The organism is Streptomyces sp. NPDC058671 (assembly GCF_042716475.1).
Taxonomy (GTDB): Bacteria; Actinomycetota; Actinomycetes; order Streptomycetales; family Streptomycetaceae; genus Streptomyces.
Genome location: NZ_JBHXSA010000014.1, coordinates 19,388 through 77,058, shown reverse-complemented (window position 1 = coordinate 77,058; position 57,671 = coordinate 19,388). Strand labels below are relative to the sequence as shown.

The 57,671-nt window shown below is 72.4% G+C and carries 48 protein-coding genes (1 of these 48 cut by a window edge); 32 read left to right on the top strand and 16 right to left on the bottom strand.

The window, feature by feature from the left end; genetic code table 11:
• Window positions 1–1,311, bottom strand: partial view of an aspartate aminotransferase family protein gene (locus tag ACFWV2_RS18960; protein ID WP_360794462.1) — the 5' portion only. Its footprint begins 69 nt before the window's first position; only the first 1,311 of its 1,380 coding nucleotides appear in the window; it begins with the start codon at window positions 1,309–1,311; its stop codon lies beyond the left edge, outside the window.
• Window positions 1,296–1,802: an Lrp/AsnC family transcriptional regulator gene (locus tag ACFWV2_RS18955; protein WP_360794460.1), complete on the bottom strand. Its 507-nt coding sequence runs from the start codon at window positions 1,800–1,802 to the stop codon at window positions 1,296–1,298. The genes ACFWV2_RS18960 and ACFWV2_RS18955 overlap by 16 nt, the downstream gene beginning before the upstream one ends.
• A 190-nt stretch (window positions 1,803–1,992) precedes the next feature.
• On the opposite strand from ACFWV2_RS18955, the gene ACFWV2_RS18950 reads away from it, so the two are divergent.
• Together ACFWV2_RS18950 and ACFWV2_RS18945 are read left to right on the top strand one after the other, a co-directional pair.
• Entirely contained in the window at window positions 1,993–3,429 is a 1,437-nt protein-coding gene (locus tag ACFWV2_RS18950) for a gamma-aminobutyraldehyde dehydrogenase (protein WP_384406165.1), read from the top strand.
• A 143-nt stretch (window positions 3,430–3,572) separates the two neighbouring features.
• On the top strand, window positions 3,573–4,736 hold the full coding sequence (locus ACFWV2_RS18945; protein ID WP_384406164.1) for a spermidine/putrescine ABC transporter substrate-binding protein: 1,164 nt from the start codon (window positions 3,573–3,575) through the stop codon (window positions 4,734–4,736).
• Here ACFWV2_RS18945 and ACFWV2_RS18940 read toward each other — a convergent pair.
• From ACFWV2_RS18940 to ACFWV2_RS18915, 6 genes are all read right to left on the bottom strand, one after another.
• Entirely contained in the window at window positions 4,733–5,941 is a 1,209-nt protein-coding gene (locus ACFWV2_RS18940) for a serine hydrolase domain-containing protein (RefSeq protein ID WP_384406163.1), read from the bottom strand. The genes ACFWV2_RS18945 and ACFWV2_RS18940 overlap by 4 nt on opposite strands.
• 125 nt (window positions 5,942–6,066) lie before the next feature.
• Window positions 6,067–6,783 carry a response regulator gene (locus ACFWV2_RS18935; RefSeq protein WP_384406162.1) on the bottom strand — a complete coding sequence of 239 codons (717 nt, stop codon included), beginning with the start codon at window positions 6,781–6,783 and terminating at the stop codon, window positions 6,067–6,069.
• The gene (locus ACFWV2_RS18930) at window positions 6,780–7,940 is read right to left on the bottom strand and encodes a sensor histidine kinase (protein ID WP_384406161.1); all 1,161 of its coding nucleotides are present in this window, start codon (window positions 7,938–7,940) and stop codon (window positions 6,780–6,782) included. The genes ACFWV2_RS18935 and ACFWV2_RS18930 overlap by 4 nt, the downstream gene beginning before the upstream one ends.
• Complete coding sequence (locus ACFWV2_RS18925; RefSeq protein ID WP_384406160.1) at window positions 7,940–8,728, bottom strand: SAM-dependent methyltransferase; 789 nt, start codon at window positions 8,726–8,728, stop codon at window positions 7,940–7,942. Before ACFWV2_RS18925 ends, ACFWV2_RS18930 begins: the two co-directional genes overlap by 1 nt.
• Window positions 8,725–9,462, bottom strand: a complete 738-nt coding sequence (locus ACFWV2_RS18920) for a glycerophosphodiester phosphodiesterase (protein ID WP_384406159.1) — start codon at window positions 9,460–9,462, stop codon at window positions 8,725–8,727. Before ACFWV2_RS18920 ends, ACFWV2_RS18925 begins: the two co-directional genes overlap by 4 nt.
• Before the next feature lie 38 nt (window positions 9,463–9,500).
• On the bottom strand, window positions 9,501–10,532 hold the full coding sequence (locus tag ACFWV2_RS18915; protein WP_384406158.1) for an adenosine deaminase: 1,032 nt from the start codon (window positions 10,530–10,532) through the stop codon (window positions 9,501–9,503).
• Between the two features lie 75 nt (window positions 10,533–10,607).
• On the opposite strand from ACFWV2_RS18915, the gene ACFWV2_RS18910 reads away from it, so the two are divergent.
• Complete coding sequence (locus ACFWV2_RS18910) at window positions 10,608–11,309, top strand: DUF4190 domain-containing protein (RefSeq protein WP_384406157.1); 702 nt, start codon at window positions 10,608–10,610, stop codon at window positions 11,307–11,309.
• Between the two features lie 115 nt (window positions 11,310–11,424).
• Here the strand turns inward: ACFWV2_RS18910 and ACFWV2_RS18905 are convergent, their stop codons facing one another.
• A complete protein-coding gene (locus ACFWV2_RS18905; protein ID WP_384406156.1) occupies window positions 11,425–11,973 on the bottom strand; it encodes an NADAR family protein in 549 nt (182 codons plus the stop codon).
• A gap of 175 nt (window positions 11,974–12,148) precedes the next feature.
• On the opposite strand from ACFWV2_RS18905, the gene ACFWV2_RS18900 reads away from it, so the two are divergent.
• From ACFWV2_RS18900 to ACFWV2_RS18865, 8 genes are all read left to right on the top strand, one after another.
• Window positions 12,149–13,663 (top strand): gamma-aminobutyraldehyde dehydrogenase, encoded by a 1,515-nt coding sequence (locus ACFWV2_RS18900; RefSeq protein ID WP_384406155.1) that lies wholly within the window; start codon window positions 12,149–12,151, stop codon window positions 13,661–13,663.
• A 76-nt stretch (window positions 13,664–13,739) separates the two neighbouring features.
• Window positions 13,740–14,987: a PotD/PotF family extracellular solute-binding protein gene (locus ACFWV2_RS18895; RefSeq protein ID WP_384406154.1), complete on the top strand. Its 1,248-nt coding sequence runs from the start codon at window positions 13,740–13,742 to the stop codon at window positions 14,985–14,987.
• A gap of 44 nt (window positions 14,988–15,031) precedes the next feature.
• The gene (locus tag ACFWV2_RS18890) at window positions 15,032–16,201 is read left to right on the top strand and encodes an ABC transporter ATP-binding protein (RefSeq protein WP_384406153.1); all 1,170 of its coding nucleotides are present in this window, start codon (window positions 15,032–15,034) and stop codon (window positions 16,199–16,201) included.
• The gene (locus ACFWV2_RS18885; protein WP_384406152.1) at window positions 16,198–17,130 is read left to right on the top strand and encodes an ABC transporter permease; all 933 of its coding nucleotides are present in this window, start codon (window positions 16,198–16,200) and stop codon (window positions 17,128–17,130) included. The genes ACFWV2_RS18890 and ACFWV2_RS18885 overlap by 4 nt, the downstream gene beginning before the upstream one ends.
• The gene (locus tag ACFWV2_RS18880) at window positions 17,130–17,924 is read left to right on the top strand and encodes an ABC transporter permease (RefSeq protein ID WP_384406151.1); all 795 of its coding nucleotides are present in this window, start codon (window positions 17,130–17,132) and stop codon (window positions 17,922–17,924) included. The genes ACFWV2_RS18885 and ACFWV2_RS18880 overlap by 1 nt, the downstream gene beginning before the upstream one ends.
• Window positions 17,925–17,961: 37 nt before the next feature.
• Window positions 17,962–19,380 (top strand): NAD(P)/FAD-dependent oxidoreductase, encoded by a 1,419-nt coding sequence (locus tag ACFWV2_RS18875; RefSeq protein ID WP_384406150.1) that lies wholly within the window; start codon window positions 17,962–17,964, stop codon window positions 19,378–19,380.
• Window positions 19,381–19,493: 113 nt separating this feature from the next.
• Window positions 19,494–19,973: a hypothetical protein gene (locus tag ACFWV2_RS18870; protein WP_384406149.1), complete on the top strand. Its 480-nt coding sequence runs from the start codon at window positions 19,494–19,496 to the stop codon at window positions 19,971–19,973.
• Window positions 19,974–20,116: 143 nt separating this feature from the next.
• A complete protein-coding gene (locus ACFWV2_RS18865; RefSeq protein WP_384406148.1) occupies window positions 20,117–21,919 on the top strand; it encodes a chitinase in 1,803 nt (600 codons plus the stop codon).
• Here ACFWV2_RS18865 and ACFWV2_RS18860 read toward each other — a convergent pair.
• A complete protein-coding gene (locus tag ACFWV2_RS18860; protein ID WP_384406147.1) occupies window positions 21,855–22,619 on the bottom strand; it encodes a phosphatase PAP2 family protein in 765 nt (254 codons plus the stop codon). The two genes, ACFWV2_RS18865 and ACFWV2_RS18860, sit on opposite strands and share 65 nt — an antisense overlap.
• Window positions 22,620–22,707: 88 nt before the next feature.
• A complete protein-coding gene (gene gabT, locus ACFWV2_RS18855; protein ID WP_384406146.1) occupies window positions 22,708–24,042 on the bottom strand; it encodes a 4-aminobutyrate--2-oxoglutarate transaminase in 1,335 nt (444 codons plus the stop codon).
• Between the two features lie 356 nt (window positions 24,043–24,398).
• Between gabT and ACFWV2_RS18850 the strand changes: the two genes are divergently transcribed.
• Together ACFWV2_RS18850 and ACFWV2_RS18845 are read left to right on the top strand one after the other, a co-directional pair.
• Window positions 24,399–26,615 carry an ATP-binding protein gene (locus ACFWV2_RS18850; RefSeq protein WP_384406145.1) on the top strand — a complete coding sequence of 739 codons (2,217 nt, stop codon included), beginning with the start codon at window positions 24,399–24,401 and terminating at the stop codon, window positions 26,613–26,615.
• Between the two features lie 119 nt (window positions 26,616–26,734).
• A complete protein-coding gene (locus tag ACFWV2_RS18845) occupies window positions 26,735–28,288 on the top strand; it encodes a PucR family transcriptional regulator (protein ID WP_384406144.1) in 1,554 nt (517 codons plus the stop codon).
• 50 nt (window positions 28,289–28,338) lie between these two features.
• On the opposite strand, the gene ACFWV2_RS18840 is transcribed toward ACFWV2_RS18845, so the two are convergent.
• On the bottom strand, window positions 28,339–28,527 hold the full coding sequence (locus ACFWV2_RS18840) for a hypothetical protein (RefSeq protein ID WP_384406143.1): 189 nt from the start codon (window positions 28,525–28,527) through the stop codon (window positions 28,339–28,341).
• Between the two features lie 161 nt (window positions 28,528–28,688).
• Between ACFWV2_RS18840 and ACFWV2_RS18835 the strand changes: the two genes are divergently transcribed.
• The 10 genes from ACFWV2_RS18835 to ACFWV2_RS18790 all read left to right on the top strand — a co-directional run bounded on the left by ACFWV2_RS18835 (window position 28,689) and on the right by ACFWV2_RS18790 (window position 41,879).
• A complete protein-coding gene (locus ACFWV2_RS18835; RefSeq protein ID WP_384406142.1) occupies window positions 28,689–29,675 on the top strand; it encodes an EamA family transporter in 987 nt (328 codons plus the stop codon).
• Window positions 29,676–29,830: 155 nt separating this feature from the next.
• Window positions 29,831–31,276, top strand: a complete 1,446-nt coding sequence (locus ACFWV2_RS18830; protein ID WP_384406141.1) for an aldehyde dehydrogenase family protein — start codon at window positions 29,831–29,833, stop codon at window positions 31,274–31,276.
• 128 nt (window positions 31,277–31,404) lie between these two features.
• Window positions 31,405–33,339 carry an acyl-CoA dehydrogenase family protein gene (locus ACFWV2_RS18825; protein WP_384406140.1) on the top strand — a complete coding sequence of 645 codons (1,935 nt, stop codon included), beginning with the start codon at window positions 31,405–31,407 and terminating at the stop codon, window positions 33,337–33,339.
• 107 nt (window positions 33,340–33,446) lie between these two features.
• Window positions 33,447–34,682 carry a 3-phosphoshikimate 1-carboxyvinyltransferase gene (aroA, locus tag ACFWV2_RS18820; protein ID WP_384406139.1) on the top strand — a complete coding sequence of 412 codons (1,236 nt, stop codon included), beginning with the start codon at window positions 33,447–33,449 and terminating at the stop codon, window positions 34,680–34,682.
• Between the two features lie 48 nt (window positions 34,683–34,730).
• On the top strand, window positions 34,731–35,981 hold the full coding sequence (dxr, locus tag ACFWV2_RS18815; protein WP_384406138.1) for a 1-deoxy-D-xylulose-5-phosphate reductoisomerase: 1,251 nt from the start codon (window positions 34,731–34,733) through the stop codon (window positions 35,979–35,981).
• A complete protein-coding gene (locus ACFWV2_RS18810) occupies window positions 35,978–37,285 on the top strand; it encodes a M50 family metallopeptidase (protein WP_384406137.1) in 1,308 nt (435 codons plus the stop codon). The genes dxr and ACFWV2_RS18810 overlap by 4 nt, the downstream gene beginning before the upstream one ends.
• Window positions 37,286–37,388: 103 nt before the next feature.
• The gene (gene ispG, locus ACFWV2_RS18805) at window positions 37,389–38,546 is read left to right on the top strand and encodes a flavodoxin-dependent (E)-4-hydroxy-3-methylbut-2-enyl-diphosphate synthase (protein WP_384406136.1); all 1,158 of its coding nucleotides are present in this window, start codon (window positions 37,389–37,391) and stop codon (window positions 38,544–38,546) included.
• Window positions 38,547–38,673: 127 nt separating this feature from the next.
• Window positions 38,674–39,519, top strand: coding sequence for a GNAT family N-acetyltransferase (locus ACFWV2_RS18800; protein WP_384406135.1), 846 nt, complete (start codon window positions 38,674–38,676; stop codon window positions 39,517–39,519).
• Between the two features lie 43 nt (window positions 39,520–39,562).
• Complete coding sequence (locus ACFWV2_RS18795; protein WP_384406134.1) at window positions 39,563–40,108, top strand: GNAT family N-acetyltransferase; 546 nt, start codon at window positions 39,563–39,565, stop codon at window positions 40,106–40,108.
• 70 nt (window positions 40,109–40,178) lie between these two features.
• Window positions 40,179–41,879 (top strand): proline--tRNA ligase, encoded by a 1,701-nt coding sequence (locus tag ACFWV2_RS18790; protein ID WP_384406133.1) that lies wholly within the window; start codon window positions 40,179–40,181, stop codon window positions 41,877–41,879.
• Window positions 41,880–41,966: 87 nt separating this feature from the next.
• Here ACFWV2_RS18790 and ACFWV2_RS18785 read toward each other — a convergent pair whose 3' ends face one another.
• From ACFWV2_RS18785 to ACFWV2_RS18770, 4 genes are read right to left on the bottom strand one after another with little or no spacing between them, the layout of a single operon-like run.
• On the bottom strand, window positions 41,967–42,905 hold the full coding sequence (locus ACFWV2_RS18785; RefSeq protein ID WP_384406132.1) for a slipin family protein: 939 nt from the start codon (window positions 42,903–42,905) through the stop codon (window positions 41,967–41,969).
• 46 nt (window positions 42,906–42,951) lie between these two features.
• The gene (locus ACFWV2_RS18780; protein WP_384406131.1) at window positions 42,952–43,851 is read right to left on the bottom strand and encodes an aminoglycoside phosphotransferase family protein; all 900 of its coding nucleotides are present in this window, start codon (window positions 43,849–43,851) and stop codon (window positions 42,952–42,954) included.
• A gap of 32 nt (window positions 43,852–43,883) precedes the next feature.
• Entirely contained in the window at window positions 43,884–44,300 is a 417-nt protein-coding gene (locus tag ACFWV2_RS18775; RefSeq protein WP_384406130.1) for a ferritin-like domain-containing protein, read from the bottom strand.
• A complete protein-coding gene (locus ACFWV2_RS18770; protein ID WP_384406129.1) occupies window positions 44,297–44,842 on the bottom strand; it encodes a hypothetical protein in 546 nt (181 codons plus the stop codon). The genes ACFWV2_RS18775 and ACFWV2_RS18770 overlap by 4 nt, the downstream gene beginning before the upstream one ends.
• Window positions 44,843–45,009: 167 nt before the next feature.
• Between ACFWV2_RS18770 and rimP the strand changes: the two genes are divergently transcribed.
• The 9 genes from rimP (at window position 45,010) to ACFWV2_RS18725 (ending at window position 57,528) form a co-directional block, all read left to right on the top strand.
• Window positions 45,010–45,516 (top strand): ribosome maturation factor RimP, encoded by a 507-nt coding sequence (rimP, locus tag ACFWV2_RS18765; RefSeq protein WP_384406128.1) that lies wholly within the window; start codon window positions 45,010–45,012, stop codon window positions 45,514–45,516.
• A gap of 2 nt (window positions 45,517–45,518) precedes the next feature.
• The gene (gene nusA / locus ACFWV2_RS18760) at window positions 45,519–46,514 is read left to right on the top strand and encodes a transcription termination factor NusA (RefSeq protein ID WP_360794387.1); all 996 of its coding nucleotides are present in this window, start codon (window positions 45,519–45,521) and stop codon (window positions 46,512–46,514) included.
• Between the two features lie 74 nt (window positions 46,515–46,588).
• The gene (locus tag ACFWV2_RS18755; RefSeq protein WP_384406127.1) at window positions 46,589–46,870 is read left to right on the top strand and encodes a YlxR family protein; all 282 of its coding nucleotides are present in this window, start codon (window positions 46,589–46,591) and stop codon (window positions 46,868–46,870) included.
• A gap of 149 nt (window positions 46,871–47,019) precedes the next feature.
• The gene (gene infB / locus ACFWV2_RS18750; protein ID WP_384406126.1) at window positions 47,020–50,118 is read left to right on the top strand and encodes a translation initiation factor IF-2; all 3,099 of its coding nucleotides are present in this window, start codon (window positions 47,020–47,022) and stop codon (window positions 50,116–50,118) included.
• Between the two features lie 148 nt (window positions 50,119–50,266).
• Entirely contained in the window at window positions 50,267–50,560 is a 294-nt protein-coding gene (locus ACFWV2_RS18745) for a DUF503 domain-containing protein (RefSeq protein ID WP_384406125.1), read from the top strand.
• A 30-nt stretch (window positions 50,561–50,590) separates the two neighbouring features.
• Window positions 50,591–51,031, top strand: coding sequence for a 30S ribosome-binding factor RbfA (gene rbfA / locus ACFWV2_RS18740; RefSeq protein ID WP_360794379.1), 441 nt, complete (start codon window positions 50,591–50,593; stop codon window positions 51,029–51,031).
• Window positions 51,028–51,954 (top strand): tRNA pseudouridine(55) synthase TruB, encoded by a 927-nt coding sequence (gene truB / locus ACFWV2_RS18735; protein ID WP_384406124.1) that lies wholly within the window; start codon window positions 51,028–51,030, stop codon window positions 51,952–51,954. The genes rbfA and truB overlap by 4 nt, the downstream gene beginning before the upstream one ends.
• A gap of 380 nt (window positions 51,955–52,334) precedes the next feature.
• Window positions 52,335–56,528: a serine protease gene (locus ACFWV2_RS18730; protein WP_384406123.1), complete on the top strand. Its 4,194-nt coding sequence runs from the start codon at window positions 52,335–52,337 to the stop codon at window positions 56,526–56,528.
• A gap of 31 nt (window positions 56,529–56,559) precedes the next feature.
• Window positions 56,560–57,528, top strand: a complete 969-nt coding sequence (locus tag ACFWV2_RS18725) for a bifunctional riboflavin kinase/FAD synthetase (protein ID WP_384406122.1) — start codon at window positions 56,560–56,562, stop codon at window positions 57,526–57,528.
• Window positions 57,529–57,671: the final 143 nt, after the last annotated feature.

Genomic DNA, 57,671 nt, shown 5'->3' with positions numbered 1-57,671 from the left:
GTCGGCGATCAGCGGCGGGGCCAGCTGGATGACCGGGTCGCCACGGTCGTCGGCACGGCAGTACAGGCCGTTCTCGAACAGGGCCTTGGAGAGGAAGCCGTACAGGACGCGCTCGGTCTCCTCGTCCGTGAAGGACTCCTTGGTGGCCTTGTCCTTGACGAGCTCGATGCCGTAGAAGAAGCCGTTGCCGCGGACGTCGCCGACGATCGGGAGGTCGTGCAGCTTCTTCAGGGTGTCGAAGAAGTTGCCCTCCTGGTCGAGGACGTGCTGGTTCAGGCCTTCCTTGTCGAAGATGTCGAGGTTGGCGATCGCGACCGCCGACGACACCGGGTGGCCACCGAAGGTGTAGCCGTGGAGGAAGGTGTTGTCGCCCTTGTAGAACGGCTCCGCGATGCGGTCGGAGACGATGCAGGCACCGATCGGGGAGTAGCCCGAGGTCATGCCCTTGGCGCAGGTGATCATGTCGGGCACGTAGCCGAACTTGTCACAGGCGAACATCGTGCCGAGGCGGCCGAAGGCGCAGATCGTCTCGTCGGAGACGAGCAGCACGTCGTACTGGTCGCAGATCTCGCGGACCCGCTGGAAGTACCCGGGCGGCGGCGGGAAGCAGCCGCCGGCGTTCTGCACCGGCTCGAGGAAGACGGCCGCGACGGTGTCGGCGCCCTCGAAGAGGATCTCCTGCTCGATCTGGTCGGCGGCCCAGCGGCCGAAGGCCTCGGGGTCGTCGCCGTAGATCGGGGCGCGGTAGATGTTGGTGTTCGGCACCTTGTGCGCGCCGGGGACCAGCGGCTCGAAGGGGGCCTTCAGGGCCGGCAGGCCGGTGATGGACAGGGCGCCCTGCGGGGTGCCGTGGTAGGCGACCGCACGCGAGATGACCTTGTACTTGGTGGGCTTGCCCTGCAGCTTGAAGTACTGCTTGGCGAGCTTCCAGGCGGTCTCGACGGCCTCGCCGCCACCGGTGGTGAAGAAGACCTTGTTCAGGTCACCCGGGGCGTAGTCGGCCAGACGCTCGGCGAGCTCGACGGCCTTGGGGTGCGCGTACGACCACACGGGGAAGAACGCGAGCTCCTTGGCCTGCTTGTACGCGACCTCGGCCAGCTCCTCGCGGCCGTGTCCGGCGTTGACGACGAACAGACCCGCGAGACCGTCGAGGTAGCGCTTGCCCTTGTCGTCGAAGATGTAGGTGCCCTCACCACGCACGATGGTGGGAACGGGCGAGTTCTCGTACGACGACATGCGGGTGAAGTGCATCCACAGGTGGTCGTAGGCGGTCTTGGAGAGGTCCTGGGTCACGGTTATCGGGTTCCCCACATATAGGTCTGCTTCTTGAGCTTGAGGTAGACGAAGCTCTCGGTGGAGCGCACGCCGGGGAGGGTGCGGATGCGCTTGTTGATCACATCCAGCAGGTGGTCGTCGTCCTCGCAGACGACCTCCACCATGAGGTCGAAGGAGCCCGCGGTCATCACCACGTACTCGCATTCGGCCATGGCTGTCAGGGCTTCCGCAACCGGATCAAGGTCACCCTCGACGTTGATGCCGACCATCGCCTGCCGTCGGAAACCCACGGTGAGCGGGTCGGTGACGGCGACGATCTGCATGACGCCCTGGTCGAGCAGCTTCTGGACGCGCTGCCGCACGGCGGCTTCGGAGAGGCCGACGGCCTTTCCTATCGCCGCGTAGGGACGGCGACCGTCCTCCTGGAGCTGTTCGATGATCGCCAGGGAGACGGCGTCGATCGTCGGGGACGAACCGGTTCCGGTTCTGGAGTCTGCGCTTCGACTGGCCACGGGTTCACTGTGCACCGAGATTGGCCGTCGTGCAACCCCAGAGCGATGTAATTCGTTGCGAGAGGCCCTCAATCTCACCGAATCCGAAGTTGCGGGGGGTCGGGGCTGTTGAAAGCGTCAGTCGAGCGACTAGGCTGAGGTGTCTCGCCCATCGGGACACCGCACAAGGACGTGCGACGACAGAACGTGACAGGAGGGGTGGCAAGTGACCACCGAGCTGCGCCGGCTGCGTAACTACATCAACGGGGAGTTCCGCGACGCGGCCGACGGCCGCACCATCGACGTGGTCAACCCGGCGACCGGCGAGGTGTACGCCACCTCCCCGCTCTCCGGACCGGCCGACGTCGACGCCGCCATGGAGGCCGCCGCGGCCGCCTTCCCCGCCTGGCGTGACAGCACCCCGGCCGAGCGCCAGAGGGTACTGCTCAAGATCGCGGACGCCTTCGAGGAGCGCGCCGAGGACCTGATCGCCGCCGAGGTCCAGAACACGGGCAAGCCGATCGCCCTCACCGCGAGTGAGGAGATCCCGCCGATGGTGGACCAGATCCGCTTCTTCGCGGGTGCCGCCCGTCTGCTCGAAGGCCGCTCGGCCGGCGAGTACATGGAGGGCATGACCTCGATCGTCCGCCGCGAGCCCGTGGGCGTCTGCGCCCAGGTCGCGCCCTGGAACTACCCGATGATGATGGCCGTGTGGAAGTTCGCCCCGGCTCTCGCCGCGGGCAACACGGTCGTCCTGAAGCCCTCGGACACGACGCCCGCGTCGACCGTCCTGATGGCCGAGATCATCGGCCAGATCGTTCCCAAGGGCGTCTTCAACGTCGTCTGCGGCGACCGTGAGACGGGCAAGGCCATGGTCGAGCACCCGATCCCGGCGATGGCCTCCATCACCGGCTCCGTGCGCGCCGGCATGCAGGTCGCCGAGTCGGCGGCCAAGGACGTCAAGCGCGTCCACCTGGAGCTGGGCGGCAAGGCCCCGGTCCTCGTCTTCGAGGACACCGACATCGACAAGGCCGTCGAGGACATCTCCGTCGCGGGCTTCTTCAACGCCGGCCAGGACTGCACGGCCGCCACCCGCGTCCTCGTGCACGAGTCCATCCACGACGACTTCGTCACCGCCCTCGCCAAGGCCGCCGCCGCGACGAAGACCGGACAGCCGGACGACGAGGACGTGCTCTACGGCCCGCTGAACAACGCGAACCAGCTCAAGCAGGTCACCGGCTTCATCGAGCGCCTCCCGGCGCACGCCAAGGTCCAGGCCGGCGGACACCGCGTCGGCGACAAGGGCTACTTCTACGCCCCGACCGTCGTCTCCGGCCTCAACCAGGACGACGAGATCGTCCAGAACGAGGTCTTCGGCCCGGTCATCACCGTCCAGTCCTTCACGGACGAGGCCCAGGCCCTGGAGTTCGCGAACGGCGTCGAGTACGCCCTCGCCTCCTCCGTCTGGACCAAGGACCACGCGCGCGCGATGCGCATGTCCAAGGCGCTCGACTTCGGCTGCGTGTGGATCAACACCCACATCCCGCTGGTCGCCGAGATGCCCCACGGCGGCTACAAGAAGTCCGGCTACGGCAAGGACCTCTCCGCCTACGGCTTCGAGGACTACACGCGCATCAAGCACGTCATGACCTCCCTCGGCTGATCCCTCCGGCTCGGAGACCGCGGCCCCGGCACCCTGATCGACAGGGTGTCGGGGCCGCGGTCCTCCGCTCGACGGACCGTCCATTGCCGCAGGTGGCGGCGGGCCGGGATGCTGCTCGGGTGAGAGCGACAGCCAGGAAGAACATGTCCCGCCGGTCCCTGCTGCGCGGCATCGGCGGTGCAGGCGCCGCGGGCCTGCTCCCCGGATGCGGGGTCCCCGCCGCGTACGTCGACGAGGGCGACCGGGCCGGCCGTGACCTCTCCGCACGCGACCGTACGCTCGACTTCGCCAACTGGCCGCTCTACATCGACACCGATGACGACGACACGTCGAAGCGCCCCACCCTGAACGGCTTCCGCGCGCGCACCGGGATCTCCGTCCGCTACACGGAGGAGATCAACGACAACGACGAGTTCTTCGGCAAGATCGGCCCGGCCCTGATGAACCACCAGGAGACCGGACGGGACCTGATCGTCGTCAGCGACTGGATGGCCGCGCGCTTCGTGCGCCTCGGCTGGGCCCAGGAGATGGACCGCGCCGCGCAGCCGAACGTCGCCGCCCACCTCGATCCGCAGCTGCGCCTCCCCGCCTTCGACCGGGGCCGGGTGCACAGCGTCCCCTGGCAGTCCGGGATCACCGGCATCGCGTACAACCGGAGGAGGCTCGGCAGGGAACTGCGCTCGACCAGGGACCTGTGGGCCGACGACCTGCGCGGCAAGGTGACGCTGCTCTCCGGGCTCGACGAGTCCTTCGCGCTGCTCATGCTGGGCAACGGAGTCGACGTCACCCGGTGGACCGGTGACGACTTCCACGCCCTGTGCGAGCAGATCGAGAGGCTCGTCCGCACGAAGCACATCCGCCGCTTCACCGGCAACGACTACATCAAGGACCTGTCCACCGGCGACGTGCTGGCCTGCCAGGCGTACTCCGGCGACGTCATCCAGCTCCGGGCCGACAACCCGGACATCGAGTTCGTCGTCCCCGAGGAGGGCGCCGAACTGTGGGCGGAGTCCCTGCTGATCCCCAACCTCGCCCGGCACAAGACCAACGCCGAGAAGCTCGTCGACTACTACTACGAGCCCGAGGTCGCCGCCGAACTCGCCGCCTGGGTCAACTACGTCTGCCCCGTCCCCGCCGCCCAGACCGTCCTCGCCGACTCCGGCGACGAGGACCTCGCGGCCCTGGCCGAGGACCCGCTGATCTTCCCGGACACCGCCATGCGGGGCAGGCTCGCGATCGCCCGTGACATCACCTCCGAGGAGCGGCAGGCCTTCGCGAAGAGGTGGAACGCCCTCGTCGGGCTCTAAGGCCTGGCCTGACCCGTGACATCCCCCTGGTCCGGCATGCCGTACGCCGCCACCATCACGTCCAGCGCGGTCGGGTTCATGTCCTGGCCCTTCGCGTCGGTGGAGTTGACGCTGTAGACGAGGGTGCGGGCGCCGTCGCGGGTCGAGGCGACGGCCGTGTTGTAGCCCCAGCGGCCGCCCGTCTTGCCCCACACCTCGCGTCCACCGAGCCGTTTCATCGACAGGCCGGCGGAGAACGCGGCCGGCCGGCCCGACCGCGCGTCCGGGACCTTCGGCAGCGTGAACATCTCCTCCAGGAGAGGCCCGCGCACCACCCGGCCCGCGAACAGGGCCCGCGTGAACCGTTCCAGGTCGGCGGTGGTCGACACGAGGTCGCCGGCCGCCCAGCCGTCCGTCGCCCGCCACACCGAGACGTCCCGCAGCCCGGTCGTGCCGTCGTCGAGGCGCATCGTCTGGTAGCCGTGGTTGTACGGACCGGTGATCCCGGCGGCCGTGCCCGGCAGATAGGTGTCCCGCAGGCCGAGCGGGCGCAGGACGCGGCGCTCCACCTGACGCTCGAACGAGTCGCCCGTCACCCGCTCCACGATCAGGCCGGCGACCGTGTACCCGATGTTGAGGTAGTGCTGACGGGTGCCCGGCCGGAACTCGCGCGGCTTGGCCGTCGCCGAGCGGACCATCCCCTTCGGCGTGTGGACGTCGAAGCGGTGCGCGTACCACTCCTCCACGGTCTCGCCCGGGAAGTCGGGGGCCGGGATGCCGTGGGTGTGGTTCAGGAGCTGGCGTACGGTCACCCGGGCGTAGCCGCCGGGGATCAGCTCCGGCAGGTAGGAGCGGGCCGTGCGGTCCAGGTCGATCCGGCCCTCGGAGGCGAGCTGGAGGACGGTCGCCGCCGTGAACACCTTCGTCACCGAACCGGCCCGGAAGCGGGCGTCGGGGTCCGCCGGGGCATGCGTCTCCAGGTCGTGGACACCCGAACTGCCCTGCCATGAGCCCTCGGTGCCGCTGATCCGGACGAGCGCGGCAGTGGCGTCGGCGCGGGGGAGACCCGCGATGGCGGCGCTCATCCTGGCCGCCAGGTCCGGATTGGGCGCCTGGAAGGCGGCCTGTACCCCCGGGGTTCGCGCGAAGGATGGAGTGATGGCCGGTCCGGCGGCGACGCCCAGGACCAGGGCGGCGGCGAGCAGCGTGCGGGTGGACGTCCTCATGGTCAACTCCGGTGGTGTGAGCCGTCGTTCTCGACAGCTCCATCCTGCTGACCAGGGAGGACCGGTGGATCGCCCGCACCGGCGGTCTTCGGCGGGCCAGTTCCTCCCCGGCGCGGGGGAGGGGCTCAGGGTCCGCCTCCCCCGGGCGGGGGAGAGCCGGGCAGGGGGGACCCGAGCGGCGGTGACCCCGCCGCGACCAGGCCCGTCTCGTAGGCCCAGATCACCGCCTGGATCCGGTCGCGCAGGCCCAGCTTGGCGAGGACGTTCCCCACGTGCGTCTTCACCGTGTGGTCGCTGACCACGAGCTCCGCCGCGATCTCCGCGTTGGAGAGACCCCGCGCGAGCAGCAGCAGCGTCTCCCGCTCCCGGCCCGTCAGCACGCCGAGCCGCGGGTCCTGGCCGGGTGCCGTCCGGCGCGGGCCGCCCGCCGTGTACTGCTCCACGAGCCGCCGCGCCACGGACGGCGCGAGCAGCGAGTCGCCCGCCGCCACCACCCGTACCGCGTGCACCAGGTCGTCCCGCCGGACGTCCTTCAGGAGAAAGCCGCTCGCGCCCGCGTGCAGCGCCTCGTACACGTAGGCGTCGGTGTCGAAGGTCGTCAGCATCACCGTCCGGCAGCCGGTCTCCGCGCTGATCACCCGGCAGGCCTCGATGCCGTCGGTCCGGGGCATCCGGATGTCGAGCAGCGCCACGTCGGGCGCCAGCCGGCGCACCGCCTCGACGGCTTCCGCCCCGTCCCCGGCCTCCGCCACCACCTCGATGTCCGGCTGCGCGTCCAAAATCATCGCGAAGCCGCTGCGGACCAGTTCCTGGTCGTCCGCGAGCACCACCCGGATCGTCATGGCCCCACCTCCGCCGTGGAGGGTACGGGGAGCCGGACCCGCACCTCGAACCCGCGGCCGCCGGGTCCCGGGCCGCTCGTGGCGGTCCCGCCGTGGGCGGCGGCCCGCTCCCGGATGCCGAGGAGACCGTGACCGCCGGCATCGCCCCGCGGGCCGCCGCCGTCGTCGGTCACGGTGACGCACAGGACACCGTCCGCCCGGGAGAGCCGTACCTCCGCCGTGCGGGCGTCCGCGTGCTTGACGACGTTCGTCAGCGCCTCCTGCACGATCCGGTAGACGCTCGCCCTGACCGCGGCGGGCAGGGCGGCCCGCACCCCGCCCTCCGTCGTGTACGTGACGGCCAGGCCGCTGCTCCTGACCCGCTCCACCAGGCCGGGGAGCGCGGCGAGGTCCGGCTGCGGCTCCCGGGGCGCGGCGGGCTCGGAGCCCTCGCGCAGCAGCCCCAGCATCTGGCGCAGCTGGTTCATCGCCTCGCGGCCCGTCTCCGAGATCGCGTCGAACGCGGCCTCGGCGCGCTCCGGCGCCGCCCGTACCGCCACCGGTCCCGCCTCCGCCTGCACGATCATCAGGCTCACCGCGTGCGACAGGATGTCGTGCATCTCCCGTGCGATCCTGGCCCGTTCACGGGCGGCGGCCCGCTCGGCGTCGATCCGGTGGGCGCGTTGGCGGGCGTCCTGGAGCCGCCCGAAGACATAGGCGGCGGCGAACACGAAGAGGGAGAAGGTCAGTTCACGGGCCGACCGCGTGTTGAGCCATACCGAGGCCGGCACCGCGACGACCAGGAGCCCCGCCGTCACCAGGCGCTTCCAGGGCGGTGAGAGCAGGGCGACCGTGTAGACGCTGACGAGCCCGGTGTACGGCAGCGGCTGCCCCGGTCCCTCCAGGGCCACCTTGTACAGCGCGCTCGCCACCATGATCGCGAGCAGCACGGCGACGGGTGCGCGCCGCCGCCAGACCAGGGGCACCACGGTCAGCGTCGTGAGCCCGTACGCGGCCCACGTCGCCGGTTCGAGGCCCGGCGGGCGCGGCACGACGAACGGCATCGTCATCGCCGCCTGGACGAGCAGCGCGATCCCGAGGTCCACCGCCCACGGGTTCGCCGCGCCCCAGGTCCGCGCCCGCTCCCAGCGGACGCGCGCGTGCCCCCGTACGCCCATTACGGCTTGCGGCCCACCGCGCCGAACTGGGCGACGGCGGCGCCCGTCTCCGCGGAGGCGGGACGCCAGCGGGCGCAGGAGACGATGCCGGGCTCCAGGACGTCGAGACCGTCCAGGAAGGACGCGAACTCGGCACGGCTGCGGGCGGTGATCGGCGGGGTCGCGTTCTCGTTCCAGAAGGCCATCGCGGCCTCGTTGCCCTCGCCGCCGAGCTCCGGCTCCAGGGTGGGATGCGTCAGCACCAGGTAGCTGCCCGACGGGACGGCGCCCATCAGGGTCCGCACGATCGACCGGGCCTCGTCGGTGTCCAGGACGAAGTTGAGGATGCCGAGCATCATCACGGCGACCGGCCGGGAGAGGTCGAGCGTCGCACCGGCCGCCGCCAGGATCTCCTCCGGGTCGTGCGCGTCGGCGTCGACGTACTCGGTGACCCCCCGCGGCGCGCTCGTCAGGAGCGCGCGGGCGTGGGTGAGGACGATCGGGTCGTTGTCGACGTAGACGATCCGGGCGTCGGGGGCGACCCGCTGGGCGACCTCGTGGGTGTTGTCGGCGGTCGGCAGGCCCGTACCGATGTCGAGGAACTGGCGCACGCCCGCGTCGGCGGCCAGGTGCGTCACCGCGCGCCCGAGGAACGCCCGGTCCGCGCGGGCCACTTCGCCGATGCTCGGGTAGAAGCCGGTGACCTGGTCGCCGACCGCGCGGTCCACCGGGTAGTTGTCCTTGCCGCCCAGCCAGTAGTTCCACACGCGGGCGTTGTGGGCGATGTCGGTCCGGATCCGGTCGTTCACGCGCGGGCCTTTCGCAGGACGTCGGTGAGGGTGCCGACCCGGTTCGTGGTGACGGAGTCGACCCCGTTCATGATCAGCTTACGCATGGTGCGGGCCGTGTCCGCCGTCCAGGCAGAGAGGAGCATCCCGTCCCGGTGCACCCGCTCGGTCAGCTCCCGACTCACCAGACCGAAGCGGTAGTTGAGCCAGCGCGGCCGTACCGCGTCGAGCAGGACCGGGCGGGGCGGGGCGAGCGAGGTCCAGGTCAGGGCGATCTCCGCGGCCGGGTCGGCGGCGCGCACCTGGAGCATGGCGACGGCCCCGGCGCAGTAGTACACCCGCTCCCCGGCGCCGCACTCGCGTACCGTCCCCACGACGGTACGGACCGAGGACTCGTCGCCGCCCGGGAGGTCCAGCATCAGACGCCGGTCCCCCGCGGTCAGCAGAGCCTCGCGCAGGGTCGGCACCCCGCCGTACGTCAGCTCGCGGACCTGCTCGTACGAGAGCGAGGCGAGGGGACGGTCGTGGCGCCACAGCCGCTTCAGCGTGTCGTCGTGGAGGAGGACGGGCACCCGGTCCTTCGTCAGCCGGACGTCCACCTCGACCGCGTCCGCGCCCCGCTCGACGGCCGAGCCGATCGAGCGGAGCGTGTTCTCACGGACGCGGTACGGGTCGCCGCGGTGGCCCACGACGGTGACGCGCCTCCCGGCGGCGTCCCGGAAGGCGGTCAGATCCCTGGCGGTGTCGGAGTCCATGGACCCATTCTCGCCGTCGCCCGCCCGGGAGCCAGTCGTCAGCGCGTCAGCCAGCCGTCGGTGTACGTGTCGATCTCGGCGGCGATCCGCGCCTTGCCGGCCGGGTCGAGGAACGAGGCCTCCACCGCGTTCTTCGCGAGGGCGGCGACACCGCGCTCGTCGAGACCCAGGAGGCGGGCGGCGACCGCGTACTCGCTGTTGAGGTCGGTGCCGAACATCGGCGGGTCGTCGCTGTTGACGGTGACCAGCACCCCGGCCTCCACCATCCGCCGGATCGGGTGCTCGTCCAGGGTGGCGACGGCACGCGTGGCGATGTTCGAGGTCGGGCAGACCTCCAGGGCGATGCGGTGCTCCGCCAGGTACGCGAGGAGCTCCGGGTCCTGGACCGAGCTGGTGCCGTGGCCGATGCGCTCGGCGCCCAGGTCGACGATCGCGTCCCAGACCGTCCGGGGTCCCGTCGTCTCGCCCGCGTGCGGCACGGAGTGCAGACCGGCCGCCCGCGCCAGGTCGAAGTACGGCTTGAACTGGGGGCGCGGCACGCCGATCTCCGGGCCGCCGAGGCCGAAGGAGACCAGGCCCTCGGGGCGCAGCCCGTCGGTCGTGGCGAGGCGGGCGGTCTCCTCGGCGGAGACCAGCCCGGCCTCGCCCGGGATGTCGAAGCACCAGCGCAGGACGGTGCCGAACTCGGCCTCCGCGGACTTGCGGGCGTCCTCGATCGCCGCCATGAAGGCGCGCTCGTCGATGCCCCGCCGGGTGGAGGAGTAGGGGGTGATGGTCAGCTCGGCGTACCGGATGTTCTGCCGGGCCATGTCACGGGCGATCTCGAAGGTGAGGAGCCGGACGTCCTCCGGGGTGCGGACCAGGTCGACGACCGACAGGTAGACGTCGATGAAGTGCGCGAAGTCGGTGAACGTGAAGTAGTCGGCCAGCGCCTCCGGGTCGGTGGGGACCTTGGAGTCGGGGTGCCGCGCCGCCAGCTCGGCGACGATGCGGGGCGAGGCGGATCCCACGTGGTGGACGTGCAGCTCGGCCTTGGGCAGACCCGCGATGAAGGGATGGAGGTCGGTCATCACCTCATCGTAGGCCGGGCGGTTCACTCCCCGGGGTGAGGTCGTAGCATGGCGGGACCATGATGGGGGAGGCCCATGTCTGACAACCGAGACCAGTCGCGGGACGGGTACGACCCGGCGGACCCGTGGGCTCCGCCGAACCGTGACGGGGTGGAACTGAGCAAGCCGGCGACGCCGTCGCCCTCGCCGGTGCACGACCAGCAGACCGTCACGTCCATGCCGCTGACGCCCGATCCGGGCGCGGTGCCGCCGCCGCCGGTCGCCCCCGGCGGCCCCGCGGCCACCCCGGGCGCGTACGGCTACCCGGCGGCGGACACGTCCGGCGGGTACGGCTACCCGGCGGCACCGACCCCGCCGGTGACCGCAGCGTCGTCCGGGTACGGCTATCCCGGATACCCGTCGCCGTCGCCCTACGCCGGCGGCTATCCCGGTCAGCCCGGCTACCCGCAGTCGCCGTCCAACGGCATGGGGACGACGTCGATGGTGCTCGGCATCATCTCCGTGGCGGGCTTCTGCATGTACGGCCTCGGAGTCGTCCTCGGCATCCTGGCGTTGATCTTCGGTGTCATCGGTCTGAAGAAGGCCGCCCGGGGCGAGGCGACCAACCGGGGCATGGCCCTCGCCGGTGTCATCCTCGGCGCGATCGGCACCCTGGTCAGCGCCGTCTTCCTGGGCTTCATCATCTGGGCGATCACCCAGGACTCCTCGTCCTTCGACGACTCCGGGTACGACGAGGACCCGTTCGCGTCGAGCCTGGTGGTCGAGAGCGGCCGCTGAGGCCGTACGCGCGTGTGAGAGGGCCCCGCACCGGTCGTGAGTGAGGTGCGGGGCCTTCGCGCGTCGCGCGCGCGGGGCCTTCTCCCGCCTCACACCGGCGCGGCCCTCTCGCGGCTCACGCTCCCCGCAGCCGCTCCCGCGCCTCCATGAGGGCGAAGCCCAGGAGGTTCAGGCCGCGCCACCGGACGGGGTCGTGGGCGCCGGGGTCGTCGGCCGTGAGGCCGATCCCCCAGATCCGGTCCACCGGGCTGGCTTCCACGAGGACGCGGGTCCCCGTGCCCAGGAGGTACGCGCGCAGGGCCTCGTTCGACGAGAACTTGTGGACGCTGCCCTCCACGACGATCCCGAAGCGCTCGCGGTCCCACACCGCTCCGTCGAAGTCCCGCACCAGCCGCCCGGCCTTCTTGGCCTCGGCGGGGGTGGGGGCGTACAGCGCCGCCCGCTCGGCGTCGGCGTCCCCGAAGAGGCGCGCCTTGGCGGCCATCATCCAGTGCTCCGCCGTCGCGTAGGAGACGCCGTCGACCACGAAGCGTGCGGGCCACCACTGGCTCAGACAGCTCGCGGAGAGCCGTCCATCGGGGTGCGGGCGGTGGCCCCAGAAGTGCAGCCACTTCACCTTGTCACCCCTGTTGACCTGCTGTGTCAGCTCCTCGATCGTCCTCATGCATGCGAGTCTGACAGCCGCCACGGACACTCCGTACGGAGATATTCGGGGCGCCTCGACACATGGTCGACCGATTCCGTCGCGTAACCAAAAGGCAACAACGGAATCCCTTGTTGGTGTGCCATCACTCTGTCAGGATCGGCACTCAAATCGAGCTGGGACAACGGAGAGCGTCATGGGCAACCGCTTCCAGGTGACGGACCGCTTCGCGGACGGCGCACAGTACGTCGGCGGTCGGCTCCGTGCCGGAACGTCCGATCAGGAACATCACGTGATCGATCCGGCGACCGGGGAGAGCGTGTACACGTACACCCTCGCCTCCACCGCCGACGTCGACGAGGCCGTCGCCGCCGCCAAGGCCGCGTTCCCCGGCTGGGCGGGCGCCACCCCCGGCGAGCGCTCCGACGCGCTGCACCGCTTCGCCGCCGTCCTCGCCGAACGGGCCGAGGACTTCGCCCGCGTGGAGTCCCTCCAGTGCGGCAAGCCCCTCAAGCTCACCACCGAGTTCGACGTGCCCGGCACCGTCGACAACACCGCCTTCTTCGCGGGGGCCGCGCGCCACCTCCAGGGCCAGTCGGCCGGAGAGTACAGCGGCGACCACACCTCGTACATCCGGCGCGAACCGATCGGTGTCGTCGGCTCCATCGCCCCCTGGAACTACCCGCTCCAGATGGCCGCCTGGAAGATCCTCCCGGCGATCGCCGCCGGCAACACGATCGTCCTGAAACCCGCCGAGCTCACCCCGCTGACCTCCCTGATGTTCGCGCAGGCCGCGACGGAGGCCGGCGTCCCCGACGGCGTCATCAACATCGTCAACGGCGCGGGCCGGACCGTCGGCGAACACCTCGTCGGCCACCCCGACGTCGTCATGACCTCCTTCACCGGCTCCACCCCCGTCGGCAAGCGGGTCGCGGAGATCGCCACCGCGACCGTGAAGCGCCTCCACCTCGAACTGGGCGGCAAGGCCCCGTTCGTCGTCTTCGACGACGCCGACCTGGAGGCCGTCGCCCACGGCGCCGTCGCCGCCTCCCTCATCAACAGCGGCCAGGACTGCACCGCCGCCACCCGCGCGTACGTCCAGCGCCCGCTCTTCGACGCCTTCGTCGCCCGGGTCGCCGAGCTGATGGAGACCGTCCGTCTCGGGGACCCCTTCGACCCCGCGACCGACCTCGGCCCGCTCGTCAGCCACCGCCACCGCGACAGCGTCGCCGCCTTCGTCGAGCGCGCCCGCGGTTACGCCACCGTCGTCACCGGCGGCGAAGCCCCCGGCGGGGACCTCAAGGAGGGTGCGTACTATCGTCCGACCCTGATCACCGGAGCCGCGCAGGACAGCGAGGTCGTGCAGTCGGAGATCTTCGGTCCGGTCCTGGTGGCACTGCCCTTCGACAGCGACGACGAGGGCATCGGGCTCGCCAACGACACCCCCTACGGCCTGGCCGCCTCGGCCTGGAGCCGTGACGTCTACCGGGCCGGCCGCGCCACCCGGGAGATCAAGGCCGGGTGCGTCTGGGTCAACGACCACATTCCGATCATCAGCGAGATGCCCCACGGCGGCACCAAGGCCTCGGGGTACGGAAAGGACATGTCGGCGTACTCCTTCGAGGAGTACACGCAGGTCAAGCACGTGATGTTCGACAACACGGCGGTCGCCGCGAAGGACTGGCACCGCACGATCTTCGGGGACCGATAAGCATTCGACCTGCGGCTACCGCCGCGTGGTCCGCCGCCCGACCAGCGGCCCACACCATCCCGAAAGGGCACAGCGCATGGAGCAGTACGAGCCCGACAGCCTGTCCGCCGCGCAGACGGCGGCGATACAGCGCAGCCTGACCAGTGGCCGGGGAGCCCTCAGCCGCCGTTCGATGCTGCGCGCGGGCGGCGTCGGCGCCCTCACGATCGGCGGCCTCGCGTCCCTGAGCGCCTGTGGCATCCCGCCGGCCAAACGGGAGGGCCAGGGCCCCGCCTCCACCGACGTGTCGGCCAAGGAGAAGAGCCTCGCCTTCTCGAACTGGACCGAGTACATGGACGTCAGCGAGGACGAGAAGGGCCGCCCCACCCTGGAGGCCTTCACGAAGCGCACCGGGATCAAGGTCAAGTACACCGAGGACATCAACGACAACGTCGAGTTCTTCGGCAAGATCAAGCCGCAGCTCGCGGCCGGCCAGGACACCGGCCGTGACCTCATATGCGTCACCGACTGGCTCGCCGCCCGCATGATCCGGCTCGGCTGGGCGCAGAAGCTCGACCCGGCGAACCTGCCCCACGCGTACGCCAACCTCTCCAGCCAGTTCCGCCGCCCCGACTGGGACCCGGGCCGGTCCTACTCGTACCCGTGGACCGGTATCTCCACCGTCATCGCGTACAACGCGAAGGCCACCGGCGGGAAGAAGGTCGAGTCGGTCACCCAGCTCCTCGACGACCCCTCCCTGAAGGGCCGGGTCGGCTTCCTCACCGAGATGCGCGACACCGTCGGCATGACCCTGCTCGACATGGGCAAGGACCCGGGGAACTTCACCGACGCCGACTACGACGCGGCGATCGGACGCCTCCAGAAGGGCGTCGACAAGAAGCAGATCCGCCGCTTCACCGGCAACGACTACACCTCCGACCTGGACAAGGGCGATCTCGCCGCCTGTCTCGCCTGGGCCGGTGACGTCATCCAGCTCCAGGCGGACAACCCGGACATCAAGTTCGCCATCCCGTCCGCCGGTTACATCACCTCCAGCGACAACCTGCTCGTCCCCGCCCAGGCCCGGCACAAGACGAACGCCGAGAAGCTCATCGACTACTACTACGAGCTTCCCGTCGCCGCCCAGCTCGCCGCGTACATCAACTACGTCTGTCCCGTCGACGGGGTGAAGGACGAGCTCGCCGAGATCGACCCCGAACTCGCGAACAACACGCTGATCCTCCCGGACAAGGCCATGGCCGAGAAGTCGCGCGCCTTCCGCTCGCTCACCAGCGCGGAGGAGACGGCGTACGAGGAGAAGTTCGCCAAGCTCATCGGCGCCTGAGGCCCACGTCGTCCACCTCTCTCACTCCCCTGGGACCACAACCCATGACTGACAAGACTGCTCACACTGGAAAGAACACGGGCGGCGGCGACGTCCGTCTCACCGGGATCAGCAAGACGTACGGCTCCTTCACCGCCGTCCACCCGCTCGACCTGACCGTCCCGCAGGGCTCCTTCTTCGCCCTCCTGGGCGCCTCCGGCTGCGGCAAGACCACCACGCTGCGCATGATCGCCGGCCTGGAGGACCCCAGCACCGGCACCGTCTTCCTCGGCGACACGGACGTCACCGACCTCCCGCCGTACAAGCGGCCGGTCAACACCGTCTTCCAGTCCTACGCGCTCTTCCCGCACATGGACATCAGCGAGAACATCGCCTTCGGACTGCGCCGCCGCGGCATCAAGTCGGTGAAGAAGCAGGTCGACGACATGCTGGAGCTCGTCCAGCTCGGCGACAAGGCCCACCACAAGCCGCACCAGCTCTCCGGCGGCCAGCAGCAGCGCGTCGCCGTGGCCCGCGCGCTCATCAACCACCCGCAGGTGCTGCTCCTCGACGAGCCGCTCGGCGCCCTCGACCTCAAGCTGCGCCGCCAGATGCAGTTGGAGCTCAAGCGCATCCAGACCGAGGTCGGCATCACCTTCGTGCACGTCACCCACGACCAGGAGGAGGCCATGACGATGGCCGACCAGGTCGCGGTGATGAACGGCGGCCGCGTCGAGCAGCTCGGCGCCCCCGCCGACCTGTACGAGAACCCGAGGACCACCTTCGTCGCCAACTTCCTCGGCACCTCGAACCTCATCGAGGCCGAGGTCCTGGAGACGGGCGCAGACGTCCTCGTCACCGCGGGCGGCGGCAGGCTCCGGGTGCCCGGCGACCGCTGTACCTCCGCCGTCCGCCAGGGCGGCCGGCTGCTCGTGGGCGTCCGCCCCGAGAAGATCTCGCTCGCGCACGCCGACGACGCCGGTTCCATAGCCGACGGCCGCAACCGGGTCACCGGCCGGATCGTCGACTCCTCGTTCATCGGCGTCTCCACCCAGTACGTGGTGAACTCGCCCGCGGGCGCCGAGCTCCAGGTCTACGAGCAGAACATCGAGCGCGACACGAGGCTCGTCCCCGGCGCCGAGGTCGTCCTGCACTGGAACCCGGCGCACACCTTCGGTCTGGACGCGACGCAAGACATCGACGCGGGCGTGGAGACGGTGGGGGACGCCGGATGAGCGCCCCGACTCTCGCGAAAGAGGCGCCGGCCCCGGTCGAGGAACCGGTCCTGCGCAAGCCGCCCACCCGCAAGCGGCTCGTCCCCTACTGGCTGCTGCTGCCCGGCATCATCTGGCTGCTCGTCTTCTTCGCGCTGCCGATGGTCTACCAGGCCTCGACCTCGGTCCAGACCGGTTCCCTGGAGAAGGGCTTCGAGGTCACCTGGCACTTCCCGACCTACTGGAACGCCTTCCAGGAGTACTGGCCGCAGTTCGTCCGCTCCCTGCTCTACGCCGGGACCGCGACCCTGCTCTGTCTGCTGCTCGGCTACCCGCTGGCGTATCTGATCGCCTTCAAGGCCGGGCGCTGGCGCAATCTGCTCCTCGTCCTCGTCATCGCGCCCTTCTTCACCAGCTTCCTGATCCGCACGCTGGCCTGGAAGACGATCCTCGCCGACGACAGCCTCGTCGTCGACGCGCTGAACGCCCTCCACGTCCTCGACGTGACCAGCTGGATCGGCTGGACCGAGGGCGACCGCGTGCTCGCCACCCCGATGGCGGTCGTGTGCGGCCTCACGTACAACTTCCTGCCCTTCATGATCCTGCCCCTCTACACCTCCCTGGAGCGGATCGACGGGCGGCTGCACGAGGCCGCGCGGGACCTGTACGCCTCTCCGGCGACCACCTTCCGCAAGGTGACCTTCCCGCTGTCGATGCCCGGCGTCGTCTCCGGCACCCTGCTCACCTTCATCCCGGCGAGCGGCGACTACGTCAACGCCGAACTGCTCGGCTCCACCGACACCAAGATGGTCGGCAACGTCATCCAGTCGCAGTTCCTGCGGGTCCTCGACTACCCGACGGCCGCGGCGCTCTCCTTCATCCTCATGGCGATCGTGCTGGCCATGGTCACCGTCTACATCCGCCGAGCCGGAACGGAGGATCTGGTCTGATGCGCTGGATACGACGCAACCTCGTCGTCATCGCGGGCCTGCTGACGCTCGCGTACATGATCCTGCCGAACCTCGTCGTGATGGCGTTCTCCTTCAACAAGCCGAAGGGGCGCTTCAACTACTCCTGGCAGGAGTTCTCCCTCGACGCCTGGAAGGACCCCTGCGGCGTCGCCGACATGTGCGAGTCGCTGTCGCTCTCGCTCCAGCTCGCCGCCTGGGCCACCGTCGGCGCCGTCGTCCTCGGCTCGATGATCGCCTTCGCGCTGGTCCGCTACCGTTTCCGGGCGCGCGGCGCGATCAACTCGCTGATCTTCCTGCCCATGGCGATGCCCGAGGTCGTCATGGCCGCCTCGCTGCTCACCCTCTTCCTCAACATGGGGATCGAGCTGGGCTTCTGGACGGTCCTCATCGCCCACATCATGTTCTGTCTGTCGTTCGTCGTGACGGCGGTCAAGGCCCGGGTCATGTCCATGGACCCGCGGCTCGAGGAAGCCGCGCGCGATCTCTACGCGGGCCCCGCGCAGACCTTCCTGCGCGTCACCCTGCCGATCGCCGCGCCCGGCATCGCCGCCGGCGCCCTGCTCGCCTTCGCGCTGTCGTTCGACGACTTCATCATCACCAACTTCAACGCGGGCTCCACCGTCACCTTCCCCATGTTCGTCTGGGGCTCGGCGCAGCGTGGCACCCCCGTGCAGATCAACGTCATCGGCTCCGCGATGTTCGTCCTCGCGGTACTGGTGGTCGTGGCCGGGCAAATCATTACGAACCGGCGCAAGAAAACAGCAACGGCCTGAGCAATAGGCAGCTCAGGCACCGAAGGAGTTGGAAACCATGGCCCCAGTCGCCATGCGTCTCGCTGCACGATCACTCTCCGACGCCCAGCCCGTCCCCTTCTGGCTGGAAGATCCCGGCAAGCCCGGCGCCCTGCCCGCCCTCACCGGCACCGAGAAGTGCGATCTCCTCGTCGTCGGCGGTGGCTACAGCGGACTGTGGACCGCGCTCCTCGCCAAGGAGCGCGACCCCGCCAGGGACGTCGTCCTGATCGAAGGCCGCGAGGTGGGCTGGGCCGCCTCGGGCCGCAACGGAGGCTTCTGCGCCGCCTCCCTCACGCACGGCTTCGGCAACGGGCTCGCCCGCTGGCCGGGCGAGCTGCCGAAGCTGGAGGAGCTCGGTGAGCGCAACCTCGACGCCATCGAGGAGGCGGTCGCCCGCTACTCCCTCGACTGCGACTTCGAGCGCACCGGCGAGATCGACGTCGCCACCGAGCCGTACCAGGTCGAGGAGCTGACCGAGGTCTACGAGGAGATCGACCGGCTCGGTCTCGCGGCCGGCATCGAGCTCCTCGACCGGGACGCCGTCCGCGCCGAGGTCGACTCGCCGACCTTCCTCGGCGGCATCTGGGACCGCCGGGGCGTCGCCATGCTGAACCCGGCCAAGCTCGCCTGGGGCCTCAAGCGGGCCTGCCTCGACCTGGGTGTACGGATCTTCGAGAACACCCCCGGGCTGGAACTGGTCTCCACCGGCGCCGGCATGGGTGTCCGCACCCCGTACGGCCGGGTCGTCGCCCGCCGGGTCGCGCTCGGCACCAACGTCTTCCCCTCGCTGGTCAAACGCGTCCGCCCGTACACCGTCCCGGTCTACGACTACGCCTTGATGACCGAGCCGCTCAGCCCCGAGCAGCTAGCCTCCGTCGGCTGGAGGAACCGGCAGGGCCTCGGCGACTCCGCCAACCAGTTCCACTACTTCCGGATCACCGCCGACAACCGGATCCTGTGGGGCGGCTACGACGCGGTCTACCCCTTCGGCGGCAAGCTCGACGCCGAGAGGGACCACCGCCCGGAGACCTACCTCAAGCTGGCCGAGCACTTCTTCCGCTGCTTCCCGCAGCTGGAGGGACTGCGTTTCAGCCACGCCTGGGGCGGCGCGATCGACACCTGCACCCGCTTCTCGGCCTTCTTCGGGACGGCGTACCAGGGCAAGGTGGCGTACGCGGCCGGGTTCACCGGCCTGGGCGTCGGCGCCACCCGCTTCGGCGGGGACGTGATGCTCGACCTGCTCGCGGGGGAGCGCACCGAGCGCACCGACCTCGAGATGGTCCGCTCCAAGCCGCTGCCGTTCCCGCCGGAGCCGATCGCCTGGGCCGGCATCGGCATCACCAAGTGGTCGATGGCGCGCGCCGACGAGCACGGCGGGCGGCGGAACCTGTGGCTGAAGGCCATGGACCGGATGGGTCTGGGCTTCGACAGCTGACCTCACCTGTGATGCACGTCACAACTGATGAGTAGCTGAAACCGCGTAAGAGAACCCGTCCGAAGCGCTCTCTCCGTACGGACACCGTGTCCACACGGAAGGAGATCGTCGCGATGACTGGTACGGGGGCCTCGGGCGCGAGGAGCGCGGTGGAGTGGCTGGTCTCGGTCGCACCGGATCCCGACGCCTGCCGGTGGGAGTGGGAGCGCAACCCGCACGGGGTCGCGTTGCTGCCCGCCGGCAGGCGTTGGGACGTCCTGATCCTGCCGTCGGAGCTCGGCTATCCGACGCTCGACGTGCTGAGTCGTCTGGTGGGCCGGGCCGGCCCGGTGCTCGCCGACTTCGGTGACGCCCGGATGGGCTTCTTCGTCCCGCCGGGCACCGCCACCCGCTGGCTCGGCAGCGGGGTGCGCGGCGCGGGCGCCGGGACCTGGATCGTCGTCCCGTACCCGGGGCGGGTGACGGGCGCGGTGCGCTGGGTGGTGGCCCCGGACGGCGCGGGCACCCTCACCGACGCGGCCCTCCTCGAACTGGCGATGCACGAGGCGGCGGGGCGGCTGGCCAGGGGGGAGGGCGGTCCCGGCGGAGGGTGAGCGGAGCCGAGGGCGGTACGGGGTTCGACCGCCTCGACGGTAAGCGCGGAGGTGCCATCCGGGCAGAGGTCTTGACCAGTTGATTGGTCTGGACCATGCTGTGGCGCGCTCGCACCTCGATTCCCCCATTCCCGGAGGCAGTTGTGGACCGCGCCAGACCTCTCACCCTGCTCCTCGCGGGGGCCCTCGCCGTCGGCGGACTCGCCGCGCTCACCCCCGCCGCCCAGGCCGCCGACACCGAACTCGCCCGCAACGGCGGCTTCGAGGCCGGCCTCGACGGCTGGAGCTGCACGGCGGGCAGCGGCGCCGCCGTCCCCTCGCCCGTACGCAGCGGCACGAAGGCGCTCCAGGCCACCCCGGCCGGCAGCGACAACGCCAAGTGCTCGCAGACCGTCACCGTGCAGCCCCGGTCCACCTACACGCTCAGCGGCTGGGTCCGCGGCAGCTACGTCTACCTCGGCGCCTCCGGTACGGGCACCACCGACGTCTCCACCTGGACGGGCTCCGCCCCCGACTGGCAGCGGCTCGCGACCACGTTCACGACGGGCGCCTCCACCACCTCGGTCACGATCTACACCCACGGCTGGTACGGCACCCCCGCCTACCAGGCCGACGACCTGTCCCTGTTCGGCCCCGGCGGCGACCCGGTGCAGCTCCCGGCCGCCCCCACCGGTCTCGCGGCGGGCTCCCCGACGTCCAGCTCCGTGCCGCTCACCTGGACCGCGGTCCCCGGCGCCACCTCGTACCACGTGTACCGGGGTGCCACCCGGGTCCAGACGGTGACCGGCACCTCGGCCACCGTCACCGGACTCACCCCCTCCACCGCGTACAGCTTCCAGGTCAGCGCCGCCAACGGCGCCGGCGAGTCCGTGAAGTCGGCCGCCGTGAGCGCGACCACGACCAGCGGCGGCGGGGGCGGCAATCCCGGCCTCCCCGCGCACGCCCTCGTCGGCTACCTCCACGCCAGCTTCGCCAACGGCTCCGGCTACACCCGGATGGCCGACGTCCCCGCCTCCTGGGACGTCATCAACCTCTCCTTCGGCGAACCGACCTCCGTGACCTCCGGCGACATCCGCTTCAGCCTCTGCCCGGCGACGGAGTGCCCGAACGTGGAATCGCTCGCGGACTTCAAGGCCGCGATCAAGGCCAAGCAGGCCGCGGGCAAGAAGGTCCTCATCTCCATCGGCGGCCAGAACGGCCAGGTCCAGCTCTCCACCACCGCCGCCCGCGACACCTTCGTCTCCTCCGTCTCGAAGATCATCGACGAGTACGGCCTCGACGGCCTCGACATCGACTTCGAGGGCCACTCCCTGTCGCTCCAGACCGGCGACACCGACTTCCGGAACCCGACGAGCCCGGTCGTCGTCCACCTGATCCAGGCCGTCAAGACCCTCAAGGCGAAATACGGTTCCGGCTTCGTCCTGACGATGGCCCCGGAGACCTTCTTCGTCCAGCTCGGCTACCAGTACTACGGCTCGGGCCCCTGGGGCGGACAGGACCCCCGCGCGGGCGCCTACCTCCCGGTCATCCACGCCCTGCGCGACGACCTGACCCTGCTGCACGTCCAGGACTACAACTCGGGCCCGATCATGGGCCTGGACAACCAGTACCACTCGATGGGCGGCGCCGACTTCCACATCGCGATGACCGACATGCTCCTCACCGGCTTCCCCGTCGCCGGGAACACCGACCGCTTCTTCCCGGCCCTGCGCGCCGACCAGGTCGCGATCGGCCTCCCCGCCTCCACCCAGGCGGGCAACGGCCACACGCCCCCGGCCGAGGTGAACAAGGCCCTGAACTGCCTCACGAAGAAGACCGACTGCGGCTCGTACCAGACCCACGGCACCTGGCCCGCGCTGCGCGGCCTGATGACCTGGTCGATCAACTGGGACCGCTACAACCAGTGGCAGTTCTCGCAGAACTTCGACGCGTACCGCTGGAGCTGACGGCCAGGATCAGCAGCGACAGGCAGAGACTGGCCAGCACGTCCAGCGGCCAGTGGTAGCCCCGCAGGACCAGTCCGGTCCCCGTCAGAGCCGTCAGCGCGGCGGCGACGGGGACCAGACGGTTCGAGACGAGGAAGGCCGCGCCGAAGTAGGCGACGGCGGCCGTGGCCGTGTGGCCCGACGGGTAGTAGCCCTCGGCCCACGGCTCCAGGGGGCCGGGCCGGGCCGTCCACTCCTTCAGCGGGATCACCAGGAGCGGGACCGCGGCCATCGCGAGGCCCGCGTACAGGACGGCGGCGCGGCGGCCGCGCCACAGCGCGTACGCCATGGCGCAGAGGAGGACGGGCAGGGCCACGGTCATGTTGCCGAGGTCGGCGCCGAGTTCGGAGAGGCGCCGGGGAACCGTGTCCACCAGGGCCCGGGACACCCGCTCGTCGAGCCTGGCCAAGGGGCCGTGGACGAGCACCTGCCAGGTCACGACGGCGAGGGCGACGAGCGCCGAGAAGAGAGTCGGCCGCCCTGGAACAGGGGGGGTGGTTCCAGGGCGGCCGAGGAGATCGGGCTGCCGCGCGCCCCGGGGGGTGTGGGGCGGGCGGCCGTCCGATCGGTGAGGAGTTCCGGAACACGAGGCCCCGGGGGCGTGCGCGACGGCACGGTGTGGGCGGGGCTGGGGAGGCTCCGCCCGGGGTGTTTCTCTCATCTGCGGAAACCGTACGCCAGACACGAGGGGACCGACAGCGGGAAACGCATCCCGCCATCGGCCCCCCACAGAGTCTTCACACGGCGTGTCAGATCTGGGCGAACGCGTTCTCGATGATGTCGAGGCCCTCGTTCAGCAGGTCCTCGCCGATGACCAGCGGCGGGAGGAAGCGCAGCACGTTGCCGTAGGTGCCACAGGTCAGGACCAGCACGCCCTCGGCGTGGCAGGCCTTCGCGAGCGCGCCCGCGGCCTCCGGGTTCGGCTCCTTGGTCGCGCGGTCCTTGACCAGCTCGATGGCGATCATGGCGCCGCGGCCACGGATGTCACCGATGGCGTCGAACTTCTCGGCCATCGCGGCCAGACGCGCCTTCATGACCTCCTCGATGCGCCGCGCCCTGGCGTTGAGGTCGAGCTCCTTCATCGTCTCGATGGAGCCGAGCGCACCTGCGCAGGCCACCGGGTTGCCGCCGTAGGTGCCGCCGAGACCGCCGCCGTGGACGGAGTCCATGATCTCGGCGCGGCCGGTGACGGCGGCGAGCGGCAGACCGCCCGCGATGCCCTTGGCGGTGGTGATGAGGTCCGGGACGATGCCCTCGTCCTCGCACGCGAACCACTGGCCGGTGCGGCAGAAGCCGGACTGGATCTCGTCGGCGACGAAGACGATGCCGTTGTCGTTGGCGAACTTCACCAGCGCCGGCAGGAAGCCCTTGGCCGGCTCGATGAAGCCGCCCTCGCCGAGGACCGGCTCGATGATGATCGCGGCGACGTTGTCGGCGCCGATCTGCTTGGTGATGTTGTCGATCGCCTGGGCGGCGGCCTCGGGACCGCAGTTCTCCGGGCCGGTGGGCCAGCGGTAGCCGTAGGCCACCGGCACGCGGTAGACCTCGGGCGCGAACGGCCCGAAGCCCTGCTTGTACGGCATGTTCTTCGAGGTCAGCGCCATCGTGAGGTTCGTACGGCCGTGGTAGCCGTGGTCGAAGACGACGACGGCCTGGCGCTTGGTGTACGAGCGGGCGATCTTGACCGCGTTCTCGACGGCCTCGGCGCCCGAGTTGAACAGCGCGGACTTCTTGGCGTGGTCGCCCGGGGTCAGCTCGGCGAGCGCCTCGCAGACCTCCACATAACCCTCGTACGGCGTCACCATGAAACAGGTGTGGGTGAAGTCCTGGAGCTGCGCGGAGGCGCGGCGCACGACGGCCTCGGCGGACGCGCCGACCGAGGTCACCGCGATGCCGGAGCCGAAGTCGATCAGACGGTTGCCGTCGACGTCCTCGATGATGCCGCCGCCGGCCCGCTTGGTGAAGACGGGGAGCGTGGAGCCGACGCCACCGGCGACCGTGTCGAGACGGCGGGCCTGAAGCTCCTGCGACTTCGGACCGGGGATGGCGGTGACGACGCGCCGCTCCTGCGGGACAGCGTTCATGCGGGGCTCCTGGGGGGTGTTCTGGACGCACTTGCGGGTTTCCTCCGCAGGCTAGGCGCGGGGGAGTGGTGGAGGCATGCGCCGATCGGGAGTGTTGGGGGCGTGTCGTTGTCCGCGATGGACAGACCGGATGCGATCGCGCGCCGTGTGGGCACCCGGTGGTCGCTCCGGCTCCGGCCGGAGGCTCGGGCCCCGCCCCTCGGGGGCCGCCGGTTCCCGTCCCCCGGCGGCTTCCGGCTCCGCCCCCGGCGGCCTCGGGCCACACGGGTGGTCGAAACCCCTCCGGGACGTCCGGGGGCCACTAGATTGACGGTGGCACAGAGACGGCGACCCGGCTGGTCAGGGGGCAGGGGTTCATGGAGACCGACGGCACGTACGAGTCACGCGACACGCGGGGGAGCGCGGTCCCGCGCCCGGCGGGTCCACCCGTGCCGCCTCCGCCGCCCCGCCCACACCCCCGGCCCGACGGCCCCGCGGTCCCGCCGCCGCCCGCGCACGCGCCGACCCGCGTCGGGGTCGCCGACTGGCTCCGCATCCCCCGGCCCGCAGCCGAGCCCGGCATCTGGCGGCTCGGGCACCGGCCCCGCCCCGAGCGGGAGCCGGACGAGGTGCCCGCCCGCCGGCTGTTCGCCGGAGCCGTCGTCTCGCTGCTCAGCGGCTGGCTCCTCTGGTCCCTCCTCTGGAACGGCTACCTCGGCCGCTACTGGCTCTGGCCCCTGCTCGTCCTCACCCCCGACAGCTGGCGCACCGACGCCGACGTCTGGGCCACCGCCAGCTACACCTACTACGCCCTCGTCGGCGGCGGCTTCCTCGTCTTCTTCGCCCGCGTCGGACACGTCCCGGACATCTGGCGCCGCTACACCCGGAAGAAGGACACCCCGCCCCCGCCGCCCCCGCCGGCCGCCGACCCCACCGAGTGGCCCGAGCTGCGCGACGCCGGACTGACCGAGGCGGCCGCCCGGCTCGCCGAGGCCACCAGGGGCGGGAGCCTCGGCGACGTGGACTACGCCAGGATCCGCCGCGCCTGGCAGGGCGTACGCTCCCGGCCGGAGCGCCTCCACGCCTTCACCGAGGCGGTACGCACCCGGGGCGCCGCCGCCTGCGGCCACCCCTCGGGCTCGCGCGACCTGCCCGTCCGCACCGCCACCCACGACCTCGCCACCGACCAGGTCCTCATCGGCACCGCCGCCGACCACCCCCGCAACCCCTACTCCCGCCGCACCACCGGTGTCGCCCTCGAGCCCGGTCTCCTCGGGACCTCCCTGCTCGCCGTCGGGCCCGCCGGGTCGGGGAAGACCGTGCGGCTCGTGCGGCCCGTCGTCGAGTCCCTGTGCCTCCAGGCCCTCGCCAACCGCGCCGCCGTCGTCGCCGTCACCTCCCACGCCACGGCGGTCGGCCCGGACGAGGCCTTCGACGTGGTCGTCTCCGTCGGCCGGCCCGAATCCACCCACGACCTCGACCTGTACGGCGGAGCCGACGACCCGGACGAGGCCGCCCGGATCCTCGCCGAGGCGCTCGTCGGCGACCTCGCCGCCGACACCAGGAGGGCGGCCACCGCGCTCGCCCAGCTGATCGGACCGTTCCGCGCGGCCCACGGCCGCTTCCCCGGAGTGCCCGAGCTGCGCGAGCTGCTCGGCGGGACGCCCGAGGCGCTCGCCGCGCTGCGCGCCGCCGTCGCGGGCGACCCCGCCCAGCTGCGGGAGCTCACCGCCCGGCAGCGCCAGGCCGAACGCGGCGACGACGTCGCCGACCTCCTGGCCGAGCGCCTCGCCTTCCTCGACCGCCCCGCCTTCGCCCGCTTCTTCCGCACGACGGGAGGCACGGACGGGGGCACGGCCGCACGCGCGGACCGGTACGGCGGTACGGACCGCCCTGGCGTCGACCCGGAGGGGCGCGACGGTACGGACCGTCACGCCGTCGACCGGGACCGCGAGCGGCCGCAGTTCTCCCTCCGGGCCGTCGAGCACCCGCTCCGCGTCCGCGTCGACCTCCCCGAGCGCGGCCACGCCGAAGCGTCCCGGATCGTCTCCCGGCTGCTCCTGGCCCAGTTCACCGAGGCGGCCCTCGGCCGTCGCGACCGTTCCCTCTTCGCCTGCCTGGTCCTGGACGACGCCACGTACACCGTCACCGGCGACTCGGTACGGGCCGTCCAGCGGCTGCGCTCCGCCAACGCCGGCGTCGTCCTCGCCCTGCGCAGCCTGGAGGACGTGCCCGAGCCGCTGCGCGGGCCGCTCCTGGGGGCGGTCGGCTGCCGGATGGCGTTCGCCGGGATCGCGCCCTGGGACGGCGGGCGGTTCGCCGAGACCTGGGGCACCGAATGGGTGCAGACCCGGGACGTCACCAACCGGCAGATCGTGTCCGACGAGCCGCTCACCAAGGCCCTGCACGTCATGCGTCGCCTCGCGACCGGCAAGGCCCCGACCGCCGAGGCCGTGACCGTGCGGGAGGTGGAGCGTCAGCGCTGGTCGGCCTCCGACCTCGCGCACGCCGTCCCCGCCGGGCACGCCGTCCTGTCCGTCACCCATGTGCGGGGCGAGTACACACCGCCGCTGCTCGTGGACCTGCGGACCTGAGGCGGGGCCGGGCCGAGCCGGGCGGTGAAGCCGGAGCGGCCGCTCCCGGGCCCTGGCACAATCGGGGGCGCCGCTCGGCTGAGCGGCGCCCCCTCGCTCAAAGGTCCGACGGTCTCCCCATGCCGCCCACCCTCGCGTCGCTCGTCCAGCACTCCTCCCTGAAGCTCGTCGTGCGTGCCGGTGAGGACCGCCTCGACACCCCCGTCCGCTGGGCGCACGTCAGCGAGCTCGCCGACCCCGTCCCGTACATGGAGGGCGGCGAGCTCCTCCTCACCACCGCGCTCACCCTCGACGCGGAGGACCCGGAGGCCATGCGCCGCTATGTGCGGCGGCTGCTCGCCGCGGGAGTCGTCGGGCTCGGCTTCGCCGTCGGCGTCAACCACGAGGAGATCCCGCGGGCGCTCCTCGACGCCGCCCGCGAGGAGCACCTGCCGCTCCTGGAGGTCCCGCGCCGCACGCCGTTCCTCGCCATCAGCAAGGCCGTCTCGGCGGCCATCTCCGCCGACCAGTACCGGGCCGTCACGGCCGGCTTCGAGGCCCAGCGGGAGCTGACGAGGGCCGCGCTCGCGGAGGGCCCCGAGGCCGTCGTCGCCCGGCTCGCCGCCCACGTCGACGGCTGGGCCGCGCTCTACGACACCTCCGGCACGGTCGTCGCCGTGTCACCCGACTGGGCGGCCCGCCGGGCAGCCCGGCTCACCTCCGACGTGGAACGGCTGCGCGACCGCCCGGCGCCCGCCAGCGCCGTCGTCGGCGGGACGGACGACCGCGTCGAGCTCCAGTCCCTCGGCACCGGGCGCCGGGTGCGGGGCGCCCTCGCGGTCGGCACGGGCGCGCCCCTCGGCACGGCCGAGCGGTACGCGGTGCACTCCGCGATCGCCCTGCTCACCCTCACGACGGAACGTTCCCGCTCGCTCCAGGCCGCCGAACAGCGGCTCGGCGCCGCGGTCCTGCGGATGATGCTCGCGGGACAGCCGGACCACGCGCGCGCGGTGGCCGGGGACGTGTACGGCGGGCTGCTCGACGCCCCTTTCCGGATCGTCGTCGCGGAACCCGCGGGGGGTGATCAGGCCGGCGAACCGCCGCTCCCGGTGCTCGCCGAGTCCCTGGAGGCGGCCGCGGCCCGGGCGGGCGAGGCGGTGCTGGCCGTCCCCGAGAGCGAGCAGCGGCTCGTCGTCCTCGCCGGGGACGGGGGCGCGGTCGTCGCCGCGTGCGAGACGTACGCGGAGCGGGACGCCGACGAGGTCGGTGTGACCATCGGGCTCTCGGCCCCGGCGGGACCGATCGTGGCCGCCGCCGCGTACAAACAGGCGGAACAGGCGCTCTCGGTGGCCAGACGCCGGGGGAAGGCGCTCGTCGAGCACGAGGACCTCGCGGCGGGCTCGGTCCTGCCGCTCCTCGCCGAGGACGCCGTCCGCGCCTTCGCCGACGGCATGCTGCGCGCGCTCCGGGACCACGACGCGAAGGGCCGCGGCGACCTGGTGGCCTCCCTGCGGGCCTGGCTCTCCCGCCACGGCCAGTGGGACGCGGCGGCGACGGACCTCGGCGTCCACCGGCACACCCTGCGCTACCGGATGCGGCGGGTGGAGGAGATCCTCGGCCGGTCCCTGGACGACCCGGACGTACGGATGGAGCTGTGGCTGGCCCTGAAGGCGACGGGGGAGGGCACGGAGTAGGGCCCCGTCAGCGGTCGGGACTCCGGGAGGGGCCCGGGGCCCCGTGCCCGTCAGCCGTCCCCGTCCCCGCTGTGGGACCCCACGCGGCGACGCCGGTCGCTCCGCACCAGGCGGCCGGCCGCGAGGGTCACCGCGGCGACGGCGTGGACCCAGCGTGGACCGCCCCGCGCGGCCCACACCACGCAGACGCACCCTGCGACGGTGAGGACGAGGACGCCGGTCAAGGCGAGCAGGACCATGTGTTTTCCCCCTGGCGGTGCACCGGGGTCTTCCCGTGTGCGTTCGGAACATCCTGTCAGTGCCGTAGACGACGCCCGGGGCCTCCGCGTTCCCGCCTCCGCCTGCCCGGACGCGGGCAATTCCCTTGGTCATGGAGCCCGACACTCCTTACGCTCCGCTCATGACAAGCCCCGCCGTCGATCCGGCCCCCGCAGCCCCCCGGGCCGCGTCCGCGCCCCGTACCGCCGCCGCCCCCGCGGCCCCCTCCGCTCCCGCACGGCGGCGGATCACCGGAGCCGTATGGGCCGCGCTCGGCATCGTGTACGTCGTGTGGGGCTCCACCTACCTCGGCATCCGGATCGTCGTCGAGACGATGCCGCCCTTCCTCTCCGCCGGCACCCGCTTCGTGACCGCCGGCCTGCTCCTCGCCGGGATCATCGCCTGGCGCCAGGGGCCCGCGGCCCTCAAGGTCACCCGCCGGCAGCTCGGCTCGGCGGTGCTCGTCGGCCTGCTCCTGATCCTCGGCGGCAACGGCCTCGTCGTCCTCGCCGAGACCTCCATCCCGTCCGGTCTCGCCGCGCTGCTCATCTCCGTCGTCCCGGCCTGGGTCGTCGTGCTCAAGGCCGCCACGGGACTGCGGCCGAGCGCGGGCGGGCTCGCCGGGGTGCTCCTCGGCCTCGCCGGGCTCGGCGTGCTCACCCTGCCCGGCCTCAGCGGTGACGTGAAGGCCGGCGGGGTGGCCCTCGTCGTCGTGGCCACGTTCCTGTGGTCCCTCGGCTCGTTCTCCTCCGCGCGCCTCCCGATGCCCGCCAACCCCTTCGCGGCCAGCGCGTACGAGATGGTCGCGGGCGGTCTCGGCGGCCTCGCCGTCGGTCTGGTCCGGGGCGAGCAGCACGGCCTGGACCTCGGAGAGGTCTCCACCCGCTCCTGGGCCGCGCTCGCCTACCTGATCGTCTTCGGCTCCCTGATCGCCTTCACCGCGTACGCGTGGCTCCTCCAGGCCGCGCCGCTCTCGCTCGTCGCCACCTACGCGTACGTGAACCCCGTCGTCGCGGTCGCCCTCGGTGCCCTGGTCCTGAACGAGGCCCTGTCGTGGCCCATCGTCCTCGGCGGCGCGATCGTCGTCGGCGGCGTCTGGCTGATCGTCTCCACGGAGCGGCGCGGCTGAGCGGCCCCGGGCGGCCCCCTTCGGCCGAAGCGGACAGGAGTGACGGCTCACCACTCCACACCGGACAAGCGTCGGGCCGCCCGCTTCGCCCTAACGTGTCACGAGAGCGCGAGAGCACCCCCTCTCACCCCCGAAACGGAAAGGGCCGGTACGCAATGACGACCACCCACGCCTTCTGGCTCGCCGGCCGCGAGGCCACCGGCGACGCCACCTTCGACGTCACGAACTCGTACGACGGACGTCTGGTCGGCAAGGTCAGCGTGCCCACCGAGGCCCAGGTCGAGGAGGCCGTCGCCGCCGCGCACGCCGTCGTCGACGAGTTCGCCGCGAGCCCGGCACACGTCCGCGCCGCCGCCCTCGACCACGTGTCGAAGCGGCTCGCCGAGCGCACCGAGGAGATCGCGCTGCTGATCTCCGCCGAGAACGGCAAGCCCATCAAGTGGGCCCGCGGCGAGGTCGGCCGTGCCGTCTCCGTCTTCCGTTTCGCCGCCGAGGAGGCCCGTCGCTGGAACGCCGGCGAGGCCCAGCGCCTGGACACCGAGGCCGGCGGCGCGGGCCGCCTCGCCCTGACCCGCCGTATCCCCAAGGGCGTCGTCCTCGGCATCGCGCCGTTCAACTTCCCGCTGAACCTCAGCGCCCACAAGGTCGCCCCGGCCATCGCCGTCGGCGCCCCGATCATCCTCAAGCCGGCCCCCTCGACCCCGATCTCCTCCCTGATCCTGGGCGAGATCCTGGCCGAGACCGACCTGCCGGCCGGCTCCTGGTCGATCCTCACCGTGCCGAACGACCGGATGCCCGCCCTCGTCCAGGACGAGCGCCTCCCGGTCATCTCCTTCACCGGTTCCGACAAGGTCGGCTACGCCATCCAGCAGTCGGTGCCGCACAAGCACTGCACCCTGGAGCTCGGCGGCAACGCCGCGGCCGTCGTCCTGCCCGACTGGTCCTCCGAGGAGGACCTGGACTGGGCGGCGACCCGTATCGCCACCTTCTCCAACTACCAGGGCGGCCAGTCCTGCATCTCCGTCCAGCGCGTGATCGTGGACTCCTCCGTCCACGACCGCCTGCTGCCGAAGATCGTCGCCGCCGTCGAGGCCCAGGTCACCGGTGACCCGTCCGACGCCGCCACCGACGTCGGCCCGCTCGTCGACGAGGCCGCCGCCCAGCGCGTCGAGGCCTGGGTCGACGAGGCCGTCGCGGCCGGCGCGAAGCTGCTCGCCGGCGGCAAGCGCGAGGGCGCGACCTACGCCCCGACCATCCTCACCGACCTCCCGGCGGACGTCACGCTGGCCCGCGCCGAGGTCTTCGGCCCGGTCCTGACGATCGCCAAGGTCGACGGCGAGGCCGAGGCCTTCGCCGCGGTCAACGACTCCGACTTCGGCCTCCAGGCCGGCGTCTTCACCCACGACCTGCAGGCCGCCTTCCGCGCCCACCGGGCCCTGGAGGTCGGCGGCGTGATCGTCGGCGACGTCCCCTCGTACCGCGCCGACCAGATGCCGTACGGCGGCGCCAAGCGCTCCGGCGTGGGCCGCGAGGGCGTCAGGTTCGCGATGGACGACTACACCTACGAACGGGTCCTCGTCCTGACGGGCCTCGCCCTGTAACCCGTACGCCCACGGGTCCACGAGACCAGGCGGCCTGAGCCCACTGTGCGGGGGTTCAGGCCGTCTTCTCATCTTTCCGGACCGTCGGAAAGCGGGTACGACGGACAGAAGAGACCGAGGAGGTGTCCATGTCCGCGCCCACCCAGCGGCCCAGGGTCACCGCCCACGAGGCACGGCAGACCGCCGAGGCCGCACGTGAGCGTGACTGGCACAAACCCAGCTTCGCCAAAGAGCTCTTCCTCGGCCGGTTCCGGCTGGATCTCATCCATCCCCACCCGCTTCCCGCGCCCGAGGACGCCCGGCGCGGCGAGGCCTTCCTGGCGAACCTGCGGGAGTTCTGCGAGACCCGGATCGACGGCGCCCGCATCGAACGCGAGGCCCGCATCCCCGACGAGACGATCACCGGACTCAAGGAGCTCGGCGCGCTCGGGATGAAGATCGACCGGAAGTACGGAGGCCTCGGCCTCACCCAGGTGTACTACAACCGCGCCCTCGCCCTCGTCGGCTCCGCCAGCCCCGCCGTCGGCGCTCTGCTGTCCGCGCATCAGTCGATCGGCGTACCGCAGCCGCTGAAGCTCTTCGGCACCCAGGAGCAGAAGGACACCTTTCTGCCCCGGCTGGCCCGTACCGACCTCTCCGCCTTCCTGCTCACCGAGCCCGACGTCGGCTCCGACCCGGCGCGCCTCGCGACCACGGCCGTACCGCTCCGGGACGAGGACGGGGACGCCTACGTCCTCGACGGGGTCAAGCTCTGGACCACCAACGGGGTCATCGCCGACCTGCTCGTCGTCATGGCCCGCGTCCCCGCGTCCGAGGGCCACCGCGGCGGCATCACCGCCTTCGTCGTCGAGGCCGCCTCGCCCGGCATCACCGTCGAGCACCGCAACGCCTTCATGGGCCTGCGCGGTCTGGAGAACGGCGTCACCCGCTTCCATCGCGTGCGCGTGCCCGCCGAGAACCGCATCGGCCCCGAGGGCGCCGGTCTCAAGATCGCCCTCACCACCCTCAACACCGGCCGACTCTCCCTCCCCGCGGCCTGCGCGGGCGCCGGCAAGTGGTGCCTGAGGATCGCCCGTGAATGGGCGGGCGTCCGCGAGCAGTGGGGCGGCCCAGTTGCCCGGCACGAGGCCGTCGGCACCAAGATCTCCTTCATCGCGGCCACCACCTTCGCCCTGGAGGCGGTCGTCGACCTCGCCTCGCAGCTGGCCGACGAGGACCGCAACGACATCCGCATCGAGGCCGCCCTCGCCAAGCTGTACGGCTCCGAGATGGCCTGGCTCATCGCCGACGAACTCGTCCAGATCCGGGGCGGCCGCGGCTACGAGACCGCCGACTCGCTCGCCGCCCGGGGCGAACGGGCGGTCCCCGCCGAACAGCTCCTGCGCGACCTGCGGATCAACCGGATCTTCGAGGGCTCGACCGAGATCATGCACCTGCTGATCGCCCGCGAGGCCGTCGACGCCCATCTGTCCGTCGCCGGCGACCTCATCGACCCCGGGAAGTCGCTCACCGACAAGGCGAGGGCCGGCGCCCGGGCGGGCGGCTTCTACGCCCGCTGGCTGCCCGGTCTCGTCACGGGACCGGGACAGCGACCGGGGGCGTACGGGGAGTTCGGCGAGCTCGCGGGCCACCTCCGGTACGTCGAGCGGTCCTCCCGCAAGCTCGCCCGCTCCACCTTCTACGCGATGTCCCGCTGGCAGGGCCGGATGGAGCTCAAGCAGGCGTTCCTCGGCCGGATCGTCGACATCGGCGCCGAACTCTTCGCGATGAGCGCGGCCTGCGTACGGGCCGAACTCCTCCGCACCACCGGCGACCACGGCCGCGAGGCCCACCAGCTCGCGGACGCCTTCTGCCACCAGGCCAGGCTGCGGACCGAGGAGCTGTTCGGGCGCCTCTGGTCCAACACGGACGACCTCGACCGACGGGTCGTCGACGGGGTCCTGGCCGGCCGCTACACCTGGCTGGAGGCCGGCATCGTCGACCCGAGCGGCGAGGGCCCCTGGATCGCGGACGCGAGCCCCGGGCCGTCCACCGAGCAGGACGTCCACCGCCGCATCCCGTAGGCACGTGGCGGGAGTACCTCCCGCCCGGAGGCGCCGCCCGTGTGCCCACCCGTCCCGCCCTGCGGGACGGTCACCCACACGGGCGCAGGCCACGGCACCATGGCCCGGTGACCGTCACCCACATCCCCGGCTCCAAGTCCGTCACCGCCCGCGCGCTCTTCCTCGCCGCCGCGGCCGAGGGCACCACCACCCTTCTGCGGCCGCTCGTCTCCGACGACACCGAGGGCTTCGCCGAGGGCCTCACCGCCCTCGGCTACGCGGTCCGCCGCGAGCCCGGCGCCTGGCACATCGAGGGCCGCCCCGGCGGCCCCGGAACGGACACCGCCGAGGTGTACTGCCGCGACGGCGCCACCACCGCCCGCTTCCTGCCCACCCTCGCCGCCGCGGGGCACGGCACCTACCGCTTCGACGCCTCCGAGCAGATGCGACGGCGGCCCCTCGGCCCGCTCACCACCGCCCTGCGCGGCCTCGGCGTCGACCTCAGGCACGGCGGTCGGGAGGGCCACCACCCGCTCGCCGTCCACGCCCGCGGAGTGAGGGGCGGCGCGCTCACCCTCGACGCCGGGCAGTCCTCCCAGTACCTGACGGCGCTGCTCCTGCTGGGCCCGCTCACCGCCGAGGGCCTCGACATCACCGTCACCGACCTGGTCTCGGAGCCGTACGTCGAGATCACCCTCGCGATGATGCGGGGCTTCGGCGCCGAGATCAGCCAGGAGGGCCGCACGTACCGCGTCGCTCCCACCGGCTACCGGGCCCGTACGTACGGCATCGAGCCGGACGCCTCCACGGCAAGCTACTTCTTCGCCGCGGCCGCCCTCGAACCGGGCCGCTCCGTCACCGTCCCCGGCCTCGGGACCGGCGCCCTCCAGGGCGACCTGGCCTTCGCCGACGTCCTGCGCCGCATGGGCGCCGACGTCGAGATCACCGGCACCGGAACCACGGTCCGTTCCACCGGCCGGCTCCACGGACTCACCGTCAACATGCGGGACATCTCCGACACCATGCCGACCCTCGCCGCCCTCGCGCCCTTCGCCGAGGGACCCGTCCGCATCGAGGACGTCGCCAACACCCGGGTGAAGGAGTGCGACCGCCTCGACGCCTGCGCCGAGAACCTGCGCCGCCTCGGCGTCACCGTCACCACCGGCCCCGACTGGATCGAGATCCAGCCCGGCGCCCCCGCCGGACCCGTCGAGATCGCCACCCACGGCGACCACCGCATCGTCATGTCCTTCGCGGTCACGGCGCTGCGCACCCCCGGCATCACCTTCGACGACCCCGGCTGCGTGAAGAAGACGTTCCCCGACTTCCACCGGGCGTTCGACACGTTCGTCCACACCCCGTGAGGAGCACCCCGTGAAGAAGGCACCGCGTTTGCGGCAAGAATGGGGGGCATGAGCGACCGCCCCTCTCCTCTCGCCGATCCCCATATCGCCTTCGACGTGTCCGAAGGACGCCGGGACATCGTCGTCCTCGGCTCGACCGGGTCCATCGGCACCCAGGCCATCGACCTGGTGCTGCGCAACCCCGACCGCTTCCGGGTCACCGCCCTGGCCGCCTCGGGCGGCCGGATCGCGCTGCTCGCCGAACAGGCGCACCGGCTGAAGGTCACCGCGGTCGCCGTGGCCCGCGAGGAGGCGCTGCCGGAGCTGCGTGACGCGCTGAAGGCGCTGTACGGCTCCGAGCCGCTGCCCGAGCTCCTGGCCGGCCCGGACGCCGCCACCCGGCTCGCCGCCTCGCCGTGCCACACCGTCCTCAACGGCATCACCGGCTCCATCGGTCTCGCGCCGACCCTCGCCGCCCTCGAAGCCGGCCGCACCCTCGCCCTCGCCAACAAGGAGTCGCTGATCGTCGGCGGCCCCCTGGTGAAGGCGCTCGCCAAGCCCGGCCAGATCATCCCGGTCGACTCCGAGCACGCGGCCCTCTTCCAGGCGCTCGCCGCCGGCACCCGCGCCGACGTCCGCAAGCTGGTCGTCACCGCCTCCGGCGGCCCCTTCCGCGGCCGTACGCGCGAGGAGCTGGCCCACGTCACCCGCGAGGACGCGCTCGCCCACCCCACCTGGGCCATGGGCCCGGTGATCACGGTGAACAGCGCGACCCTGGTGAACAAGGGCCTGGAGGTCATCGAGGCCCATCTGCTCTACGACATCCCCTTCGACCGCATCGAGGTCGTCGTCCACCCCCAGTCGTACGTCCACTCGATGGTGGAGTTCACGGACGGCTCCACGCTCGCCCAGGCGACCCCGCCCGACATGCGCGGCCCGATCGCCATCGGCATCGGCTGGCCCGAGCGGGTCCCCGACGCGGCCCCCGCCTTCGACTGGACCAAGGCCTCCACCTGGGAGTTCTTCCCCCTCGACACCGAGGCGTTCCCGTCCGTCGGGCTCGCCCGGCACGTCGGCGCCCTCGGCGGCACCGCCCCCGCCGTCTTCAACGCGGCGAACGAGGAGTGCGTCGAGGCCTTCCTCGCCGGACGCCTGCCGTTCAACGGAATCATGGATACGGTCACAGCGGTCGTCGCGGAACACGGCGTTCCCGCCACGGGAACCTCCCTCACCGTCCCGGACGTCCTCGAAGCGGAGACCTGGGCGCGCGCCCGGGCCCGAGAGCTCGCAGCGAAGGCAACAGCGGAGGCCCGCGCATGACCGAAATGCTCCTGTACGCCCTGGGCATCGTGCTGTTCGCGCTCGGGCTGCTCGTCTCCATCGCCTGGCACGAGCTCGGCCACCTCTCCACGGCCAAGCTCTTCGGCATCCGCGTACCGCAGTACATGGTCGGCTTCGGCCCCACGATCTGGTCGAGGAAGCGCGGCGAGACCGAGTACGGCATCAAGGCCATCCCGGCCGGCGGCTACATCCGCATGATCGGCATGTTCCCGCCCGGCGACGACGGCCGCATCGAGGCCCGCTCCACCTCGCCCTGGCGCTCGATGATCGAGGACGCCCGCGAGGCCTCGTACGAGGAGCTGCAGCCCGGCGACGAGACCCGCCTCTTCTACACGCGCAGGCCGTGGAAGCGCGTGATCGTGATGTTCGCCGGACCCTTCATGAACCTGGTCCTGGCCGCGGCGCTGTTCTTCGGCTCGATGATGACCCTGGGCATCGAGGGGCAGACGACCCAGGTCGCCGGCGTCCAGAAGTGCGTCATCGAGCAGAGCGAGAAGCGCGAGAAGTGCGCGACGGGCGACCCCGTCTCCCCGGCGTTCAAGGCCGGCCTCAAGGAGGGCGACAGGATCGTCGCCTTCAACGGCACCCCGGTGGCCGACTGGGACACCCTCTCCGACCGCATCCGCGACACCGTCGGCCCGGCCACGGTCACCGTCGAGCGCGCCGGGCAGCGCGTCGACCTGCACCCCACCCTCGTCTCCAACAAGGTGCCGAAGAAGGACGAGGACGGCCAGGTCGTCCAGCCCGTGACGTACATCGACGCCGGCTACCTCGGCTTCGCCTCCAAGACCGAGGTCGCGCCCCTCACCTTCGTCGAGACCACCGACCGGATGTCCGACCTCCTGGAGAACGGCGTCCACTCGGTCATCGCCCTCCCGGGCAAGATCCCCGGCCTCTGGGACGCCACCTTCGGCGACGGCGAACGCGCCGACGACTCCCCCGTCGGCGTCGTGGGCGCCGCCCGCATCACCGGCGAGCTGATGAACGTCGAGGCCCCGCCCACGACGATCCTCGTGATGTTCATGAACCTGCTGGTCATGTTCAACGTCTCGCTGTTCCTGTTCAACATGCTCCCGCTGCTGCCGCTCGACGGCGGGCACATCGCGGGCGCCCTGTGGGAGTCCGTGCGCCGTCACACGGCCCGGATCTTCAGGCGTCCCGACCCCGGCCCGTTCGACGTGGCCAGGCTGATGCCCGCCGCCTACGTGGTGGCCGGCGTCTTCGTCTGCTTCACCCTGCTCGTCCTCGCCGCCGACATCGTCAACCCGGTGAAGCTGACGTAGCCCTCAGGGGGGCCGGCCCCCGTGGTGTCCGGCCCCCCGCCCCCAGGGCGGTAACCTCGGAGACCTGAGCCCGCCGACGCACAACCTTGAGGTTGCACAGAAGATGACCGCGATTGCTCTCGGTATCCCGACCGTTCCGACCCGGCTCGCCGAGCGGCGCAAGAGCCGCCAGATCCAGGTCGGCAGCGTCGCCGTCGGCGGTGACGCCCCCGTCTCCGTGCAGTCGATGACCACGACCCGCACCTCCGACATCGGCGCGACGCTCCAGCAGATCGCCGAGCTGACCGCCTCCGGCTGCCAGATCGTGCGCGTGGCCTGCCCCACGCAGGACGACGCCGACGCCCTCGCGACGATCGCCCGGAAGTCGTCGATCCCCGTGATCGCCGACATCCACTTCCAGCCGAAGTACGTCTTCGCCGCGATCGACGCCGGCTGCGCGGCCGTCCGCGTCAACCCGGGCAACATCAAGCAGTTCGACGACAAGGTCAAGGAGATCGCCAAGGCGGCCTCCGACGCCGGGACCCCGATCCGGATCGGCGTCAACGCCGGCTCGCTCGACGCGCGGCTCCTCAAGAAGTACGGCAAGGCCACCCCGGAGGCGCTCGTCGAGTCCGCCCTCTGGGAGGCCTCCCTCTTCGAGGAGCACGGCTTCCGCGACATCAAGATCTCGGTCAAGCACAACGACCCGGTCATCATGGTCGAGGCCTACCGCCAGCTCGCCGCCCAGTGCGACTACCCGCTGCACCTCGGCGTCACCGAGGCCGGCCCGGCCTTCCAGGGCACCATCAAGTCGGCCGTCGCCTTCGGCGCCCTGCTGTCCCAGGGCATCGGCGACACCATCCGCGTCTCGCTCTCCGCGCCGCCGGCCGAGGAGATCAAGGTCGGCATGCAGATCCTGGAGTCGCTGAACCTGCGCCAGCGGCGCCTGGAGATCGTCTCCTGCCCGTCCTGCGGCCGCGCCCAGGTCGACGTCTACAAGCTCGCGGAGGAGGTCACCGCCGGCCTCGACGGCATGACCGTCCCGCTGCGCGTGGCCGTCATGGGCTGCGTCGTCAACGGCCCCGGCGAGGCCCGCGAGGCCGACCTCGGCGTCGCCTCCGGCAACGGCAAGGGCCAGATCTTCGTGAAGGGCGAGGTCATCAAGACCGTCCCCGAGTCGAAGATCGTCGAGACCCTGATCGAAGAGGCGCTGAAGATCGCCGAGCAGATGGAGAAGGACGGCGTCGCCAGCGGCGAGCCGTCGGTCGCCGTCGCCGGCTGAGGACACCGACCACCACGGAGCCCCTCCACCCCACCGGGCGGAGGGGCTCCGTGCGCATGAAGGGCCCCGCCCCAGGCGAGAAGGGTAAAGTGCCAAGACCAGCAGAACCGCACGGTGAGGCCCCCTCGTGTTGACACAACCCGCCACCCGGGTCCTCGAACCCGCCGATCTCGGCGCCGCGCTCGCCGTCCTGGAGAGCGCCCCCGTCGAGAACGCCTTCGTCGCCGCCCGCGTCCAGGTCGCCGGGCTCGACCCGTGGCGTCTCGGCGGCGAGATGTGGGGCTGGTACGACGAGGGCCGACTGCGCTCCCTCTGCTACTCCGGGGCCAACCTGGTCCCCCTCTGCGCCACCCCCGAGGCCGTCCGCGCCTTCGCCGACCGGGCCCGCAGGACCGGCCGCCGCTGCTCCTCGATCGTCGGCCCCGCCGAGGCCACCTCCGAGCTGTGGCGCCTCCTGGAGCCCAGCTGGGGCCCCGCGCGGGACGTCCGCGCCCGCCAGCCCGTGATGGTCGCCGAGGAACCCTCCACCACCGTCACTCCCGACCCGCTGGTGCGCCGCGTCCGCAAGGACGAGATGGACGTGATCATGCCCGCCTGCGTGGCCATGTTCACCGAGGAGGTCGGCGTCTCCCCGCTCGCCAACGACGGCGGCCTGCTCTACCAGGCCCGGGTCGCCGAACTCGTCGGCACCGGCCGCTCCTTCGCCCGCATCGAGGACGGCAAGGTCGTCTTCAAGGCCGAGATCGGCGCCGCCACCCGCCAGGCCTGCCAGATCCAGGGCGTCTGGGTCGCCCCGGAGCACCGAGGCAAGGGCCTCTCGGAGACGGGCATGGCCGCCGTCCTCCAGCAGGCCCTGACCGACATCGCGCCCGTCGTCAGCCTGTACGTCAACGACTACAACGTCCCCGCGAGGGCCGCGTACCGCCGCGTCGGCTTCCAGGAGACCGGCGCCTTCATGAGCGTCCTGTTCTGAACGTGCTGTCCCGGGACGGGCGGCCGCTTGTAGGGTGCGCCGCATGGATGACGCACAGGTCGTGATCGGTCCGGCCAACCTCGCCGCCCGGGTGGACGAGGCCCTCGCCGTGCAGGCGGTCGCCTTCGGCCTGGACGACGACGAGATCGCCGTACGCCGCCACATCGTGCTGCGCCACCTGCTCAGCCCCGGTGCCCGCGCCTACGGCGCCACCACCCCCGACGGGGCGCTCGTCGGATTCGTGTACGGGATGCCCAACGACCGCACCCACTGGTGGTCCACCGTCGTCGAGACGTACCTCCGCGCCACCGGCACCACCGAATGGCTCGACGACTCCTTCGTCATCACCGAACTCCACGTCCACCCCGACTTCCAGGGCCGGGGCGTGGGCCGCGAGCTCATCACGACCATCACCGACACCGCCGTCGAGAGGCGCTCCATCCTCTCCGCGATCGACACCGAGAGCCCGGCCCGCGGCCTCTACCGGTCCCTCGGCTACACCGACCTCGCCCGCCAGGTGCACTTCCCGAGCGCCGCCCGCCCGTACGCCGTGATGGGCGCGCCGCTGCCCCTGCTGCGCCGGAACTGATTTCTCCCACCAGGGATGGCCCGGCTAACCTCGGGCCATCAATGTCAGTCCCGGCAGGAGTACGAGAACCATGGCCAACGCACCGGTCCAGCGCATGTCCCAGTTGATGGCGAAGACGCTGCGCGACGACCCGGCCGACGCCGAGGTCCTCAGCCACAAGCTCCTCGTCCGCGCGGGTTACGTGCGCCGCACCGCCGCCGGCATCTGGAGCTGGCTGCCCCTCGGCAAGAAGGTCCTCTCCAACGTCGAGCGCATCGTCCGCGAGGAGATGGACGCCATCGGCGCGCAGGAGGTCTCCCTGCCCGCGCTGCTGCCGCGCGAGCCGTACGAGGCGACCGGCCGCTGGGAGGAGTACGGCGCCGAGCTGTTCCGCCTCCACGACCGCAGGGGCGGCGACTACCTCCTCGGCCCGACGCACGAGGAGATCTTCACCCTCCTGGTCAAGGACCAGTGCTCGTCCTACAAGGACCTGCCCGTCATCCTCTACCAGATCCAGACGAAGTTCCGTGACGAGGCCCGCCCGCGGGCCGGCATCCTGCGCGGCCGCGAGTTCCTGATGAAGGACTCCTACTCCTTCGACACGGAGGACGAGGGCCTCGCCCACTCCTACGCCCTGCACCGCCAGGCCTACCAGCGCGTCTTCGAGCGCCTCGGCCTCGACTACCGCATCTGCGCCGCCACCGCGGGCGCGATGGGCGGCTCGAAGTCCGAGGAGTTCCTCGCCCCGGCCGAGGCCGGCGAGGACACCTTCGCCGACTGCCCGAACTGCGACTTCGCCGCGAACACCGAGGCGATCACGTACGAGCTGCAGACGGTCGACGGCTCCGGCGTCGCGGCGGCCGAGGAGATCCCCACCCCGGACACCCCGACCATCGAGACCCTCGCCGCCTCCCTCGGCGTCCCGGCCTCCGCCACCCTGAAGAACCTCCTGGTGAAGGTCGACGGCGAGATCGTCGCCGTGGGCGTCCCCGGCGACCGCGAGGTCGACCTGGGCAAGGTCGAGGCGCACTTCGCGCCCGCCACTGTCGAGATGGTCACCGAGACGGACTTCGCCGAGCGCGCGGACCTCGTCCGGGGCTACGTCGGCCCGCAGGGCCTGGAGAAGGTCACCTACATCGCCGACCCGCGCGTCGCGCCGGGCACGGCGTGGATCACGGGCGCCAACAAGGACGGGACGCACACGAAGAACGTCGTCGCGGGCCGTGACTTCGAGGTCTCCGAGTACGTCGACGTCGTCGTCGTCCAGGAGGGCGACCCGTGCCCGAAGTGCGGCACCGGCCTGAAGCTGGACCGCGCCATCGAGATCGGCCACATCTTCCAGCTGGGCCGCAAGTACGCCGACGCCCTGAAGCTCGACGTCCTCGGCCAGCAGGGCAAGCCGGTCCGCGTGACCATGGGCTCGTACGGCATCGGCGTCTCCCGCGCGGTCGCCGCGCTCGCCGAGCAGACGGCCGACGACAAGGGCCTGTGCTGGCCGGCCGAGGTCGCCCCGGCCGACGTCCACGTGGTGGCGGCGGGCAAGGCGCTCCAGACGGAACTGGCCCTCGAGGTCTCGACGCAGCTCGCCGCGGCCGGGCTCCGGGTCCTGGTCGACGACCGCGCGGGCGTCTCCCCGGGCGTGAAGTTCACCGACGCGGAGCTGATGGGCGTCCCGAAGATCCTGGTGGCGGGCCGCCGCTCGGGCGAGGGCGTCCTGGAGCTGAAGGACCGCCGCACGGGTGAGCGGGAGGAGCTCCCGACGGCAGAGGCGATCGCCCGCCTCACGGCCTAGGACCACGACGGGGGCGGGCCCCACCGGGCGCCGTCCCCGTCGCAGCTTGTGCCCGTCCTCCTCCCCCTGACCTCGTGGGGGGAGGGTTCAGCCCTCGTCCTCCCGCTGCGCCGACGGTTCCACCGACGTCCCCGTCAGGTCCTCGATCGCGTCCGCCGCGTCCGCCCGCCCCGCCAGGTACGCCTCCGACCACGGCGGCACCGGCGGCGGCACCGGGTGCGCCGGATGCAGCATCGTCTCCGCATGGCCCGTATCCGCGCCGCCCCTCGGCGTCGCCCGCTCCAGGAACCTCAGCAGCTCCACCGGGAACGGCAGCACCAGCGTCGAGTTCTTCTCCGCCGCCACCGCCACCACCGTCTGCAGCAGCCGCAGCTGCAGCGCGGCCGGCTGGTCGGACATGACCTCCGCCGCCTCCGCCAGCTTCTTCGACGCCTGGAGTTCCGCGTCCGCGTTGATGACCCGCGCCCGCCGCTCCCGGTCCGCCTCCGCCTGCCGGGCCATCGAACGCTTCATGGTCTCGGGCAGGGACACGTCCTTGATCTCGACCCGGTCGATCTGGACGCCCCACCCGATCGCGGGGGAGTCCAGCATCAGTTCGAGCCCCTGGTTGAGCTTCTCCCGGTTGGACAGCAGGTCGTCGAGGTCGCTCTTGCCGATGATGGACCGCAGCGAGGTCTGCGCCATCTGGGAGACCGCGAACTTGTAGTCCTCGACCCGGACGAGCGCCTCGGCCGCGTCGACGACCTTGAAGTAGACCACCGCGTCGACCCGGACCGTCACGTTGTCCCGGGTGATGCCCTCCTGCGCGGGCACGGGCATCGTGACGATCTGCATGTTCACCTTGTGCAGCCGGTCCACGCCCGGAATGATCATCGTGAATCCCGGCGCCCGCACCTCGTCCCGCAGCCGGCCGAAGCGGAAGACGACTCCCCGCTCGTACTGCTTCACGACCCGCGCCGCGGCGCCCGCGTACACGGCGAACGCGGCGCCCGCACCGGCTGCCGCCATCAGCAGCTCTTCGATCATCACGGCCCCCTGGCATCGAGCCGAACAGTACAAAAAGGGTATTCCCCTACAGCCAGCTCGCGAACTCGAGGAGCAGCTCGGCATCCTGCCGCCGCCCCGCCGCCAGCGCCCGCGTCCCCGACTCGACCGCGCGGAACAGGGTCCAGCCGCGCAGCCGCTCACGGTCCAGGTCCAGCGAGTCGGCCAGCTTGTTGACCCGCCGACGGGCCGCCGACGCGCCGGAGGACGCGGCCACCAGATCCTCGACCCGGTCCCGGACGAGCCGGGCCAGGTCGTACGCCCGCTCTCCGACCAGCGGCTCGGGCCCGACGGCCAGCCAGGGCGCCCGGTCCCCGGCAAGCACCTTGCCCTGCCGGAAGTTCCCGTGCAGCAGGACCGTCTCGGAGGCCCCGGACACCAGCTCCTCGCGCGCCGCGAGCGCCGCCGCCGTCAGTTCACCGGTCGCGTCGCCGCCCCGGTGGGAGTCCATCGCCGCCGCCTGCCGGGCCGTCCGCTCGGTCACCGTCTCGAAGCCGTGCTCCGCCGCGGGCTCCACCCACAGCTTCCGTACGGTCCCCGCCGCCTCCAGGAGCGCCTTCGCCTCCGGCAGGGAGCGCAGCGACACCTCGGGGTGCAGCCGCTCGAGGACGAGCGAGCCCTCCCCGGCCTCGTCGAGGAGCTGGACCGCGCCCCAGCCGTTCCAGTGCGCGAGCGCCTCCCGCTCCCGGTCGGGCCGGGTGAACGGGGGTGCGATCTTGAGTGCCGCGGGGGAGCCGTCGGACCGCCGGACGAGGACGACCAGACTGCTCCGCCCGCCGGGGGCCATGACCCGTTCGGCGTCGAGGGACGCCTGGCCGAGCACCCGGTCGGCGAGGGCGGGCAGCGTTTCCAGCCACGCGGCCGCGGTGGCGTCCCCGTACGTCTCACCGAGCGTCCTCGTCAGTCGCTGCGGCGGTTCGAAAGCCATGCGTGCGGTGTTCCTTCGGTCGGGGGCGGGGTTCACGCCCGCTCGGCGAGCCCAGGAAAGGTTACGTCGCTGCCGCGCCACCGGACGGCCCGTACCGCCGCCTCCCTGAGCGCGGCGGCCGCCTCGCGCCGCTGCGGGCCCTCGGCGGCCCGCACCAGGTCGGAGTACACCCCGGCCACCCGGTCCTCGAGGACGGCCGCGAGACGGACGGCGCCGGCCGGGTCCGCGACCGGGAACGGCAGCGCGTACGCGGCCTCCGCCGACACCGGCGCCCCGCCGAGGTCGCGGACGGTCCTGCGCAGCGCGTCCCGGCGCGCCCGGTGGGCCTCGTACGCGGTCGTGGCCTCGGCCCGTCGCTCGGCGCCGATCCGGCCACCGACGACTCCGTACCCGTACACCGCGGCGTGCTCGGCGGCCAGCGCGGCCTGGGTCGCGTCGAGGGCGCTCATGCCCGTGCTCCTTCGGTCAGCAGATAGGCGTGCGCGGCGCAGGCGGCGGCCACGGAGGCGAGCAGCCGGGCGTACTCGGGCGGGGCGGTGAGCAGGGCGGCGGTGTGGGCGTCGGAGGCGGTGCCTTCGGCCGCAGCCAGTTCCCCGAGCGCTGCCCGGGGGTCGCCCGCCACGGGCACGGGGGCGGGAGTGGGGGCGACGGAGGTCGCGGAGGCGGTCGGCGCGGCCGTCGCGGGCCGTACCGTCGTCCCGCCCTCGCCGAAGGCCTTCGTGTGCGCCGCCACCGAGCGCCGCAGCGGGTTCAGCAGGGGGGCGAGGGCGGGGTGGGCGGCCAGCGTCGCGTCGTAACGTTCCAGCAGGGTCCGGGAGGCGGTCACCGCGCGGAGCCGCAGCTCCGTCTCCGCCCGTGCCACCCGTTCGGCCTCCCGCTGGGCGGCGCTCGGCCTGCGGGGCCCGGGAGCCTCGGAGGTGCAGCCCGCGAGGGCCGCCGCGGCGGCAGAGACCCCGGCCGTCAGGAGTGCGCGCCTGTCCGTCGTCGTCACGCTCGCTCCCTCAGCTGTGGTATGTCGTCGAAGATCGTCGGATCACCGCAGGCGAGCGTACCCGCGGGCCCCGGGTCGGTGGACGGCAACACCCTCCGGGACCGGATACCCTTTGGTCTGACACGCGACGTACCCACAACAGCACACGCGGCCGAGGAGTCACCCGGATGAGCACCACCCAGAGCGACAGGCTGCGCGGACTCGTGGAGCCGCTGGTCCACGCGAAGGGCCTGGATCTGGAAGAGATCGAGGTCTCCCGGGCCGGCCGCCGCGGACTGCTGCGGATCGTCGTGGACTCGGACGAGGGCGTGGAGCTGGACGCCTGTGCCGAGCTGAGCCGCGCGATCTCCGAGAAGCTCGACGAGACCGACGCGATGGGCGAGGGCGAGTACGTCCTCGAAGTCAGCTCCCCCGGCGCCGACCGCCCGCTGACGCAGACCCGCCACTACGAGCGCGCCGTCGGCCGGCTGGTCAAGCTCCAGCTGACCGCCGACGGCGCCGGTGAAGAGCTGGTCGCGCGGATCATCGCCATGGACGAGAGCGGCCTCGACCTCGAAGTGCCGGGCGTGAAGGGGCGCAAGCCCACCGCCCGCCGGGTCGAGTTCGCCGACATCGTCAAGGCGCGTGTCGAGATCGAGTTCAACCGCAAGGACAAGAAGGAAGAGGAGGCGTAGCCGTGGACATCGACGTGAAGCTGCTCAAGGGCTTGGCGCATGAGAAGGAGATCTCCTTCGACCTGCTGGTCGAGGCGATCGAGTCGGCCCTCCTCATCGCCTACCACCGCACCCCCGACGCCCGCCGCCACGCGCGCGTGGAGCTGGACCGGGCGTCCGGTCACGTGACGGTGTGGGCGAAGGAAGACCCCTCCGATCTGGAGGAGGGCCAGGAGCCCAAGGACTTCGACGACACCCCGTCCGACTTCGGCCGGATCGCGGCGAGCACCGCCCGCCAGGTCATCCAGCAGCGGCTGCGCGACGCCGAGAACGACGTGACGTTCGGTGAGTACGCGCGCCGCGAGGGCGATGTCGTCGCCGGTGTGGTGCAGCAGGGCAAGGACCCGAAGAACGTCCTCGTCCGCCTGGACGACAAGCTGGAAGCCATCCTTCCGGTGCAGGAGCAGGTGCCGGGCGAGGACTACACGCACGGTCTGCGGCTGCGGACGTACGTCGTCCGGGTGGCGAAGGGTGTCCGCGGTCCGTCCGTCACCCTTTCGCGCACCCATCCCAACCTGGTGAAGAAGCTCTTCGCCCTGGAGGTGCCGGAGATCGCCGACGGCTCGGTCGAGATCTCGGCCATCGCCCGTGAGGCCGGTCACCGCACCAAGATCGCCGTCCGCTCCACCCGTTCGGGCCTGAACCCCAAGGGCGCCTGCATCGGCCCGATGGGCAGCCGCGTCCGCAACGTGATGGCGGAGCTGCTCGGCGAGAAGATCGACATCGTCGACTGGTCGGACGACCCGGCCGAGATGGTGGCGAACGCGCTCTCCCCGGCGCGGGTGTCCAGGGTCGACATCGTCGACATGGCCGCCCGGTCCGCCCGGGTGACGGTGCCGGACTACCAGCTGTCGCTGGCGATCGGCAAGGAGGGGCAGAACGCCCGTCTCGCCGCCCGCCTCACCGGCTGGCGGATCGACATCAGGCCGGACACGGAGCCGAACGGTCCCGAGGACTGAGACCGATTCTGGCCAACAACTGTTCGATTCTTGCCCCAAACAGGTGAGGTCGGTACGGGGAGGTAGACTTAGACGTGTCTGGCCGGACGCATGCCCGCGCGTGCCCTGAGCGAACCTGTGTGGGGTGCCGGGAGCGAGCGGCCAAGAGCGATCTGCTGCGGATCGTGGTGAGCAAGGACGAATGCGTTCCTGATCATCGCGGTACGCTGCCCGGCCGGGGTGCGTACCTGCACCCCGCCGTGGTCTGTCTCGACCTGGCGGTCCGTCGCCGGGCGTTGCCGAGGGCCTTCAAGGTCCAGGGCCCGCTCGACACCACGGAACTGCGCAACCACGTCGAGCGGTCGGCGCCGCAGTGAAGAAAAGTACGGCACGGAACACCGTGCAGTCAGGTACCTCGCGAGTTGGAAGTAGGTCGAGATTGCGATGAGCACTCGATGAGTACGCGATGAGTACGCCCATGAAGTAGCGACGGTCCGGCGGTAACCGGACCTCACAAAGGAGCAAAGTGGCTAAGGTCCGGGTATACGAACTCGCCAAGGAGTTCGGTGTGGAGAGCAAGGTCGTCATGGCCAAGCTCCAAGAACTCGGTGAATTCGTCCGTTCGGCGTCCTCGACGATCGAGGCGCCGGTCGTGCGCAAGTTGACTGACGCTTTGCAGGGCCCCGGTGGCAACGCCGGAAAGTCCCCTGCCAAGCCCGGCGCGCCCCGCAAGGCAGCGCCGTCCCCCGCCGCGCCGAAGCCGGCGTCGGCCACCCCCGCGCCGTCCCCGGCGCAGGCGTCCCGTCCCGCCGCCCCGAAGCCTGGAGCGCCCGCCCCGGCGGCGCCCAAGCCCGCGGCTGCGGAGAAGCCCGCGACTCCGGCTCCCGCCGGCTCGTCGCGCCCCACTCCGGGTCCGAAGCCCCCGGCCGCGCCGAAGCCGGCGCCGGCCTCCCCGGCTCCGACGACCCCGGAGTTCACCGCGCCTCCGGCGGCTCCGGCCGCCCAGCAGCGTCCCGCCGGCGCGACCCCGGGCCCCCGCCCGGCCGCCGCCCGTCCGGGCCAGCAGGCGTCCCGCCCCCAGGGCCAGGGTGCTCCGCGCCCCGGCGGCCAGCAGGCCCCCCGTCCGGGCGGTTCCCGTCCGGCCGGTCCCCGACCGGGCAACAACCCCTTCACCTCGGGTGGCTCCACCGGCATGGCGCGTCCGCAGACGCCCCGTCCCGGTGGCGGCGCTCCCCGTCCCGGCGGCCCCGGTGCCGGTCCGGGCGCCCCGCGTCCGCAGGGCGGCCCCGGCGGCGCTCCGCGCCCGCAGGGTCAGGGCGGTGCCCGTCCCACCCCGGGCGGCATGCCCCGCCCGCAGTCTCCCCGTCCGGGCGGCGCGCCCGGCGGTAACCGTCCGAACCCGGGCATGATGCCGCAGCGTCCCGCTGCCGGCCCGCGCCCCGGTCCCGGCGGTGGCGGCCGTGGCCCCGGTGGCCCCGGTGGCCGTCCGGCCGGTCCCGGCGGTGGCGGCGGCGGTCGTCCCGGCTTCACCGGTCGTCCGGCCGGCCCCGGCGGTGGCGGCGGCGGCTTCGCCGGTCGTCCCGGTGGTCCCGGTGGCGGTGGCGGCGGTCGTCCGGGCGGTCCCGGCGGTGGCGGCGGCTTCGGCGGTCGTCCCGGTGGCTTCGGTGGCCGTCCCGGTGGCCCGGGTGCACGTGGTGGCACGCAGGGCGCCTTCGGTCGCCCCGGCGGTCCCGCGCGTCGCGGTCGCAAGTCGAAGCGTCAGAGGCGCCAGGAGTACGAGGCCATGCAGGCCCCGTCCGTGGGCGGCGTGATGCTTCCCCGCGGTGGCGGCGAGGTCATCCGCCTGTCGCGCGGTGCCTCCCTCACCGACTTCGCCGAGAAGATCGGCGCCAACCCGGCGTCGCTCGTCGCGGTGATGATGAACCTCGGTGAGATGGTCACGGCGACGCAGTCGGTCTCCGACGACACGCTGACGATGCTCGGCGAGGAGATGAACTACGTCGTTCAGATCGTCTCGCCGGAGGAAGAGGACCGCGAGCTCCTCGAGTCCTTCGACATCGAGTTCGGCGAGGACGAGGGCGGCGAAGAGGCTCTGGTCTCCCGTCCGCCGGTCGTCACCGTCATGGGTCACGTCGACCACGGTAAGACCCGACTGCTCGACGCGATCCGCAAGACGAACGTCGTCGCGGGCGAGGCCGGTGGCATCACCCAGCACATCGGTGCCTACCAGGTGGGCACCGAGGTCAACGGCGAAGAGCGTCGCATCACCTTCATCGACACCCCGGGTCACGAGGCGTTCACCGCCATGCGTGCCCGTGGTGCCAAGTCGACCGACATCGCGATCCTCGTGGTCGCGGCCAACGACGGCGTCATGCCGCAGACGATCGAGGCGCTCAACCACGCCAAGGCCGCCGGCGTCCCGATCGTCGTCGCGGTCAACAAGATCGACGTCGAGGGTGCCGACCCGACCAAGGTCCGCGGTCAGCTGACCGAGTTCGGTCTGGTGGCCGAGGAGTACGGCGGCGACACGATGTTCGTCGACATCTCCGCCAAGCAGGGTCTGCACATCGACTCCCTGCTGGAGGCCGTCGTCCTCACCGCCGACGCCTCGCTCGACCTGCGGGCCAACCCGAACCAGGACGCGCAGGGTATTGCGATCGAGTCCCACCTCGACCGTGGTCGTGGTGCCGTCTCGACCGTCCTGGTCCAGCGCGGAACGCTGCGCATCGGCGACACCGTGGTGGTCGGCGACGCGTACGGCCGCGTCCGGGCGATGCTCGACGACAAGGGCAACAACGTCGAGGAGGCGACCCCGTCGACTCCCGTCCTGGTGCTCGGTCTCACCAACGTGCCGGGTGCCGGCGACAACCTCCTGGTGGTCGACGAGGACCGTACGGCGCGTCAGATCGCCGAGAAGCGCGCTGCGCGTGAGCGCAACGCCGCCTTCGCCAAGCGCGTCCGCCGGGTGTCCCTCGAGGACCTCGACAAGGTGCTCAAGGCCGGTCTCGTCCAGGAACTCAACCTCATCATCAAGGGCGACGCGTCCGGTGCGGTCGAGGCCCTCGAAGCCTCGCTGCTCCAGCTCGACGTCGGCGAAGAGGTCGACATCCGTGTCCTGCACCGCGGTGTGGGTGCGGTCACCGAGTCGGACATCGACCTGGCCATGGGCTCCGACGCCATCGTCATCGGCTACAACGTCCGTGCGGCCGGCCGTGCCGCGCAGATGGCGGAGCGCGAGGGCGTCGACGTCCGGTACTACTCGGTCATCTACCAGGCGATCGAGGAGATCGAGGCGGCGCTCAAGGGCCTCCTCAAGCCGGAGTACGAAGAGGTCGAGCTCGGTACGGCGGAGATCCGCGAGGTCTTCCGCTCGTCCAAGCTGGGCAACATCGCCGGTGTCCTCATCCGCTCCGGCGAGGTCAAGCGCAACACCAAGGCGCGCCTCGTCCGCGACGGCAAGGTCATCGCCGAGGACCTCACGATCCACGGTCTGCGCCGCTTCAAGGACGACGTCACCGAGATCCGCGAAGGCTTCGAGGGCGGTATCAACCTCGGAAACTTCAACGACATCAAGATCGACGACGTCATCGCGACGTACGAGATGCGCGAGAAGCCGCGCGCCTGATCGCGTCCGATCGCACGTGTGAGCCGGGGCCGGTCGGCGGAAAGTATTCCGTCGATCGGCCCCGGCCGTTGCGTGTAGCGTTTCCGGTGTCCCCGCCGAGTGGTCGGCGGGCACACCGAACCCGAACCGGCGGGACATCCGGACACATATGTACGTGGGGACACTGTCCTTCGATCTGCTCCTCGGCGACGTACGTTCGTTGAAGGAGAAACGCTCCGTCGTCAAGCCGATCGTCGCCGAGCTCCAGCGGAAGTTCGCGGTGAGCGTGGCGGAGGTCAGCGGCCATAACCTCCATCGACGGGTCGAGATCGGCGTCGCGATGGTGTCGGGGGACTCGGGGCACCTCAGTGACGTGCTGGACCGGTGCGAGCGGCTCGTCGCCGCCCGCCCCGAGGTGGAGCTGCTGGCGGTGCGCCGCAGGCTCCACACTGATGAAGACTGATTTGAGCAAGGCGAAGAAGGAGAAGGACCAGTGGCCGACAACGCGCGGGCGAAGAAGCTGGCAGACCTCATCCAGGAGGTGGTCGCCGAGAAGCTGCTGCGCGGCATCAAGGACCCCCGCCTGGGTACGCACGTGACCATCACGGACACCCGCGTCACCGGTGACCTGCGGGAGGCCACGGTCTTCTACACGGTCTACGGCGACGACGAGGAGCGCGCGAGCGCCGCCGCCGGCCTGGAGAGTGCCAAGGGCATCCTCCGTTCGGCCGTCGGCCGGGCGGCCGGGACCAAGTTCACCCCGACGCTGACCTTCGTGGCGGACGCCCTCCCGGAGAACGCCAAGACGATCGAGGACCTCCTGAACAGGGCGCGGGCCTCCGACGCCCAGGTGCGGGAGGCGTCCTCGGGCGCCGCCTTCGCGGGCGAGGCCGACCCCTACAAGAAGCCGGGCGAGGACGAAGCCGCCGAATGAGCGACACAGCAGCAACTCCCCCGGCCACGGCCGGGAGGGGACCCCAGGACGGTCTTGTCATCGTCGACAAGCCGTCGGGCTTCACCTCGCACGACGTCGTGGCCAAGATGCGCGGGATCGCGAAGACCCGCAAGGTCGGGCACGCGGGCACGCTCGACCCCATGGCCACCGGCGTCCTCGTCCTCGGCGTGGAGCGGGCGACCAAGCTCCTCGGGCACCTCGCGCTGACCGAGAAGGAGTACCTGGGCACCATCCGCCTGGGCCAGACGACGATCACCGACGACGCCGAGGGCGAGATCACGGCGTCGGTCGACGCTTCGAAGGTCACCCGTGAAGGCATCGACGCGGGCGTCGCCGAACTGACCGGCGCCATCATGCAGGTGCCGTCGAAGGTCTCGGCGATCAAGATCGACGGCAAGCGGTCGTACGCGCGGGTGCGCGGTGGCGAGGAGTTCGAGATCCCGGCCCGCCCGGTCACCGTCTCCTCCTTCCAGGTGTACGACGTCCGGGAGGCGACCGCCGAGGACGGCACCCCCGTCGTCGACCTGGTCGTCTCCGTCGTCTGCTCCTCCGGTACGTACATCCGGGCGCTCGCCCGGGACCTCGGCGCCGGGCTCGGCGTGGGCGGGCACCTGACCGCGCTGCGCCGCACCCGGGTCGGCCCGTACAAGCTGGACTCGGCGAAGACGCTCGACCAGCTCCAGGAGGAGCTGACGGTGATGCCGGTCGCCGACGCGGCCGCGGCGGCGTTCCCCCGGTGGGAGGTCGACGAGAAGCGGGCCCAGCTCCTGCTCAACGGCGTCCGCGTGGAGATGCCGGCGTATCCGGCGGGGCCCGTCGCGGTCTTCGGACCGGAGGGGCGACTGCTCGCGCTCGTCGAGGACCAGCGGGGCAAGGCCAAGAGCCTCGCCGTCTTCGGCTGAACCGACCGGCTTCGACGCTCCCGTGGGGCGGGGGCCCCCCCGGGGCCCCCCCCCCAGGGTTCCCCCCCCATCAGCGCGCGCGGCGGCCCGCCGCAAGAAAACCCCACGGGGGGGGCGACCTGGGCGGGCGCGGGCGGGGCCCCCGGGGGCCACGGCAACGCCCCGCGCGGTCTGCGGCTCACCCCCCGGGGTGCCCCGCCCCGGGGGGGGGGGCACGCGCGCGTGCCCGCCCCACGTCGTTCCCCCCGCAAGAGCCTGTCCGGCGGAACGCCGAAGAATCACCCCATCGGGGAGGCGCTCGAGGTGAACGGGGGAGTGCCGGGGGGCGCGTTCGCCCGTGGGTGCCGTCGCGTGATCACCGGCGACCTACCGTCGACACCATGGGACGCGGGGACCTGGCGACGCTGGTACGGATCTGCGATCAGGCGGGCCGGCCGCGCGGCACCGGATTCCTCGCCGACCACCACGGAACGGTCGTCACCAGCCACGAAGCCGTCGACGGGCTCAGCCGTGTCGTCCTGCACGCCCCCGGCGACCGGACCTGGCTCGCCGAGGCCGAGGCCGTCACCCCCCTGCCGGAGAGCGGCCTCGCGCTCGTACGGACCGAAGGACTCGGCGTCCACCCGCTGCCGCTCGCGACCCGCCCCGAGGTCGAACCCGGCACGTACGTGAGGATCGCCGCCCGCGGCTGGCGCGAGGCGCGGGTGCTCGGCCCCGCCACCGTCACGTACGTCGCCACCGACCGCTTCCACACCGTCGCCGACGCGCTCGAACTCGCCATCGGCACCGAGGGCGCCGAGGCCCTGAGGCTCGGCGGAGAGGCCGCCGGCGGCCCCCTCCTCGACGCCGCCACCGGTACCGTCCTCGCCGTCCTCGGCACCGCCCTGCACGGTGACCGCAAAGCCGCCGGATACGCGGTGCCGCTGCGGCCCGAAGGCCCCCTCGGCGCCCTGCTCCGGCGCAACGCCGCGACCGTCCCGGCCTACGGGCCCGACCTCAACCTCGCCGGAATCCTCGAACTCACCGCCACCTCCACCGGACCCGTACGGGAACCCGACCCCTGGCCCGAGCCCGTCGAACGCCCCGAGTGCGTCCGTGAGTTCGCCCGTTTCACCGCGGGCGACGCCCCGGTCCTCGCGCTCGTCGGCGCCCCCGGAACCGGCCGCACCACGGCCCTCGCCGCCCTCTGCGCCCGCCGCGCCCGGGGCGCGGCGCCCGCCCCCACCGTCCGGCTGCGCGGCGCCGACCTGCGCGCCGAGGACCGCTCTGTCGCCGACGCCGTCGGCCGGGCCCTGCACCAGGCGGGCCGTGTCGTCGCCGCCTCCGGGGCACTCGGCGACACCACGGCCGCCACTCCGGAACGGGCCGCCGCCCTCGCCCACGAGGCGGGCCGCCCGCTCCTCGTCGTCCTCGACGGCCCCGAGGAGATGCCACCGCGCCTCGCCCACCGGCTCGGCGACTGGACGACGTCCACCGAGAACTGGCTCCGCGCCCACCACGCCCGGCTCGTGACCGCCTGCGGCCCCGAGCACTGGGACCTGGCCGGCGCCCTCTACACCCCGGGCGCACCGCACCGGCCTACGACGGGAGCCGGGGACCTGGCCGCAGCAGGGGTCGGGGACGGGGTTGGGGACCGGGCCGGAGTCGGTGTCGGGGACTGGGGCGGGGTCGGTGTCGGGGATCGGGCCGGGGTCGGTGTCGGGGACCGGGCCGGGGCCGGAGTCGGGGACCGGCCCGGAGTCGGGGACCGGGACGGGGCCGCAGCCGGAGCCTGGGACCCGGCGGGGAACGGAGCCGAAGCCGGAGCCGGGGACCGGGCCGCGGCCCTGGCCCGGGACGGAGCCGGGGACGGGCCGCCCGCACTCGTTCTCGGGCCGTACACCGCGTCGGAGGCACGGGCCGTACGTCAGGGGTACGGCCTCGGCGAGACGGACCTGGCCGAGGCCGACGCCCGCCACCCGCTGGCGCTGCGGCTGCTCGCGGAGGTGCGGGCCGCGCTGCCGGGGGACGTGCCGGGGCGGCCAGGACGCCAGGAGATCTTCACCGCCTACCTGGACCTCCTCTGCCTGCGCATCGCCGTCCGGATCGCCGCCGGCTCCCGGCCGCTCGTCCGGGGCACCGCCGTACGCCGGCTCGCCGCGCGCGTGGCCGGTCAGGTCCACGAGGCGGCCCGCCGCTGCCTGGGCCCGGGGCACGGCGTCCTCGACCGGTCCTCCTTCGAGGAGCTCTTCCCCTGGCGGGACGGCTGGGCCTCGGCCGTCCTCACCGAGGGCCTGCTCGTCCCCGCCGGCTCCGGCTACCGCTTCGCGCACGAGGAACTCGCGGACTGGGTCCAGGCGGCCCACCTGGACCTGGACGAGGCCCTGCGGGCGCTCCTCTTCGCGGGGGCGGGTGCCCCGGGGCCGGAGGGCCGAGGCGGACCGGACGTCTCCGACCTCGCCGGGCCGGCCGCCCCGGTGCCGGGAGGACCGTGCCGGCCGGGCGGGTCGCACGTGCCTGGTTCCGGGGCGTCGCCGACGGCGTCCCCGGAGCCGGCGTCGGCAGGACCGGCAGGACCGGGTGGATCCGCAGGGCCGGGCGGACCGGGCGCCCCCGCTGGACCACCTGGCCCCGTTGGACGGGGTGTACCCGCCGGGGCGGGCGTACCCGCTGGACCGGGTGTACCCGCTGGGCCGGGCGTATCCGTCGGACCACCTGACCCCGCCCGACCGGGCCTACCCGCCGGACCGGGCCTACCCGCCGCACCAGGTGTACCCGCCGCACCGGGCACACCCCCTGGACCACCCGGCCCCGCCGGACCGCCGGGCCCCGCCCGTCCCGCCGACCCCTGCGCCGCGCCCGTCGTCCCCCGGCAGCGGGTGGCCGCCGAGGGGGCGCTCGCCGACCCGTCCGGTGGGCAGCCGCAGGCCGGTGCCGCCCCGGTGCCGCCCGTCCCGCGTCACCGGATCGGCCCCGTCCTCCAGGCGCTGCTGCTGCTCCACCACGAGCGTGGCCCCGCCGCCCTCGCCCCGCGGCTCGGTGTCCTCGCCGAGGCCCTCGGGCGCTTCGCCGCGGCGGCGGCCGGGAGCTGCGGTGACGGGCCCTGGTGGGCCTCGCGGTTGTTCCTGGAGTGCGTGCGGCGGCTGCCGGACCCCCGGCCGTACCTGCCCGCGCTGCGGCTGCTGGCCGACCTGATCGGAGCCGGGGCCGAACGGCACGCCGTGTTCGCCGCGTTCGGGCCCGGGTTCTGGCAGGGGCTGCCGCTCGGGGAGGACGAGCGGATCGATCTGCTGCGGCGGCTCGTGCCCGCCGACCCGCCGCCCGGCCGGGACGACGGCGGCGGCCGGTGCCTCGACGCCGTCGCGGGGATGCTGGCCGCGGACCCCCGGGGCGTCCAGCCGCTCCTCTGCCGCTGGTTCGGCGACGACCGCCCCCTCCCCGCCGCCCCGCACGCGACCGTCGCCACCGCGGCGCGGGCCCTGCTGCACACCCATCGTGCGCTCGCCGTCGACGACCTGTGCGAGGCGCTCGTCGCCACCGCCCACCCGCTCGCCGACGGCCTCCTCACCGCCCTCGCCGAGGACGAGCCCGCCGCCGTCTGCCGGGCCGTCGACCGGTGGGCGCACGACGACGGGCGCCCCGAGCGACGCGTCGCCGCCGCCGCGTACGGCCGGGTGGTCGCCGGACGCGCCACCGCCCCCGCCGACCGTGAACTCCTCCGCTACGCCGCCCTGGCCCTGCTCGCCCGCCCCGGCGACCAGGCCCTCCACGGCGCCGCCCTCGGCCTCCTGATCCGGGACCCGCACACCCGCGCCCGCCATCTGCCCCGCGCCCTCGTCGAGCCGCGGGTGCCCGCCGACGCCCTCGTGGAGGCCCTGGCGACCGACCCCGGACCGGTGCTCGGCGCCCTCCGGGCCCGGCTGCACGGTACGGGCGAGGCTCCGGCCGCCGTCCTGCGCGCCCTCGCGGAGGTCGACACGCCCGCGCTGGCCCGCCGGATCGCCGCCCTCGTCCGCGACTACGTCGCCCGTCACCCGGAAGGCGCCGGGCACGTGGCCGCCTTCGTCGACCGGCGGTTCGAGGACGGCCCGGCGGCGCGGGCCGTGCTGTTCCCGCTGGTCGCCGGGCTCATCCGGGGCCGCCCCGCCGCGGTCCGCCGCGCCCTCGCGCCCGTCCTCGCCGCCCCCGGCACCGGCGCCTCCCGTCATCTGCGGGGCGAGCTGCTCGACGTACTCGTCGAACACGAACGGTACGAGGCGGAGACGGGGGAGTTCAGCGTCCTCGAGGCCCTCCTGACGGCCGCCGCCGAGGGCGCGGAGCACCGCAGCGAGCCGCGCACCAGGGAGCTCACCCGGCGGGTCGGCGCCCTGTGGACCCGTACCCCCGAAGGCGCGGGGCGGCTCGACGCCGCACTCGCGGGACTCGCCCACGCCCGGCCGCCGTTCGCCGTGCTGGTCGCCCGGTGGACGGTCGCCGCTCCCGCCGACTGGGTGCCGCTGCTCGGTCCCGAGAGCCTCCAGGCGCTGCGGCGCAACGGCACTTCCATGCCGATGCGGACCGACGGGCGTGGGCATGGCAGTCTTAGACCTGCGTAATCGGCGAACAGGCGGACGAGGAGCGGTCACAGTGCAGCGCTGGCGTGGCTTGGAGGACATTCCCCAGGACTGGGGACGCAGCGTCGTCACCATCGGCTCCTACGACGGTGTGCACCGCGGGCACCAGCTGATCATCGGGCGGGCCGTCGAGCGCGCCCGGGAGCTCGGCGTGCCGTCCGTCGTCGTCACCTTCGACCCGCACCCCTCCGAGGTCGTACGGCCGGGCAGCCATCCGCCGCTGCTCGCCCCGCACCACCGGCGCGCCGAGCTGATGGCGGGCCTCGGTGTGGACGCGGTGCTCGTGCTGCCGTTCACCGCCGAGTTCTCGCAGCTGTCCCCGGCCGACTTCATCGTCAAGGTGCTCGTCGACAAGCTGCACGCGAAGGCCGTCATCGAGGGCCCCAACTTCCGCTTCGGGCACCGGGCCGCCGGGAACGTCGCCTTCCTGTCCGAGCTGGGCGCCACCTACGACTACGAGGTCGAGATCATCGACCTGTACGTCAGCGGCTCCGCGGGCGGCGGGCAGCCCTTCTCCTCCACCCTCACCCGCCGGCTCGTCGCCGAGGGCGACATGACCGGCGCGGGCGAGATCCTCGGCCGCCCGCACCGGGTCGAGGGCATCGTGGTCCGGGGCGCGCAGCGCGGCCGCGAGCTCGGCTTCCCGACGGCCAACGTCGAGACCGTCCCGCACACCGCGGTCCCGGCGGACGGCGTCTACGCGGGCTGGCTGACGGCCGCGGGCGAGCGGATGCCGGCGGCCATCTCGGTCGGCACGAACCCGCAGTTCAACGGCACGGAGCGGACGGTCGAGGCGTACGCGATCGACCGCGAGGGGCTCGACCTGTACGGGCTGCACGTGGCCGTGGACTTCCTGGAGTACGTGCGGGGGATGCTGAAGTTCGACACCCTGGACGACCTGCTCCTGGCGATGGCGGGCGACGTGAAGCGCTGCCGTGAGCTGGCGGAGGCGTACGACCGGGAGCACCACCCCACGGCCTGAGAAGCGGGGGCTGAGAAGCAGAGCCCCGGCACCCGTGGAGCGGGGGGCCCGCGCCCGCCGGGGGCCCCCCACCGCGGCCCCCCACCCCCCGGGCGGAGGAGGAGCCCAGCCCAGGGCCGCCGACGCGACAAGATCGAACAACC

Bases quoted from the DNA above. Each gene is read 5' to 3' on its own strand.
- ACFWV2_RS18945 (WP_384406164.1), top strand. From the start codon at position 3,573: ATGTCCCGCCGGTCCCTGCTGCGCGGCATCGGCGGTGCAGGCGCCGCG.
- ACFWV2_RS18940 (WP_384406163.1), bottom strand. From the start codon at position 5,941: ATGAGGACGTCCACCCGCACGCTGCTCGCCGCCGCCCTGGTCCTGGGC.
- ACFWV2_RS18935 (WP_384406162.1), bottom strand. From the start codon at position 6,783: ATGACGATCCGGGTGGTGCTCGCGGACGACCAGGAACTGGTCCGCAGC.
- ACFWV2_RS18930 (WP_384406161.1), bottom strand. From the start codon at position 7,940: ATGGGCGTACGGGGGCACGCGCGCGTCCGCTGGGAGCGGGCGCGGACC.
- ACFWV2_RS18920 (WP_384406159.1), bottom strand. From the start codon at position 9,462: ATGGACTCCGACACCGCCAGGGATCTGACCGCCTTCCGGGACGCCGCC.
- ACFWV2_RS18915 (WP_384406158.1), bottom strand. From the start codon at position 10,532: ATGACCGACCTCCATCCCTTCATCGCGGGTCTGCCCAAGGCCGAGCTG.
- ACFWV2_RS18910 (WP_384406157.1), top strand. From the start codon at position 10,608: ATGTCTGACAACCGAGACCAGTCGCGGGACGGGTACGACCCGGCGGAC.
- ACFWV2_RS18905 (WP_384406156.1), bottom strand. From the start codon at position 11,973: ATGAGGACGATCGAGGAGCTGACACAGCAGGTCAACAGGGGTGACAAG.
- ACFWV2_RS18900 (WP_384406155.1), top strand. From the start codon at position 12,149: ATGGGCAACCGCTTCCAGGTGACGGACCGCTTCGCGGACGGCGCACAG.
- ACFWV2_RS18895 (WP_384406154.1), top strand. From the start codon at position 13,740: ATGGAGCAGTACGAGCCCGACAGCCTGTCCGCCGCGCAGACGGCGGCG.
- ACFWV2_RS18890 (WP_384406153.1), top strand. From the start codon at position 15,032: ATGACTGACAAGACTGCTCACACTGGAAAGAACACGGGCGGCGGCGAC.
- ACFWV2_RS18885 (WP_384406152.1), top strand. From the start codon at position 16,198: ATGAGCGCCCCGACTCTCGCGAAAGAGGCGCCGGCCCCGGTCGAGGAA.
- ACFWV2_RS18880 (WP_384406151.1), top strand. From the start codon at position 17,130: ATGCGCTGGATACGACGCAACCTCGTCGTCATCGCGGGCCTGCTGACG.
- ACFWV2_RS18875 (WP_384406150.1), top strand. From the start codon at position 17,962: ATGGCCCCAGTCGCCATGCGTCTCGCTGCACGATCACTCTCCGACGCC.
- ACFWV2_RS18870 (WP_384406149.1), top strand. From the start codon at position 19,494: ATGACTGGTACGGGGGCCTCGGGCGCGAGGAGCGCGGTGGAGTGGCTG.
- ACFWV2_RS18860 (WP_384406147.1), bottom strand. From the start codon at position 22,619: ATGAGAGAAACACCCCGGGCGGAGCCTCCCCAGCCCCGCCCACACCGT.
- gabT (WP_384406146.1), bottom strand. From the start codon at position 24,042: ATGAACGCTGTCCCGCAGGAGCGGCGCGTCGTCACCGCCATCCCCGGT.
- ACFWV2_RS18850 (WP_384406145.1), top strand. From the start codon at position 24,399: ATGGAGACCGACGGCACGTACGAGTCACGCGACACGCGGGGGAGCGCG.
- ACFWV2_RS18845 (WP_384406144.1), top strand. From the start codon at position 26,735: ATGCCGCCCACCCTCGCGTCGCTCGTCCAGCACTCCTCCCTGAAGCTC.
- ACFWV2_RS18840 (WP_384406143.1), bottom strand. From the start codon at position 28,527: ATGGTCCTGCTCGCCTTGACCGGCGTCCTCGTCCTCACCGTCGCAGGG.
- ACFWV2_RS18835 (WP_384406142.1), top strand. From the start codon at position 28,689: ATGACAAGCCCCGCCGTCGATCCGGCCCCCGCAGCCCCCCGGGCCGCG.
- ACFWV2_RS18830 (WP_384406141.1), top strand. From the start codon at position 29,831: ATGACGACCACCCACGCCTTCTGGCTCGCCGGCCGCGAGGCCACCGGC.
- ACFWV2_RS18825 (WP_384406140.1), top strand. From the start codon at position 31,405: ATGTCCGCGCCCACCCAGCGGCCCAGGGTCACCGCCCACGAGGCACGG.
- dxr (WP_384406138.1), top strand. From the start codon at position 34,731: ATGAGCGACCGCCCCTCTCCTCTCGCCGATCCCCATATCGCCTTCGAC.
- ACFWV2_RS18810 (WP_384406137.1), top strand. From the start codon at position 35,978: ATGACCGAAATGCTCCTGTACGCCCTGGGCATCGTGCTGTTCGCGCTC.
- ispG (WP_384406136.1), top strand. From the start codon at position 37,389: ATGACCGCGATTGCTCTCGGTATCCCGACCGTTCCGACCCGGCTCGCC.
- ACFWV2_RS18795 (WP_384406134.1), top strand. From the start codon at position 39,563: ATGGATGACGCACAGGTCGTGATCGGTCCGGCCAACCTCGCCGCCCGG.
- ACFWV2_RS18790 (WP_384406133.1), top strand. From the start codon at position 40,179: ATGGCCAACGCACCGGTCCAGCGCATGTCCCAGTTGATGGCGAAGACG.
- ACFWV2_RS18785 (WP_384406132.1), bottom strand. From the start codon at position 42,905: ATGATCGAAGAGCTGCTGATGGCGGCAGCCGGTGCGGGCGCCGCGTTC.
- ACFWV2_RS18780 (WP_384406131.1), bottom strand. From the start codon at position 43,851: ATGGCTTTCGAACCGCCGCAGCGACTGACGAGGACGCTCGGTGAGACG.
- ACFWV2_RS18775 (WP_384406130.1), bottom strand. From the start codon at position 44,300: ATGAGCGCCCTCGACGCGACCCAGGCCGCGCTGGCCGCCGAGCACGCC.
- rimP (WP_384406128.1), top strand. From the start codon at position 45,010: ATGAGCACCACCCAGAGCGACAGGCTGCGCGGACTCGTGGAGCCGCTG.
- ACFWV2_RS18745 (WP_384406125.1), top strand. From the start codon at position 50,267: ATGTACGTGGGGACACTGTCCTTCGATCTGCTCCTCGGCGACGTACGT.
- truB (WP_384406124.1), top strand. From the start codon at position 51,028: ATGAGCGACACAGCAGCAACTCCCCCGGCCACGGCCGGGAGGGGACCC.
- ACFWV2_RS18730 (WP_384406123.1), top strand. From the start codon at position 52,335: ATGGGACGCGGGGACCTGGCGACGCTGGTACGGATCTGCGATCAGGCG.